General features: G+C 42.8%; 45 protein-coding genes (2 of these 45 cut by a window edge). 24 read left to right on the top strand and 21 right to left on the bottom strand.

Annotation, left to right across the window (positions count from 1 at the left end):
- The 6 genes from RCH20_RS01365 to RCH20_RS01340 all read right to left on the bottom strand — a co-directional run.
- Positions 1 to 599: the beginning of a lycopene cyclase family protein gene (locus RCH20_RS01365; protein WP_327192316.1), read on the bottom strand. The gene continues 604 nt to the left of window position 1, outside the view; only the first 599 of its 1,203 coding nucleotides appear in the window; it begins with the start codon at positions 597 to 599; the stop codon falls past the left edge of the window.
- Positions 596 to 1,537, bottom strand: a complete 942-nt coding sequence (locus RCH20_RS01360; protein WP_327192315.1) for a phytoene/squalene synthase family protein — start codon at positions 1,535 to 1,537, stop codon at positions 596 to 598. Before RCH20_RS01360 ends, RCH20_RS01365 begins: the two co-directional genes overlap by 4 nt.
- A gap of 3 nt (positions 1,538 to 1,540) precedes the next feature.
- On the bottom strand, positions 1,541 to 3,013 hold the full coding sequence (gene crtI / locus RCH20_RS01355) for a phytoene desaturase family protein (RefSeq protein WP_327192314.1): 1,473 nt from the start codon (positions 3,011 to 3,013) through the stop codon (positions 1,541 to 1,543).
- Positions 3,006 to 3,797 carry a polyprenyl synthetase family protein gene (locus RCH20_RS01350; RefSeq protein WP_327192313.1) on the bottom strand — a complete coding sequence of 264 codons (792 nt, stop codon included), beginning with the start codon at positions 3,795 to 3,797 and terminating at the stop codon, positions 3,006 to 3,008. Before RCH20_RS01350 ends, crtI begins: the two co-directional genes overlap by 8 nt.
- A 152-nt stretch (positions 3,798 to 3,949) precedes the next feature.
- Complete coding sequence (locus RCH20_RS01345; RefSeq protein ID WP_209956861.1) at positions 3,950 to 4,777, bottom strand: bacteriorhodopsin-like; 828 nt, start codon at positions 4,775 to 4,777, stop codon at positions 3,950 to 3,952.
- A 599-nt stretch (positions 4,778 to 5,376) separates the two neighbouring features.
- Positions 5,377 to 5,562 (bottom strand): hypothetical protein, encoded by a 186-nt coding sequence (locus tag RCH20_RS01340; protein WP_209956860.1) that lies wholly within the window; start codon positions 5,560 to 5,562, stop codon positions 5,377 to 5,379.
- A 251-nt stretch (positions 5,563 to 5,813) separates the two neighbouring features.
- On the opposite strand from RCH20_RS01340, the gene RCH20_RS01335 reads away from it, so the two are divergent.
- From RCH20_RS01335 to infA, 9 genes are all read left to right on the top strand, one after another.
- Positions 5,814 to 6,581, top strand: a complete 768-nt coding sequence (locus tag RCH20_RS01335; RefSeq protein WP_327192312.1) for a class II aldolase/adducin family protein — start codon at positions 5,814 to 5,816, stop codon at positions 6,579 to 6,581.
- Positions 6,582 to 6,602: 21 nt separating this feature from the next.
- Positions 6,603 to 7,475, top strand: a complete 873-nt coding sequence (locus tag RCH20_RS01330) for an alpha/beta fold hydrolase (RefSeq protein ID WP_327192311.1) — start codon at positions 6,603 to 6,605, stop codon at positions 7,473 to 7,475.
- 194 nt (positions 7,476 to 7,669) lie between these two features.
- A complete protein-coding gene (gene dinB, locus RCH20_RS01325; protein ID WP_327192310.1) occupies positions 7,670 to 8,755 on the top strand; it encodes a DNA polymerase IV in 1,086 nt (361 codons plus the stop codon).
- Positions 8,756 to 8,972: 217 nt separating this feature from the next.
- On the top strand, positions 8,973 to 10,172 hold the full coding sequence (gene queA / locus RCH20_RS01320; protein WP_327192309.1) for a tRNA preQ1(34) S-adenosylmethionine ribosyltransferase-isomerase QueA: 1,200 nt from the start codon (positions 8,973 to 8,975) through the stop codon (positions 10,170 to 10,172).
- Positions 10,173 to 10,331: 159 nt separating this feature from the next.
- Positions 10,332 to 11,060 carry a type IV pilus assembly protein FimV gene (locus RCH20_RS01315; RefSeq protein ID WP_327192308.1) on the top strand — a complete coding sequence of 243 codons (729 nt, stop codon included), beginning with the start codon at positions 10,332 to 10,334 and terminating at the stop codon, positions 11,058 to 11,060.
- A gap of 395 nt (positions 11,061 to 11,455) precedes the next feature.
- A complete protein-coding gene (locus RCH20_RS01310; RefSeq protein ID WP_327192307.1) occupies positions 11,456 to 13,054 on the top strand; it encodes a FimV/HubP family polar landmark protein in 1,599 nt (532 codons plus the stop codon).
- Between the two features lie 162 nt (positions 13,055 to 13,216).
- A complete protein-coding gene (locus tag RCH20_RS01305) occupies positions 13,217 to 14,317 on the top strand; it encodes an asparaginase (RefSeq protein ID WP_327192306.1) in 1,101 nt (366 codons plus the stop codon).
- A gap of 190 nt (positions 14,318 to 14,507) precedes the next feature.
- Entirely contained in the window at positions 14,508 to 15,371 is an 864-nt protein-coding gene (gene truA / locus RCH20_RS01300; protein WP_442793079.1) for a tRNA pseudouridine(38-40) synthase TruA, read from the top strand.
- Between the two features lie 123 nt (positions 15,372 to 15,494).
- The gene (infA, locus tag RCH20_RS01295) at positions 15,495 to 15,719 is read left to right on the top strand and encodes a translation initiation factor IF-1 (protein ID WP_209956853.1); all 225 of its coding nucleotides are present in this window, start codon (positions 15,495 to 15,497) and stop codon (positions 15,717 to 15,719) included.
- Positions 15,720 to 16,223: 504 nt separating this feature from the next.
- On the opposite strand, the gene RCH20_RS01290 is transcribed toward infA, so the two are convergent.
- The 5 genes from RCH20_RS01290 to leuC all read right to left on the bottom strand — a co-directional run bounded on the left by RCH20_RS01290 (position 16,224) and on the right by leuC (position 22,397).
- On the bottom strand, positions 16,224 to 17,588 hold the full coding sequence (locus RCH20_RS01290; protein WP_327192305.1) for a L,D-transpeptidase family protein: 1,365 nt from the start codon (positions 17,586 to 17,588) through the stop codon (positions 16,224 to 16,226).
- A gap of 280 nt (positions 17,589 to 17,868) precedes the next feature.
- Positions 17,869 to 18,972: a 3-isopropylmalate dehydrogenase gene (gene leuB / locus RCH20_RS01285; protein ID WP_209956851.1), complete on the bottom strand. Its 1,104-nt coding sequence runs from the start codon at positions 18,970 to 18,972 to the stop codon at positions 17,869 to 17,871.
- A gap of 227 nt (positions 18,973 to 19,199) precedes the next feature.
- On the bottom strand, positions 19,200 to 19,940 hold the full coding sequence (locus tag RCH20_RS01280; RefSeq protein WP_327192304.1) for a hypothetical protein: 741 nt from the start codon (positions 19,938 to 19,940) through the stop codon (positions 19,200 to 19,202).
- Positions 19,941 to 20,179: 239 nt separating this feature from the next.
- A complete protein-coding gene (gene leuD / locus RCH20_RS01275) occupies positions 20,180 to 20,830 on the bottom strand; it encodes a 3-isopropylmalate dehydratase small subunit (RefSeq protein WP_327192303.1) in 651 nt (216 codons plus the stop codon).
- A gap of 148 nt (positions 20,831 to 20,978) precedes the next feature.
- Positions 20,979 to 22,397, bottom strand: coding sequence for a 3-isopropylmalate dehydratase large subunit (leuC, locus tag RCH20_RS01270; protein WP_327192302.1), 1,419 nt, complete (start codon positions 22,395 to 22,397; stop codon positions 20,979 to 20,981).
- 425 nt (positions 22,398 to 22,822) lie between these two features.
- On the opposite strand from leuC, the gene RCH20_RS01265 reads away from it, so the two are divergent.
- Positions 22,823 to 23,695, top strand: a complete 873-nt coding sequence (locus RCH20_RS01265; protein ID WP_209956847.1) for a LysR family transcriptional regulator — start codon at positions 22,823 to 22,825, stop codon at positions 23,693 to 23,695.
- A gap of 699 nt (positions 23,696 to 24,394) precedes the next feature.
- Entirely contained in the window at positions 24,395 to 25,894 is a 1,500-nt protein-coding gene (gene putP, locus RCH20_RS01260; RefSeq protein ID WP_209956846.1) for a sodium/proline symporter PutP, read from the top strand.
- Between the two features lie 466 nt (positions 25,895 to 26,360).
- Here the strand turns inward: putP and RCH20_RS01255 are convergent, their stop codons facing one another.
- From RCH20_RS01255 to RCH20_RS01240, 4 genes are all read right to left on the bottom strand, one after another.
- On the bottom strand, positions 26,361 to 27,782 hold the full coding sequence (locus RCH20_RS01255) for an OmpP1/FadL family transporter (protein WP_327192301.1): 1,422 nt from the start codon (positions 27,780 to 27,782) through the stop codon (positions 26,361 to 26,363).
- A gap of 376 nt (positions 27,783 to 28,158) precedes the next feature.
- Positions 28,159 to 29,541, bottom strand: coding sequence for an outer membrane protein transport protein (locus tag RCH20_RS01250; protein WP_327192300.1), 1,383 nt, complete (start codon positions 29,539 to 29,541; stop codon positions 28,159 to 28,161).
- Positions 29,542 to 29,984: 443 nt separating this feature from the next.
- A complete protein-coding gene (locus tag RCH20_RS01245) occupies positions 29,985 to 31,394 on the bottom strand; it encodes an outer membrane protein transport protein (RefSeq protein WP_327192299.1) in 1,410 nt (469 codons plus the stop codon).
- Between the two features lie 381 nt (positions 31,395 to 31,775).
- Entirely contained in the window at positions 31,776 to 32,000 is a 225-nt protein-coding gene (locus tag RCH20_RS01240; protein ID WP_209956843.1) for a SlyX family protein, read from the bottom strand.
- A gap of 362 nt (positions 32,001 to 32,362) precedes the next feature.
- Here RCH20_RS01240 and RCH20_RS01235 point away from each other — a divergent pair, with 362 nt between their 5' ends.
- The 6 genes from RCH20_RS01235 (at position 32,363) to RCH20_RS01210 (ending at position 38,771) form a co-directional block, all read left to right on the top strand.
- A complete protein-coding gene (locus tag RCH20_RS01235) occupies positions 32,363 to 34,306 on the top strand; it encodes an ATP-binding cassette domain-containing protein (RefSeq protein WP_327192298.1) in 1,944 nt (647 codons plus the stop codon).
- Between the two features lie 543 nt (positions 34,307 to 34,849).
- The gene (gene petA, locus RCH20_RS01230; RefSeq protein WP_209956841.1) at positions 34,850 to 35,434 is read left to right on the top strand and encodes a ubiquinol-cytochrome c reductase iron-sulfur subunit; all 585 of its coding nucleotides are present in this window, start codon (positions 34,850 to 34,852) and stop codon (positions 35,432 to 35,434) included.
- 22 nt (positions 35,435 to 35,456) lie between these two features.
- A complete protein-coding gene (locus tag RCH20_RS01225) occupies positions 35,457 to 36,662 on the top strand; it encodes a cytochrome b (RefSeq protein ID WP_209959025.1) in 1,206 nt (401 codons plus the stop codon).
- On the top strand, positions 36,662 to 37,375 hold the full coding sequence (locus RCH20_RS01220) for a cytochrome c1 (protein WP_327192297.1): 714 nt from the start codon (positions 36,662 to 36,664) through the stop codon (positions 37,373 to 37,375). The genes RCH20_RS01225 and RCH20_RS01220 overlap by 1 nt, the downstream gene beginning before the upstream one ends.
- A gap of 206 nt (positions 37,376 to 37,581) precedes the next feature.
- Positions 37,582 to 38,196 carry a glutathione S-transferase N-terminal domain-containing protein gene (locus RCH20_RS01215; protein ID WP_209956839.1) on the top strand — a complete coding sequence of 205 codons (615 nt, stop codon included), beginning with the start codon at positions 37,582 to 37,584 and terminating at the stop codon, positions 38,194 to 38,196.
- A 134-nt stretch (positions 38,197 to 38,330) separates the two neighbouring features.
- Entirely contained in the window at positions 38,331 to 38,771 is a 441-nt protein-coding gene (locus tag RCH20_RS01210) for a ClpXP protease specificity-enhancing factor (RefSeq protein ID WP_327192296.1), read from the top strand.
- 120 nt (positions 38,772 to 38,891) lie between these two features.
- Here RCH20_RS01210 and dcd read toward each other — a convergent pair whose 3' ends face one another.
- From dcd to RCH20_RS01180, 6 genes are all read right to left on the bottom strand, one after another.
- A complete protein-coding gene (gene dcd / locus RCH20_RS01205; protein ID WP_209956837.1) occupies positions 38,892 to 39,467 on the bottom strand; it encodes a dCTP deaminase in 576 nt (191 codons plus the stop codon).
- A gap of 155 nt (positions 39,468 to 39,622) precedes the next feature.
- Complete coding sequence (gene apbC, locus RCH20_RS01200) at positions 39,623 to 40,849, bottom strand: iron-sulfur cluster carrier protein ApbC (RefSeq protein ID WP_327192295.1); 1,227 nt, start codon at positions 40,847 to 40,849, stop codon at positions 39,623 to 39,625.
- 366 nt (positions 40,850 to 41,215) lie between these two features.
- Positions 41,216 to 42,553 carry a magnesium transporter gene (gene mgtE / locus RCH20_RS01195; RefSeq protein WP_442793075.1) on the bottom strand — a complete coding sequence of 446 codons (1,338 nt, stop codon included), beginning with the start codon at positions 42,551 to 42,553 and terminating at the stop codon, positions 41,216 to 41,218.
- 387 nt (positions 42,554 to 42,940) lie between these two features.
- The gene (locus RCH20_RS01190; RefSeq protein ID WP_327192294.1) at positions 42,941 to 43,741 is read right to left on the bottom strand and encodes a 3-hydroxybutyrate dehydrogenase; all 801 of its coding nucleotides are present in this window, start codon (positions 43,739 to 43,741) and stop codon (positions 42,941 to 42,943) included.
- Positions 43,742 to 44,493: 752 nt separating this feature from the next.
- Positions 44,494 to 45,123 carry a CoA transferase subunit B gene (locus RCH20_RS01185; RefSeq protein WP_327192293.1) on the bottom strand — a complete coding sequence of 210 codons (630 nt, stop codon included), beginning with the start codon at positions 45,121 to 45,123 and terminating at the stop codon, positions 44,494 to 44,496.
- Between the two features lie 79 nt (positions 45,124 to 45,202).
- The gene (locus RCH20_RS01180; protein ID WP_327192292.1) at positions 45,203 to 45,916 is read right to left on the bottom strand and encodes a CoA transferase subunit A; all 714 of its coding nucleotides are present in this window, start codon (positions 45,914 to 45,916) and stop codon (positions 45,203 to 45,205) included.
- A gap of 516 nt (positions 45,917 to 46,432) precedes the next feature.
- On the opposite strand from RCH20_RS01180, the gene RCH20_RS01175 reads away from it, so the two are divergent.
- The 7 genes from RCH20_RS01175 to RCH20_RS01145 all read left to right on the top strand — a co-directional run.
- The gene (locus RCH20_RS01175) at positions 46,433 to 47,890 is read left to right on the top strand and encodes a GntP family permease (RefSeq protein ID WP_209956832.1); all 1,458 of its coding nucleotides are present in this window, start codon (positions 46,433 to 46,435) and stop codon (positions 47,888 to 47,890) included.
- A 433-nt stretch (positions 47,891 to 48,323) separates the two neighbouring features.
- Positions 48,324 to 50,414 (top strand): methionine--tRNA ligase, encoded by a 2,091-nt coding sequence (gene metG, locus RCH20_RS01170; protein WP_327192291.1) that lies wholly within the window; start codon positions 48,324 to 48,326, stop codon positions 50,412 to 50,414.
- Positions 50,415 to 50,783: 369 nt separating this feature from the next.
- Entirely contained in the window at positions 50,784 to 51,833 is a 1,050-nt protein-coding gene (locus RCH20_RS01165) for an ABC transporter substrate-binding protein (protein ID WP_327192290.1), read from the top strand.
- Between the two features lie 159 nt (positions 51,834 to 51,992).
- The gene (locus tag RCH20_RS01160) at positions 51,993 to 53,015 is read left to right on the top strand and encodes an ABC transporter substrate-binding protein (protein ID WP_327192289.1); all 1,023 of its coding nucleotides are present in this window, start codon (positions 51,993 to 51,995) and stop codon (positions 53,013 to 53,015) included.
- 402 nt (positions 53,016 to 53,417) lie between these two features.
- Positions 53,418 to 54,317: an ABC transporter permease gene (locus tag RCH20_RS01155; RefSeq protein WP_327192288.1), complete on the top strand. Its 900-nt coding sequence runs from the start codon at positions 53,418 to 53,420 to the stop codon at positions 54,315 to 54,317.
- Positions 54,318 to 54,569: 252 nt separating this feature from the next.
- Positions 54,570 to 55,364: an ABC transporter ATP-binding protein gene (locus RCH20_RS01150; RefSeq protein WP_209956827.1), complete on the top strand. Its 795-nt coding sequence runs from the start codon at positions 54,570 to 54,572 to the stop codon at positions 55,362 to 55,364.
- A gap of 773 nt (positions 55,365 to 56,137) precedes the next feature.
- Positions 56,138 to 57,671, top strand: the 5' portion of a protein-coding gene (locus RCH20_RS01145; protein WP_327192344.1) for a sodium:solute symporter family protein. 122 nt of this gene lie beyond the right edge of the window; only the first 1,534 of its 1,656 coding nucleotides appear in the window; it begins with the start codon at positions 56,138 to 56,140; its stop codon lies beyond the right edge, outside the window.

Below are 57,671 nucleotides of genomic sequence, written 5' to 3'. Positions count from 1 at the left end.
ACAAACTCAATACCTAGCGCTGAGCGGCATAATTGATCCATTAATTTAACGGTGGATGGTTCAAATATCGCTGCGTCGAGCATGATTTCCTCACCATAAAAACACTGCAGTAGTCCTTTGTGATTGCTGTTTAATGCTGGGGGTCGAGTGTCAATAATCTGCTTGGCCATCAAGGTTTCGCTTGAGGTGGTGATGATAAACCCGTCATCCTCGGCTTTAATAGAGGCTATATCACAATTAAAGAGTACATCGATATTTGCCTGCGCACTTGTTCTTTCAACAGCAAGCGCGCTGAGATGCTCTGACCTTACTGAACAATACTGATAAAAAGAATGACCCATCAAATAGTGGCCTTGCTGTGTCATTAGACTCCAAGTTGACCATTTATGAGAAACAATGCTTTCAATATAACTTGGCACAGCATCACTATGCCAAAAGCTCCAAATGCGGTCGTTCTGAGGGCCGCTTCGCCGTTCTAACACTTTAACCGTGCCGGTATAGTTGTGTTCATCAAGAGCCAATAACAAGGATAAGCCAGCTGCACCAGCACCAATGATTACCACATCAATAGCAGCTTGCTTAGCCTTTATGGTGTTCACAAAGTTTTTTCCTTTGCCTGGATATTTTCATGCAAATAATTATGGCTAGCGGACTGTGACTCTATGAGATGGGTATGCAGTTCGCTGCGATGCTTAACTGCTTTTTCGGCAAATTTGTTGATGCGTAAGTGCCATAGCGCTTGTACGGCCAATATTATTTTGTGCAAGGGCGATATGTACACTCTTCCTTGCCAGTATTCACAATCTTGTTTTAGCAATTTTCGGCCTATTTGTCTGTATACATAGGCTGCCACCGCAATGGCTCGTTTGTTGCCATTAGGTAGGTAATAAAGTCCTGCTAATCCGCTTTGATAATACTCTTCAGCGAGGCTCAGTAATTTTACTATGGCATGCTGTATTTTTTGACGATCGTCAAGCCGTGCAAAAGCAATTTGCTCAGCTGATAACGCATTTATCCATTCTCCTGGAATATAACGACGCCCCATATTAGCGTCTTCCATAACGTCTCTGGCGATATTCGTTAACTGCATACCAATACCCAAGTCAACAGCAAACTGATAGCCTTCTTCTTTAGCACCCAAAATAGGTGCCATCATTAAGCCGACGACACCGGCAACTTTGTACGCATAGTTTACGATTTCTTGTTCTGTTTCCAAGGCTTGTTGATACAAGTCTTCACTCACGCCTTGAATGAGCGTAATGCCATTGTTTCTGTCAATATTATATTCTTCGCATAGCTGCAAAAAATCGCCAATCAGAGGATGTTCGGTTTTATTTTGGAGAATGGCATGGTGTAACTCTTCAAGTTGCTTCTTGGCTTGGTCTTTATCGGGGCTCTCATCTGCAATGTCATCTACTATTCGACAAAAACCATATAAGCGTGCCGCTGCCATGCCTGTATCCGTTCCTAGAAACAGGCGTGCAAAGTTGAACGATTTACCATGTTTTTTTAATAACGCGGTTGGATCGTCTTGCATAAGCTATTGACTCGCTGGAGCAATGAGCCGGTCTACTACTTTTGCCGATGATAAAACACCGGGCAATCCTGCGCCTGGATGTGTACCTGCGCCGCACAAAAATAAATTTTCTGGACCTTCTGCCTTATTGTGAAAGCGAAACCAAGCAGATTGCTGAAATGATGGTGCAATAGAAAATCCACTGCCTTCTACACTGCTGAAGTCCTGTTCAAAATCTGTAGGCGTTTTCGCGAAACGATGCACGATATGGGCGGATAAATCCGGCATAATAGTGCGTTCAAGTGCCTCGATTATTTTATCGCCATACTCTTGCTCTTTCGCTGCCCAATCAATACCCGACAGATTATTAGGGACTGGTGCTAACACGTAAAAGGAGTCACACCCTTCGGGCGCCATACTTGGGTCGGTTGCTGTTGGTCGATGTAGGTATAAAGAAAAGTCATCTGCTAGTATTTTTTTATCGAATATGTCACTCAACAACGCTTCGTATCGCTTGCCCAACCATATAGTGTGATGCACTACATCTGAGTACTTTTTGGTGGTGCCAAAATGCAGCACATACAAACCCATTGATGACTTAGCATGTTTGGTTTTTAGTTTGGCCCCCATTTTTTGGTTTTCTTTGGGTACAAGATGTCGATATAAGAATTTTGGATCGATATTTGAGACTAGTTTATCGCATAAAAAAGAACCATCGTTAGTGTGTACTTGCGTGATACGATTGGCCTCTATGGTTAAACTGCTGACGCTAGTATGAAGCTTTATTTCAATACCTTCTTCCCGCATCAATTTTTCAAGGCCGTCGACCATCGCACCGGTCCCACCCATGGCAAAATGAACGCCCCATTTGCGTTCTACAAAATGTATTAAGCTATAGATACTGGTTGTTGCAAATGGATTTCCGCCGACTAGTAAAGGCTGAATAGAAAATGCTTGTCGTAATTTATCATTTTTTAAATAGGCACACGTCATTTGCCAAACGGTACGATGACACTTAAGCCTGATTAGTGCCGGGACTTGGGCCAACATGGTCGATATTTTATGAAATGGCTTGTCTGACAGCTTAGTAAAGCCAACATCAAAAATGGCTTCTGACTGCGCCAATAAGGCCATATATCCGACTTTATCATCTGGCTCGATTTCGTCAATATTGGCTAGGGTGTCTTCAATGGTGCCGCCATAATCGAAATGACTCTGGTCTGGGAAGACAAAACGATACCAAGGTTCAACAGGAACAAGATTGATATAATCTTCCATTTTTTTGTCGAACAGTGAAAAGAGTTCCTCGAATAAGAAAGGTACCGTCACGACGGTTGGCCCTGCGTCAAAAACAAATCCGTCTATTTTATGTTGTTGTGCACGCCCACCTAGACGTCCTCGTTGATCTATAATAGCCACGTCGTAGCCTTTTGCGCGCAGTCGAAGCGCCGATGCTATGCCACCAAATCCGCCCCCAATAACAACAGCCTTATTCATAAACACTTACCCTCGTTTTTGCCAATAAGGCCTGCGAAGCTTTAATGATTGATGCCGCACAATTAGCTGGAAGTAATGCTAGGTCTTTTTCACACTGTCTTAATAAGTATTGCGCACGGTTTTGCGCAGTATCGATGGCCTCGTCAATACCACAGCTCAATGCTAACAAATTGATAAGGTTGAGGTGGTTTTGCTGCAAGTCTTGCTGCCAATCGCCAAGGTCATCCACTATTTGATAGGCGACCGCGAATTTTTGCAATGCGTTATGAGCCGTTTCTACGTGCTCTCCCATATCTGCCATAAGCAGAGGTAAAGAAAGGGTGAGTTGAATTAAAGGGCCTGACTTCATAGCCGCAATTTTTTCATATTCTTTTTCACTCACATTATCTGTGGCGTCAAGGTCTTGTGATTGCCCTTTGATGGTGGTGCTGACCGCTTGATGTGTTTGCCCCAATAGTGCTGCTAGAGCTGGATGTGAACCAATGTCAGCGAGCGCTCCGTATGCAGCGGATATCATGACATCGCCGGCGCAAATAGCATGCGATTTGCCATATTTTTTCCACACTGCCTGCCTGCCTCGTCGCACGGCTTCTGAGTCTTGAATGTCATCATGTATTAGTGATGCGTTATGCAGTAATTCGATAGTACAAGCTAACGCAATTATCGATTTTATCGGCAATTGCAGCGCAACGCCTGCTTCTAAACAGAACTTTGCACGGGATCTATTGCCACCGCTATTTAGGTGAAATAGGGCGGGTTGGTTATCCTTTAATCTGAAATTCATGTTTTCTTCACACTGTTTCAGAATGAGAAATGCTTTTGGTAATACGACCGCTTTAGTTTGTATCATAGGTATCACCCTAATATGAGAGTGAGTTTGTGACCCCAAATTGAAGTCACAAACTCGCTAGTACAGTGAATAGTATACGCTTATTACTAAACGTGCTTCTCTGCTACACCCTGACTTTCACTAGTTGCTGCGTACCATATTAGCAAACCAAACGCGACTTTGTTGACCAAATCTGCAAAGTTATACACGATGTTTAGTGCATCTTGATCTGCAGTACCTGTCATATAACCAAGTACGAAACCGATTGGATAAATTGCCCAACCAACGGTTACAATCCAGCGCATTGCTTTATAAGCATATTTGACTGCTGGGCTGGCTTCGCGCTCTGCAGCTTTTCCTGCTTCTCCGAAGAAGATCTCGTACAGGATATAGAACCAACCTAGCATTCCGATAATAAACCCTACGGTGATATTTAGGAAGCCTGCTTCCGCCATATAACCAGGAATAAGCATTACTAAAGTACCAATTAACAAACGCCAGAAAATTCCAGCCTTTGCTACGCCAATAGCACGTAAGATCAAATAAAACTCGATCATTAGTAATGGTACCGTTAATAACCAATCTATATATCTATATACGGTAGGTGTGGATTGAGTCGCTATCCACACATCGCGCATATAGAAATAATGAACGGCCGCAATAAAGGTCACCAACCCTGATACTACCAGGGATGTTTTCCATTTTGCAGTAACACTTTGAGTTTCCCAAAGGAAAAACACAGTAGCTGCCATTAATGCCATAGAAATCAACCAAAATGAGATACCGACGAAATCGTCAGCAGCTAAATTGGCTGCGGCATTTGCAAAGCTTGGAAGCAGTGATAAAAATAATACGGTGAATATCATTTTTAAGTTAACACTGACCTGACTCAACGAGAAGCTTTTTGTTTCATTATGTGCATTTTTTGTAGTCATAATTTTTTCTCCGTTTGTCCTTCAAAGAAATTTTTGTTCATACAATCATATTAAGGGGTTATGTATCTGGTGTTGTCCCCAACCGCTTCTGTTTACGCTTATGTTCGTAAATAATAATGCTAACAAAAAATTCACAAATTTAGTTGGAAAAGTTCAGTGATACTACATGCTGCAAACCAATAAACTTGTGCCTTACCAGGTAAGCCCATATGTCATAAACATATCTTGCAAACAGTGAACTCAATACAAAAGCTTCTTATTGCTAAGTACAAAGTTGTTAAGTACAAAGCTCACTTAAGTTTTAATTTTTGTCTAAGCTAGCTTACCACTTTGTAACAGATTATTGTAAATAATAATCGTACTTTTTATTACGATACCTTTTGGAATAAAAAGGCTGTTAATTTCAGATCGGAGGAGGCCCGATCACGGCGATTTAAGCTCAAATTAATCTAAGAATGTAAGCAAATGGTTAACTTAAAATATGGTGCTGATGTTCATAATAAAGACTTAAAGGTGACGTCCTTAATCAGGATTGATACGAGTGTAATGGACTAGGAAGGTTGCCGTCTCGTTTATATACTTGTGCACTAAAATTATTTTTATTTGCTATCAAAGCACTCAATTGGGTCAGATACTTGCAACAAAATAGGGTGTGATTGAGCAAAATTAACAACCGCATTTTTAGAGATACGAATGAGGTTAACCTCATTCATGGTCCACACATCATGGGTCTGGGGATTATCATCTATAATTAATATTTCACCAAACCAGTCACTACTAGACAAAATGCAGTACTATAGCGTCGTCACCGACAGCTTAAGTCATTTGGCCCTTTTGATATGTTTTGAGTACAATTATGTCTGCCAATAGTGTTTACATATTAGGCGGTAAGTGAGTAAATCAGGGGTCAGTGTTTAGATAGTGATTGATATCCATAAGTGTCGTATTTTTGGTAGACTTGGTTTTATGAAGCTACTTAGAATGGTATATTGACAGTATCTAAATCACAATAACTAAAACAGTTAGGGACAACGTAATGCAGACTGATTCAGTACCGATTTTACAACATAATGTAACAGAACAAGAGTGGCAAATGAGAGTAAATCTTGCTGCTTGCTATAGACTGATCGCCTCATATGGTTGGGATGATTTAGTATTCACTCATATCTCTGCACGAGTGCCAGATACTGAGGATGAATTTTTGATTAATCCTTATGGCTTATTGTTTGAAGAAATTACCGCTTCTAACTTAGTTAAAGTGAATCAAGCGGGTGAAAAGGTGTCGCCATCAGAATATGACGTTAATCCGGCGGGATTTACCATTCATAGTGCTGTACACGAGGCACGTAGCAATGCTCATTGTGTGCTCCATCTTCATACTAGTGACGGCGTCGCTGTGTCTACTCAGAAGCAAGGCTTACTGCCTATATCCCAGCAATCGCTATTTCCGTTATCTAACTTGGCCTATCACGACTACGAAGGGATCGCATTAAACCCTGAAGAAAAGGTGCGTCTAGTCGCTGATTTGGGTAGTGCCAACTTTATGATTTTACGCAATCATGGCTTACTCACCTGTGCTAGCAGCGTTGCGGATGCATTTTTATACATGTATATCATGCAAAAAGCATGCGAGATTCAAATCAAAGCGCAAAGTAGTGGCAATGAATTGACACTCATACCAGCACACATATTAGCGGGTATCCAAGCGGCATCAGATGAGGTGACCAAGGGCGCAAATGGTGATATTGCTTGGCCTGCCCTGCTAAGAAAATTGCGCCGAACTGATCCCTCATTTGAGAAATAATCCAATGGGGGTACGCCAGTTATGAAAATCTTGAGTGAATGGCAACAGCAGGGGCGATTTGAGTCCATTAACGGTCAGCAAATTTTTACTCGTCAGGCGGGGGATAAAAATGCGCCAGCATTATTGTTAATTCATGGGTTTCCTAGTGCCAGTTGGGACTGGGAAGGCATGTGGGATGAGCTCACGCAACATTATTACGTGATTACCCTCGATATGTTGGGGTTTGGCTTGTCAGACAAACCTCAGAACGCGCGCTACTTAATCAGTCAACAAGCAGATATCTGTCAGAATTTTTTGCATAAACTTGGCATCAGTGACTATCATATTTTAGCCCACGATTATGGTGACACAGTTGCTCAAGAGTTATTGGCAAGGCAAGTGGATGGTAGTGGTGACATGCACATTGTCAGTGTCTGTTTTTTAAATGGTGGCTTATTTCCTGAAACCCACAAACCCGTACTAGCACAAAAATTGTTACTGTCGCCGCTAGGGCCTCTGATATCTAAACTTATCAATAAGCAGAAGTTTGCGACTAACTTACAACGAATATTTGGGCCTGCGACACCACCAACCCCGGAGGTTATCGACGTTCTATGGCAACTGCTAACTCACAATAGTGGTTTAGCAGTGATGCACAAGTTGATTAACTACATTCCCCAACGTAAGCAGCACCGTGAACGCTGGGTGGGTGCGATTATCAATAGCACGGTACCCGTTAAACTGATTGCCGGTGCCAAAGATCCCATCTCGGGCCAGCATATGATCGATAATTATCGTAAATTAATTCCTAATGCCAATATTACCGTAATGCCAGAGTTAGGCCATTACCCGCAAATAGAAGATGCCGCCACTATGACAGCTGCTTATCTGCAGTTTAGGAATAGTATTGGCTAAACGACGCCATAACATTATTGTCTAAAATCAGTTAACCACTACCAGTAAACTCATTGCTAGCCCAAAGCCAAGTTGCTGTAATAACAGGTCTAAGAAATCGAATATGATTTGCCGGGCAGGATCAATATTTAAGTGGTGACAGACTCTATAAATCGATACCAAAAGTAATGGCTATATCGGGTAAAATAGCGTCTATGACAGACTCTAGCAAACCGACGCCGCGTAAGATTATCCACCTCGATATGGACGCCTTTTATGCCAGTGTAGAACAGCGCGATTTCCCTGAACTCCGTGGCAAGCCTTTAGTAGTTGGTGGCGACCCTAAAGGACGCGGTGTGGTCGCTGCGGCCAGTTATGAAGTGCGCCAATTCGGTGTGCGTTCGGCAATGTCGTGCTACGAAGCCCGCAAACGTTGTCCAGATGTGATATTTGTACCACCACGTTTTGAGGTATATCGTTCAGTCAGCGTCCATATTCGAGAGATTATGCAGAGCTTGACCCCAAAGGTTGAACCCTTATCTTTAGATGAGGCTTATCTGGATGTTACTGGACTACAAGTGCATCAAGGCTCAGCAACCCTAATGGCCAATTGGCTACGGGCGCAAATATTAGAGCAAACAGGACTGACCGCGTCTGCAGGTGTCTCATTCAATAAAATGCTGGCCAAAATTGCTTCTGATCTTAATAAGCCTAATGGGACAGCGATTATCACCCCAGAGGCTGCCGATGCCTTTATTAGCACACTGCCTATTGAGCGCTTTCATGGTATTGGCAAAGCAACGGCCAAACGTTTGCATGCTTTGAATATTCGTACTGGTGCTGACCTACGACGGACGCCGGCAGCAGTATTGGTATACGAGTTTGGCAAGCGCGGACAGTTTTATCATGATATTGCTCATGGTCGCGATGAGCGTCCCGTTAAATCTGAGCGTCAACATAAATCTGTCGGCTCTGAGACTACTTTTAGGGATAATTTAGATAGTGATCATGAGCTACGAGCGCAAATTTACGAACAAAATTCTGACGCCTTTGGCCAAATGTACAATAAGCAGCTGATTGCCTATACCATCACTCTCAAGATTAAGTATGCTGATTTTACCCAGATTACACGTTCACACACCGTATCTACGGCTTTTGTCAGCGTCGAATCCGCACATTACTGGTTAGACAAGTTATTTTTAGACATTCCGCGTACCTTGTCTATTAGGTTAGTCGGTGTAACCTATTCTTCATTAACGCCTGCCACGCAAGTTCTACCGCAGTTAAGATTATTTGAATGATATTATTTGTTAATCTAATTTCTCCAAAAACTCTTATTTATTGAAAAACTATCATTCAAGTGGTCATCCGACTATTCTGTCTATGTTATTTTTTACTTAGGCTATTTATCTTATTGACTGTTAGTGTCATGACTCACGAATGCCACGGAATTTATCACGCTATAGCCCCATTTCTGCTAAACTAACGCCAAAATATCCATCTATTTAAAGACTCATTATGACCCACTCTCACACTGTAATTACTGAAAATAATGCCAATACCAATGACTCCCTTGTAGAGTATTTGAGTGTGGCGGATTATGATTATGAGCTACCTAATAATCTGATTGCTCGCTATCCGCTAGCGCAGCGTTCAGCCTCAAAGTTGCTATACGTGCCCACTAGCGTTCAGACAACATCTACCAGTCAGCCAGAAGATCACCTATTTACTGAGCTGCCCGACTTACTGCATGCGGGCGATTTGATTGTGTTTAATGATACCAAAGTCATGAAAGCACGACTGTTCGGCAATAAAGACACGGGTGGCAAGATTGAAGTATTGATTGAGCGTTTAATAGATAGTACTGATTCCCATTCAAAGCCTATTAGCGGCGAGTCAGATACTAATAACGAGCCACTACCTAAGAGGCAACATGTCGCGCTATGCCATATAAAAGCCAGTAAAGCCCCTAAACTTGGTCAACGTTTGGTACTTGCTGACGGTCATATGCATTGTGAGATGATTGGACGCCAAGATAACTTATTTATTCTAGCCTTTGATGCGCCTATTCTGCCTAATCTCGAATGTTATGGTGAACTACCCATCCCGCCCTACTTTGAGCGCCATGCAGACGCCACTGACAATACCCGTTATCAAACTGTTTTTCATGACCCTGCTAAGCTTGCCAGCGTCGCAGCGCCCACGGCCAGCTTACATTTTGATGAGACAGTATTAAATATGCTAGCCGCAAAAGGTATCAATACCGCTTTTGTTACCTTGCACGTCGGTGCTGGTACTTTTGCACCGGTAAAAACCGAAAACCTGCTTAATCATACTATGCATAGTGAATATGCACATCTACCACAAGCCACCGCGGATCTAATCAATCAAACGCATGCTAATGGCAGACAAGTTATAGCCATTGGTACTACCGTGACGCGCGTTCTTGAAACGGCTTATCAAAAAACAGCCGTGAAAGGTCAAGCACTTTCTAGTTGGTCTGGAGATACTGATATCTTCATTTACCCCGGGTTTAAGTTTGGGGTTATTGATCGCTTATTAACCAATTTTCATCTCCCTAAGTCCACCTTGTTAATGCTAGTATCCGCATTTTCAGGTAAAGAATCCATCGAAAATGCTTATCAACATGCCATTGATACCCAGTATCGATTTTTTAGTTACGGCGACGCCATGTTACTCGACAAAGTTGAAAGTTAAGCCCAGCTTGGGCATAGTGGTCACGGCTACTATGAAATAAATGGGTAAACTAAACAGTATTTTGTCATAACAACTTAAATAACTTATATTGTGCTGGGCTTTAATAACCTAAATCTTAACAGTTAATTGCTTCAAACCAATCAGTATAAAGGGCGGCGCATGTCTTGGGAGTTACCTCATCGCTTGACCACCGTTCATCGTGCGGTGTCAATAACACTACTCTGTTCAGTGAGCTCGGTGGTAATATCAATTGCTGCACAAGCGGCAACTATCGGTAAGACAAGAGTGATGTCCGCTCAGTATGAGCCTTTAGCGGCTAATATTATAATTAATAATATTGAGGCATCTTATTTTTCAGCCAGCCTGGCAAATACTGTTGTTTACCAGCAGATGGGCCTAACGCCTACCGACTCAATCACAGTGCGCTTTCAGCTTACCTCGTCCAATACGGGGCTGTTACTTATCAGTACGACTCAACCGATATCTGAGCCATTTGTTGATATAGTTTTGACTATTAATGATGGCGGTCAACGCAAAGTTATTCCTAAAACATTGCTCATGCCTCTTAATGACAACCTGTCGATTCAAACAGATAATACCCTCATCACAGGTGCACAAAGGCCAAGTTTGGCCGTAAGTTCAGTCAATAGTGCTAAACCGCTGACCATTAGACCAGGTGCACCACCTTTATTGATATCGCCTAAATGGTCAATGCCCAATGTCCAGACATCATCTCAAGCTCAAACGTTAATCTTGTCGACAGCAGTAATGCCGACGCTACCAATAAATAACCTGACTAATGCTCCTAATACCACTACTATTGATCTCAGCACTCCTAGTATTTACTTGAATAACAGTACGCCAGTGGCGGGTATAACAGATAAATAGCTCGACATCTTAAACATACAAGTGACACGGCAAATAAAGCCTGCTGCTTTTATTGATCAAGACCCCGGTCAGCTCAGAGCCAATGCTCAGCTAAACTTACCCAGTTATAGTGTGATTTCATCACAACAAGGGTCTAAACACAGAGATATTGGCAACTCTCAAGTCGCCACAGCAACGCACTACTAGTCAAGCTAAGTGTTTATCAAAGACTGACGGTGCTCTTAATAACTATATTGGTAGTAATCACACTAATAATGGCTATACTAAAAAACGGCCATTACAAAAGCAAAAACTTACTGGGCTGCAAGCTCGTCTCAACAAATTACGCGATCAATAAGTGCCTAGCTGATTAACGCAGCATGCTGCCGGTAAAAATCTTAGGTGTGGGAGTAACTATGGATAATATGCTATATATCATCGCTGGACTGGTACTTATTTTACTAATAGCCGTAATGCTACTGCGTAAAAACAAAGCCCAGAAACGACCTGCACAGCGAGCTATGCAGATCGGTAGGAATGCTGCAGCCAATGCACCAATATCATCAACATCAAAAATGTATAACATAAATCCTGCTCAGAACGGATCTAGCAGCGCAAACAGGTTTGACAACATTACTATCGCTTTACGCTTTATGGATCAACAGCGTTATGACAAAGCTATTGAAACCCTAAATCGTGGTCTAATTGAAAAACCTGACGACAACCAACTGTTGCTCCAGTTACTTAACGTCTATGCTACGATTAATCAACCTGATGATTTTTATAGAACCTACGATGCTATAAAAGCCCATAGCGATGTAGCAACTATTGAGCACGCTGATGCATTACGGGCATTGTTTGCCGAAGAGCACAATCAAGCAATATCTCCAGGCTTAACAGCAGCTAGTATCAACAGCGTTAACTTTGAAAGCTTAGAGTTTGACTTGCCCGCTGCCCAGGCTAATACTCCTAACGTTAATGCAGATACTGTTTTTGATACGCTCACTACTGAAAACAACACTAATATAGAAACGGATATACCTAGCAGGCATTCAGTACCTAGCGAACGTTCAGAACCTGTCGATAATACCAACGATATGACCGCTACTGACGCTAATATGGATGATATTTTTGATCTTACCCTAGATGATTTAGAGGCCGATGATCCGGCAGCTGATAGTTTAGAGACTGAGGCCGCTGAGCCAGACGCTACTAACTTCACGCCAGTCGATCCATTAGATGCTGCCGATGCTGTCGATGCTGTCAATTCATTAGATACTACTGATGAATCCCTTATGACACCCGCTAACCAGGACCTAGATATTATTAAAAATACTGATGACGACGATTTTAGTCTTGATGTAGACTTTGATTTTGATTTTGATTTACCTGAGCAATCAGACTCTACTCCTGTGAGCCCAGTAACCGTTGATGGCCATCTAGAAGAAATTAACTTGGACGAGGATGATGATTTTGTCTTAGATTTTGTCTTAGATTTTGCAGAGTTAGCAGCTGATGTTGACGTAGATGCTGATGCTGATGCTGATGCTGATGCTGATGCTGAAAGTAGCACCGCTACCGATGCTTCTGTTCTAGTCATAGAAGAAGATTTTATATTATCCTTGGACAATACTGATATATTAGATCTGAACTCTGATGCGACAACGGACTCGCCAAAAGTAACCCTCCCAGTCGAGACTGAGAAAAATGCGACTGTAAACGCTGGTAGTTCTGGTGCGCTCAAAAACGATGGTGAAGATATTAGAAACCCTATTAGAGATAATGTTAGAGACACTGTTAACACTGAAACGGCAGCAGACTTTGCAGCGCGTTTTGCAGCAGACTTTGATTTTATTAAAACGTTAGATAGTCATCAAGTGACTTTAGATTTAGCCGGTCAATACTTAAAACTGGGTGAATATGATAGTGCCAAACGTTTGCTTAATGAAGTGATAACCCTAGGTAATAACGAACAGCAACATCAAGCACAGGTGCTGCTCGACCGCACAGCTTAAAAAGCGCTGCTATAATTAGTGTTAGTAAGTATTTTATAATATTAGGATACTTGCTCATGCTTTATTTAAAATCTATTTTACTATTACCCTGTCAACCTGTTTATTATTATTAATCTGACTTCTATTAACCACTTTTCACTTTTTTATTATTGCGCTAATACTATGTCCTTATCCTCTATCGTAACAACGGCATCTAACCCCATTCAGCTTATTTATGCTGGTGGTACTTTTGGTAGCTATGGGCGGCCGTTAGCGCCGTTGTTAGCAGAAGTTTTTTTGCCCACATTGCAACAACTGCTTGCTGAGCATAATGATACCGCAAGACTGCCTGCTATCTCATGGTTAGATAACACCTTAATCAAAGACAGCAGCCAGCTGACCCCTAGTGACTTTACACACTTTTATAAGTTACTATTAAAGGCCTATGAGCAAGGACATCGGCGTTTTGTCTTAATAACGGGTACCGATACCTTAAGTTATCTGGGCGCTTTTTTAGCGGAGGCCTTTGCAGGTAGTGATCTTTGTTTAGTCGTTACCGGCAGTATGAGCCCGTTATTAGACAGTGAAATACTACAGCAATATAGCGTTGATGCCAGTAGTGATGCTTGGGACAATCTCAACGAGTCGTTAAGGGTAGCCGCTGCGGGAGAATCAGGCGTCAAGATTAGCTTCGGCGGTGAGTCGTGGGCAGCGCAAACGGTACAAAAAATACACAGCCATGACTTTATGGCCTTTACCGGTCACTCGCGGGCCGCTTATCCGGCGAACAGTTATATTAAGTCACTACCAGCTACCCGGCAACAGCACTGGATTGATGATCAAAATGCAGTATTAGACAACATCCAAACCCGAGCTGAGCAAGCGCACGTACACGCCTTATACTGCCTACCAAATGATCCTGACATGTTGAGCAATCAGCTACAAGCATTATTAATACAGCCGCCATGTGGCATTATATTGTTAGGCTTTGGTGCCGGTAACGTGCCTTATTCATCAGCACTAGCGGAAACCCTACAGCTCGCCTATGAGCGAGGTCACATGGTAATATGCGCCAGTCAATGTCCGTTCGGCGGGGTCAATGACAGTTATGCTGCTGGCAGTTGGCAATACGATTATCACGTTATCGCGGGTGGACGCTTAACCATTCCTGCTATTTATGCGCGATTACTGTGGTTATTACTGCGTTATGATACGCCTGCACGGCGGCGACAGCGCTGGACACATAGCGTCAATCAGACGGGCATAACCATTAAAAAACGGTAGGCCTAAACGATACTTTTTAATTAAAATAAACATGTATCAAAATACCTATGGATGCTATTAGCACGTATGCTAAGTATCTATTACCAGTATTTATTGCCAGTAACTATTATAAGTGTTGTGACCCTCCATTATGCCTGACTCTACAAGCCCCAAATCTGCAATGTCTGACTATAAGATGCCTGATTATAAGATGCCTGACTATAAAGTGCCTGGACTGACCAATCCTGAATACGCAGTGTCTCAAGATAAACCCACTTATACGTTAGCGATTGCTATTGAGTTTTTGGGTACCCATTATCACGGCTGGCAACGGCAAAAAGAAGTGTTGGGGGTACAACAAGCGCTAGAAACCGCTATCAGTAAAGTGGCTAATGAGCCAGTAGAAGTCATCGCAGCAGGACGTACCGATGCCAGTGTCCATGCCAGCAACATGATTGCCCATTTTGTCACCCATGCTTATCGTCCAACTCGGAACTGGTTACGCGGGGTCAATAGCCTGCTGCCTGGTGATATTGCGCTGCGATGGATTCAACCGATGCCGGACGACTTCCATGCACGGTTTGGGGCGATTGCCCGTCGTTATCGCTATATTACCCTTAACCAACCCCAGCGCCCTGCGATACTGAATCATCAAGTCACCCATATCTACGAGCCTCTTGACTTGGCAGCAATGCAACTTGCTGCCGCTGACATTGTCGGCACACATGATTTTAGCAGCTATCGTGCGGCAGCCTGTCAATCCAATCAACCCGTGCGTACCATCAGCCATGCTAGGCTTTTTACCCATGGCCAATTTATCGTCTTTGATATCCAAGCAAATGGCTTTTTGCATCACATGGTGCGTAACCTGATGGGCACCCTATTCGCTATTGGCAAACATGACTTACAACCGGCCGACTTTCTAAACATTTTGGCCAAAAAAGACCGCACTATTGCACCATCAACTGCTTCTGGGGATGGCCTATACTTTATTAATGCCTATTATCCAGAGATTTATCAGCAGCTATTACCTAATTCGCCATTGACTCCTATTTGGCTCAATCTACCTGATTGAGCTAATGTTCGATTGACATACATAACACTTACAAGCTGTCAAGTAAAAATAGGGTATTTTGTTGCTTTAACGCGCCAACTTACGTATAATGTGGGCTTGTTTTTCTACTGATTGATATGAATTATGGCTAAAAATGACGAAATTATGGAGTTCGAAGGCGAAGTCATCGACACTCTTCCAAATACCTTGTTTAAAGTTCGTTTAGAAAACGGACACGAAATTATTGCGCACATTTCAGGAAAAATGCGTAAACATTACATCCGTATTTTAACTGGTGATAAGGTTAAGGTTGAGATGACACCTTACGACTTATCTAAAGGTCGCATTACTTACCGTGGCAAAAACTAATTTGTCGACTGCAAGCTAGTCTATATAAGACTAAAGTATTAGCAGTATCAGTTATTGAATAGTTTGATTAACCGACTGTTACCACTATCTGGGTAGTCTAACTGACAATAATAACGACAATGATAATCTGCTTATGATTAGCTATTTATATCAGCGTTCAAAGCATTCACTCAGCATTTTGAATTAGTATTGAATGGATGATGAACGCTAAATAATAGTTAGATATATCAACTATCTACTGGTAAGAGTCTGTTTAATAACTGACGTTATATTTGTACCACTCGATCATATTTTTACCTTTAATAATGCATCTTTATTCATAAAAATACCGCTAATTATCAGCGGTATTTTTGTGTGTGATGTTAAATTTTTAACGGCTGTCTTCTAAATAAAAGCTATTCGATAGTGCACCAACCAAGCTGGATCAAAAAATACAGTACTGAAGCAAAGCTCTGAAACAAAGCTCTAAAATAAAGCACCGAAGCGTCTATTTATCGTTAGTTTTTACTGGAACGCTACGGTAGCGCCGTTTTGGATAGTGCCTAATAAAGCCAGCGCGTCCCAATTAGTCAAGCGTACACAGCCTGCTGACGCCTGCCGACTAATGCGTGCAGGATCTGGTGAACCATGAATACCATATGTTGGCTTGCTGAGGCCAATCCATACCGAGCCTACTGGGTTATTAGGGCCTGGTGGAATAATTAACTTGCTACCATCATCCTGAGTATAGGTATAATTAGGCTCGTAAACTTTAACTTTGACCTTATGAGTACCTGATGGCGACGGCGTTGCTGTACTCCCCACTGTGGTCGGATAGCTCGCAATTAGAGTGTCCTTATCATCATAAGCGTATAGGGTTTGAGTGGTTCTATCAGCGACCACTCGGCTGACCGGCTTGGTATTAGGTGTACTTGGATTGTAAACAGTGATTACCTCACCCGCGCTAAAGCTAGCATTAGGATTCAATGACTTAAGATAGCTTTCGCTCATATGAAATTTTTCTGCCAGTCCTTCGAGTACACTTTCATAATACATACCATCAAGTTTGGCCTTGGCTTCTGAACTTGTCGGAATAGTGGTCATTTTAATATTGATGTCTGCATCGCCAAGCTGATAATTGACCAGTACTGGCTGTGCCATAAGCTTTTCACTCTTAGTCAGCGCTTGCCACGTTTCATCGTTGAGGGTCTCTGTAATGGTCAGACCGCGCGCCATTTGAAATGCTTGCATGGCCTTACGAGTATTTTTGCCCCAATAGCCATCAACAGGGCCAACCCCACTTTGCTGCCAATTAAGTAGTGCTTGAAGTCTGGTGCCGGTGCTGCGGTTTATTTTTACGGCTGCTTTCCAATTGGCTGCATTGACCTTCTTTGCGGTAGTAGATAAATTTTCTGTCGTATACTTAATAGTAGGCAAAAACTTATTAGGAGAAACCACCGTTTTTACATTACCGATTGGTTGTTGGCCAATACTATTGGTCACCGGACTAATATCACTATTGTTTTGGGCTGTTACAGTAGGGTCAGTATTTTGAGTATTTTGAGTATTTTGAGTATTTTGAGTATTTTGAGTATTTTGAGTATTTTGAGTATTTTGAGTATTTTGAGTGTTTTCGGTGAGACTATCATTTTGGGTAGGTGTGTTAGAATTATTACCTTGGGCCACTTCAAAATCTTGAGCATTTGATTTAGGATCAACCGCTGTTTGCGTGTCAACGGCGCTATCATTAATATCATTAATATCATTGATATCATTGATATCAGTACTGTTGATGCTATCGGTGCCGTCTGCATTACCGTTAGCCATGAATAAAACCGTAGAAAGCCCTACCGCTGCTATCGCCACACTAACTTTTATTAATTTATACATAAATGACCTCTATTATTCATTAATCATGCCATATCCCTCCACGTCAGGATATAACCACTTTGTGTTAATAACTGGCAACTCGTGCGGTATCTCTGTTAATACTAGTCCTTTTAAGACTACCATTAAACACTATAAATTCGGTCGACGTAATCCTTAATTTTTTATATAGAGGTTACTATAATTGTTTAAGGCTTCAGGACAAATGTAAAAAATCCCATAAATTACCGAGCAATTTATGGGATTTAGTATGATAAACCGTAAACGCTTTATGAGCCGTTTTTTATACCAATTTAGCCAATACCGCCTGACCCATCTGTTGGCAGCCTACCTGGGTTAATCCAGCTTCACTGTTGTCAAGAATATCAAGGGTACGCAGTCCATCATCGAGTACATCGCTAACTGCTTGCTCAATAGCTTGCGCTGCTGCTTCATGCTTAAAGGTATAACGCAGCATCATTGCTACAGATAGGATAGTCGCCAAAGGATTGGCTTTATCCTGACCAGCGATATCAGGCGCTGAACCATGACAAGGCTCATACATCCCTTTGCCATTTTCATCCAAACTGGCAGAGGGTAACATGCCAATAGAACCCGTCAGCATCGCTGCTTCATCTGACAAGATATCGCCAAACATGTTACCTGTTACCATAACGTCGAACTGCTTGGGATTACGAATCAGTTGCATACAGGCATTGTCTGCATACATGTGTGATAAGGTCACATCAGTATAATCCGCTTCCTGCATAGCCGTTATAGTCTGCTTCCATAGCTCAGTGACTTCTAAGACATTGGCCTTATCAATTGAGCACACTTTAGCAGGACGTCCTGCTGCTTGAGCACGAGTTTGCGCCATCTCAAACGCTACTTTACCAATACGTTTGATTTCGCTAGTGCTATACACCATGGTATTATAGCCTTGCTGCTCACCATTCTCTAAAGTGCGAATACCACGTGGCTCACCAAAATAAATACCACCAGTCAACTCGCGAACGATCAGTAAATCCAGACCTGAAATAATCTCAGGTTTGATACTCGAAGCATTAACCAGCTGTGGATATAATTTGGCGACCCGTAAATTGGCAAATAAGCCAAGCTCGCTACGAATCTTGAGTAAGCCGCGTTCAGGGCGTTTGCTGCGCTCAATACTGTCCCACTTAGGCCCGCCAACTGCTCCTAATAGTACTGCATCTACTGCTCGAGCACGGCTTAACGTGTCTTCCGGCAACGGTTCGCCGGTGGCATCAACAGCGGCACCACCGATCAATCCTGATTCCAGCGTTAAATCTAACGCAAACTTCTTATTGACAGCTTGTAGCACGTCAATGGCCTGGGCCATAATCTCAGGACCAATACCATCGCCTGCTAATGTTAATATCGTTGCCATGCTAATCCTTGTGACTGAGTTAATAAAATAAGAAATGAGTAGATAAAAGGACTCATTGAGCTAAATATACTATCGGCTCAATGAGTCCTTTTGTTTATATCGTTGTTATATATGGACTACCTTGATTAATATTACCGGCTCTATGTACGGGCTCGATGAATGCAGTTGATATCAGTATTTACTAACGTTTAAACACTCAGTAGCATCAATACCTATAGGCTATTACCTTAAATTTTGACCGTTACTTTATTATTAATTACCGGTTGAGTGACTATACTGGTTTCTACAAACTCGCCTTGATTGTCAGTATCTGACTGCTTACAAAAACGGCGCTGTAAAATATTATCTTTTAGCAAGTCAATGCATAAAGGTTCGGGTGATGCTGCTTCTAGTAAGCTACCGTTGACCTGGGTTGATTTATGGCGATAAGCGCGCAGCAGATACGTCCCTGACTCTTTGAATTCATCGATCATGGCAAAACGTTCGATATAGTCAACATTATTTTCAGGATAAAAATTGATGTGTATTTCACGCTTTATGGGTTTGACACGCGCATAATAATTAAACAGACCATCAATACCAGAGGCTGATAAGGGTACTATTTTCACTGATTTATTATTTACCAGTGGTATCGTGTCCATTTGTATTTGCGCTTGCTCACTTTTACTGAGCCTAGCGTAATGTACTCCATTGGCGCTCGACATAGAAATCAACATCGAAGGATCAACAGGCTGATGGGTATCCGTTGCTATTACTGATGTTTGGTCGATTCGAGTGATCTCGCAGTGGTAGGTTCCCGCACAAGCAATATTAACTTCGCCACTAATGAGTATGACTTGGCCCGCCCAATCTCCAGCACTGGCCTCTTCCTCTATTTGCTGATAGCCAGTCAATAGCTGACAGCCGGATAGCAATAAGCTTGCGGCCACGGCAGTACTTGCAGATACAGCATAACTTTTTTTATTCATAAGGACGGCTACTGTTCATATAAAGGTGAAAAGACACGTGACATGCTATCTAGGGGTATTTAAAGCTTATAGGTTGTATTCATTTTAGCCAGTTCGTCGGCATAACTCAACGCCACAACCCTAATTGACTGCCTTTTATTCACACTTATAGCCATAGCCCTACTAATATAGTGAAATTAGCAGGGTGGGCTTAACTATTAGGTTAATAGCCGTATCGATTATCAGACTTGCAGTGACAGTTACGCGCGCACTTCGTTGAAGATCCAGGGAGTGGCTTGCATCATCTTAGCTTCATACTCTTTGATCGCATCCCCTTGCTGTAGTGTTAAGTCGATATCATCAAGACCGTTCAATAGGCAGTGCTTGCGAAAGGCTTCAACCTCAAAAGGATATTCTTCACCAGCTGAGGTAATGACCACTTGTCGTTCTAGATCGGCGGTTAGCTTATAACCTTCATTAGCGAATGTTGCTTGCATCAAAGTATCGACGATCCCTTCGGCCAAAACGATAGGCAGCATGCCATTTTTGAAGCAGTTATTATAAAAAATATCAGCAAAACTGGGGGCAATTACCGTACGAAAACCATACTCTGAAAGTGCCCACGGTGCATGCTCACGGCTCGAACCACAGCCAAAGTTTTTGCGCGCCAACAAAATATTGGCACCTTGGTAACGCGGCTGATTTAGAATAAAGTCCGGATTGATAGGGCGTTTGCTGTTGTCTTGACCAGGATAGCCTTCGTCAAGATAACGCCAGTCATCGAACAAATTGACCCCAAAGCCCGTACGTTTAATAGACTTTAAGAACTGCTTAGCAATAATTTGATCGGTGTCAACATTAGAGCGATCAAGCGGGCAGACAATACCAGTTTGAGTGTTATAAGCTTGCATAATAATTTCCTATAGATCATGGGTCTTATTGAGTAAAGAGTGATGCATATTATTAATTGCACCATCCTTCACTCTAATAGTAGGCATTTACCAATAATAGGCATTTACCAATAATTGGCATTTACCGAATATCAGGGATAAATAAGGCCTAAAAAGTACGCACATCGACGAAGTGTCCTGCCAAGGCGGCGGCGGCAGCCATCGCTGGACTCACTAAATGAGTACGTCCGCCATTACCCTGACGACCCTCAAAGTTACGGTTAGAAGTCGACGCGCAATGCTCTTGGGGTTCAAGCTTATCCGCATTCATCGCCAAGCACATCGAACAACCTGGCTCACGCCACTCAAAACCAGCATCTGTAAACAAGGTATCTAGACCTTCTGCTTCCGCTTGCAACTTCACTTGTCCTGACCCTGCTACCACAATCGCTTCTTTAATACTGTCTGCAACCTTGCGACCTTTAATGACTGCTGCCGCATCACGCAAATCTTCTATACGCGAGTTGGTACACGAGCCAATAAATATTCGATCAAGTTGGATATCCGTGATTTTCTGCCCTGCTTGCAAGCCCATATAAGTATAAGCGCGTAGCCAGCCTTCTTCTTGCGCCGCATCCACTGCTTGATCAAGGGTTGGTACTGATTGGGTGATGTCCACTACCATCTCAGGTGACGTACCCCAAGACACTTGCGGTGCTATTTGGCTGCCATCAATCTCGACCACGGTATCAAATTCTGCATCATCATCTGAATAGAAGGTCCGCCAATGAGTTTCTGCTTGCTGCCATTGTTCAGCAGTGGGCGCATAAGGACGACCTTTGACATAATCAATCGTTATGTCATCAACTGCTACCATACCAACACGCGCACCGGCTTCAATCGCCATATTACAGACGGTCATCCGCCCTTCCATACTCATGTCTTCAAACACTGAACCGGCAAACTCAATAGCATGCCCAGTACCACCAGCGGTACCAATCTGCGCAATGATAGCCAACACCACATCTTTTGAAGTGATACCAGCGCTCAATTTACCAGAGACCCGAACTTGCATATTTTTCATTTTTTTAGTGATCAAGCACTGAGTCGCTAATACATGCTCAACTTCAGAAGTACCGATCCCATGTGCCAGACAGCCAAGCGCACCGTGAGTGGCGGTATGTGAATCACCACAAACCACGGTCATGCCTGGTAGCACCAAACCTTGTTCAGGGCCAACCACGTGTAAGATGCCTTGGCGGGCATCATTGATCGTAAACTCGGCGATATTAAATTTAGCACAGTTGTCATCTAGGGTAACTACTTGCAGGCGTGAGACCTTGTCCTTAATACCGGTCACCCCTTCTAAGCGCTCTTTGGACACGGTCGGAACGTTGTGATCAGGACTGGCAATGTTGGCAGACAATCGCCATGGCGCTCTATTAGCGAGCTCCAAACCTTCGAATGCTTGCGGACTAGTCACCTCATGTAACAGATGGCGGTCAATATAAATTAGGCTTGAGCCATCATCACGTTTAGTGACTTCGTGAGCATTCCAAAGTTTGTCATATAAAGTTTGACCGGCCATTTTACTATCCTTTATTAGTTGCTAATCGCTTAGCTTAATATTCATTACTGCTTATATATTATAAGCTGAGTCTCTCTTTAGGTACTGTCGTTCTTTGAGCATGGTTGTGTTTGGGCGTTGGCGTCGTATTGCTAACGTATATTACCTTATAGTCGATAGCTTTTATGGCGCGATAGTAATTTATAGAAGGGCAATACTCTTTATCAGAATACCGAATCGTTTATCAAATGGTTTATCAGATCATCATCATAAGGCTGACATAATAAAAATGTCAAAAAGTGTCTAGATACCTTGTGATTATAGCAGCCTAATCCTATAATAATAATTGATGATTTTTGCCCAGTCACAAACTTTTATTTCTAAGACGTTTTGACTGGGTCAGCCAACTTTTATTTATAGCTCGTATTGCAGCTAAGGACACCGGTTTGAATACTACTAATTTGACGACGTTTGTGACAGTTATGCACACTGGCAGTATTTCAGGCGCAGCAGAAAAGCTGTTTATTACTCAGCCTGCTGTCAGTAAGCGGATCAAAAACCTAGAAGAAGAGTTCAAAATTACCTTATTTGATACCGTAGGTCGCGGTATTGTGCCGACCCAAGCGGCCAACGAAATGCTACCGCACGCCAAACGTTGGTTGGATGATTATGAAAACTTCAAGATTAACCTGCAGCACTCCCAACATATTGTATCCGGTAAGTTGGTTATCGGCACCAGTCATCATATTGGCTTGCATCACTTGGCACCCGTATTGAAGCATTTTATCCAAACTTATCCAGCGGTACAGCTAGAAGTACATTTCGTTGATTCGGAAACAGCGCACAAAGCAGTATTAGATGGCGATTTGTCTTTGGCTTTTTTGACCCTGCCGCCAGTTTATGACAAGCGCTTAACTTATCATGCATTATGGTCAGACCCACTGTATTTAGTGACCGGCACCTTATCGCCACTAGCGAAGAAAAGTGACGTCACTTTAGAGCAGTTGGCACGTTATCCTGCTATCTTGCCGTCCGCAAATACTTTTACCAGTCAGATTACCTTAGCTGAATTTGCCAAGCATAATCTAAAACCTTATGCCACCATGAGTACCAATCCACTTGAATCTATTCGAATGTTGGTATCCGTTGGTCTGGGTTGGTCAGTATTGCCGCAAACCTTGATCAGTCAAGACTTAGAACGCATAAATATGGCAGAAAATATTGAGCTACAACGCTACTTAGGTGTCGTCACCAACCCAAAACTGACCAAGTCTAGTAGCGTTACCGCTTTATTGGATCTGCTTGCGCCCATTGAATAAATCTTGCGCCCATTGAATAAATGTAGTGTCGCTGGCTAAAGCCACGTAGGAAGTCTGACTGGCTTTAACCAGATAAGAGCTTTATTCGCAATTATAGCTTTCTTACGTTATAATGCCTTAATCTGATGTCTTATAACATATCATTACCAAAGTGATACTGATAGTTATATATTGAATAGCTTGAGTAAGTTATCATGGCACTGAAGCTATAAGTACTCTCAACAATAGTACAGTTAAACAATAGTGTACTTTTCAAATGCCTGTTACTTTTTCTATACTATGTTGTCTAATTTATGTTATCTAATTTCAGAATAACAAACACTAATTTTAGAATAAATAGTTTTTATAGTAGATAGAGACAACGCTAATATAAAAACTATCGATAATATAATTAACGGTTTTAAATGATTGATTTTATCAGCGGCTAATATATGTGGTTGGTTGAGTAGGAATACCGGATCGGTTATTTCTGTTACTCCTAACACATTACCTCGGCAGAATCGACTTAGATAGGGTTATCCCTAAGATAGTATCAATCATATAAAACTAAGCGCAATTATTTATCATAATTTAAGAGCCATTATGTCCTACTTAATGGCTTTTCTTGTCTTTAGACGTTGTTCTTGAACCTGGTCTTTGAAGATTAAAGTTTTATAGTTAGATATAATTAAAGTCAATCTGTTGGCTAAGGACAGTTATATGAATGGGATTTCTACTGGCGTACTAGTATCGTTAGGCGCCTACTTTCTAGTAATGATCGGCATCGGCATTTATGCTTACTTTAAGCAGGCCAATGATACAGAAGGCTATATGCTTGGTGGCCGTAACTTAGGCCCCGCAGTAACCGCGTTATCCGCTGGTGCATCAGATATGTCTGGTTGGTTGTTACTCGGTCTACCAGGTTATATGTATGCTGACGGGGTCGTTAGTATTTGGATTGCTCTCGGCTTAACGACTGGTGCTTTTTTAAACTACATCATTGTCGCACCGCGTCTACGTGTTTATACCGAGATTGCTGATAATGCGATTACCTTGCCAGATTATTTTGCTAACCGCTTTGAAGATAAGTCGCACATGCTACGCGTTATCTCAGCGATCGTTATTATTCTATTCTTTACGGTTTACACTGCAGCCAGCTTAGTTGGTGGTGGTAAACTCTTTGAAAGTTCGCTCAACCTACCGTACACGACTGGTCTTTGGGTCACGGCTGGCGTGGTTGTCGCTTACACCTTATTCGGTGGTTTCTTAGCAGTATCAATGACTGACTTTGTGCAGGGCATTATTATGCTGTTTGCGCTGGTTATCGTACCCGTGGTTGCTTTCACTGATCTTGGTGGTATTGCAGCGGTTACTGAGTCCGTCAGAAACATTGATCCGACCCTACTGAATATTACCAGCGGTATGACGCTTTTTGGTATTATTTCACTGCTGTCATGGGGCCTCGGCTATTTTGGCCAGCCGCATATCATCGTCCGCTTTATGGCTATTCGCTCAGTTAAAGAAGTACCAACCGCGCGTAATATTGGTATGAGCTGGATGATCGTCAGTCTAATTGGTTCTTTGGCGACTGGTTTCGCTGGTCGTGCTTATGTACAAAAAACTTCAATGACCTTGGATGACCCTGAGACTATCTTCTTGGTATTCACTCAGTTCTTATTCACGCCATTGGTTTCAGGTTTCTTATTAGCAGCGATTTTAGCAGCGATTATGAGTACCATCTCATCACAATTATTAGTGGTCTCAAGCTCACTGACTAAAGATGTCTATAAGTTATTTTTTGACAAAGACGCACCAGAAGCGCGCCAGGTGATGGTTGGCCGTATCTCGGTAATATTAGTCGCTGTGATTTCGATCTTTGTCGCATCCGACCCAGAAAGCTCTGTACTGAATCTCGTATCTAATGCTTGGGCAGGATTTGGTGCCGCATTTGGACCATTAGTAATATTTAGCTTAATATGGCGCGGTATGAACCGTAACGGTGCTGTTGCCGGTATGGTCGTCGGTGCCTTGACTGTTATTATATGGACATATGGTCCTTTCGAGTACAATGGTATGGCGCTTAACAGCTGGTTATATGCGATTGTTCCCGGTTTCGCCCTCAGTACTATTACCATCTTTGCGGTTAGTATAATGACCGGTGGTCCAAAACCTTCCGTCTCAGCGAAGTTTAAAGAAATGGAAATGAACTTAAATGAATAAGATACTAACTTGAATGAGCGTAGTAACCTGTTTACTACCTTGATTAAATGTTAGTGCCCTTATTAAGAAAAGCCTCGTTACTTTTATGGTAGCGGGGCTTTTTGTTGGGTGTTATTAGTATGAGATTAAGAGATTAGAATTTGTAGTTGTACAAATATCGATAAGAATAGCGGCAACTCCGCTTATCTCCCTGTTATCATTTTTAGCTCTGGGTTCCGATATGACCAACCTGCTATGGCGTTAATACTGAGTAAACGATTACCGGTTGCAATCGGCAGCCATAGTACATTGATAATATATTCATGATACCTTAACGATACGGCGAGAATATTTCACATCATACCCTTATCTCTTAGACCAGATAGTCTATATTTAAATCAATCCATAAAAAAGCGACCCATAATGGGTCGCCTTTTTTGCATTGGATAATAGCGTTAACGCTATTTTGTCTTAACGCTAAGCTATTCTAGTTAAAGCTTTGTTTTGCTTGATAAGATAGCTTCACACCAAGGATGTAGCCATCGTTGTCTTTAAAATCACTAACAGTCTTGCCACTTGATATTTCACCTTTGGCATCACCGAACCATAGGTATTTGCCACCAGCTGATACGGCAACGGTTGGGGTTACATTGTATTTCGCACCGAGACCAACACTGTAGTAACCATCGATTGGACCTAGAGAAGTCGCTGGATCACCCGCCCCACTATCCCAACCAATATTACCAGATACCGCTAAAACGGGTGACAAACGTTTGGCAAGGCCTAATTCGACTAAGTACTGATCGTCTTTATAATCAAGTAGTGGGAAACCGGTATCATCGCCAGCAGACACCTTACTGACGTCATTGAATAACGGTGGATTAAGTTCGAAATCGCTCCATGGCACGTAGCGTACTCTTGCAGTCGCAAGTGTGGTCGGGTTGATACCAGTTTGGAAGTCAAAGTTTATTGACTCTGGGGTAGTGATCTCAATAGTACCAGCTCTACTTCTCGGTAGTCCAAGAGCTGGCGCTACGGGATAGGTTTCGAATATATCTGCGTTATGCTCAATTTCTGAGCGATAAGTCAGCGCTGCCATTAATGCGATTTCAGGCTTACTGTAGGATATACCCGCTAAGTAACCATAATCTTGGTCAGGGTTAATATTGGCGTTATAGCCAGTACCCGCACCATAAGCTAGACCACGAATCTTTAAGTTAGCTTTAATTTGCTGGGCAACGGGACCGCCATAGACTTGGAAATTCTTATTAGCACCAAATTTTGCGCCCAGAATGGCAGTGATGTTTTCACTGCGCACTTCCACCTGAGTACCTTGACCAGCGTTGCCAACTTCTGCAGCAGCAGAAGCCCTTATTCCATCAACCTTGGCACGTTGCGCTATAAGTGCTAGTCGTGTCTGGGGGTCAGTATTTTGATCTACGATTATATCTGTTAAATCATCTCTAAATGTTTCTGCCTGTCCATCATTTTGAAACATACCTTCAGAAATACTTTGAATACTTCTATCAGGATCGCCTTGTGAGACAAAGTCATTATCACCAGTATATAAAGCGGCAGCACCAAAAGGCTCGTCATATAGGATACCGACACTAAAGGTGTCATTGATATCGGCTTTTACACCATAGCGAAAGAAATCATACGACTCAGCGATGTCGCCAATTTTATTACCTTGTTCATACGCTTTTTTATCAGGTCCAATATAAGCGTTATCATTACCACTTACATCAGCGTCAATATAAGTATAAACCACTTCAGCGTATAAGCCGTCTTGTAAGAATGCCGTCATATCTTGACCCGAACGATCAAGACCGGCTGCATTACCCATACTGGCCATAGAGAGAGCAGCAATTGCTACTGCAAGGGTTTTTAAGTGAAAGGTAGAGTGCATTATATATCTCCAAACATCCTTGTTGTTTTACCGTGACGATAATCAGCGGGTAATAGTAAGACTCGATGAAAATCACGTAAACGGCATCCTAATCTCAATAGTAGTGGCTTTCTCATAATAAAACAACAACTAAAGTACGGTCTTTAATCATCATAACTGAGCAGTACACAAATCATGTAAACAAGACTTTGATACAAGTACCTTTAAATTAGTGCCTCTCTACAACGACATTCTCGTAACGCCTTATAAAGTTAAAATTTTATAAAAAATCATTTATTTTACTTAATCCATAAATAAAAAAAGCGACCCATAATAGGTCGCTTTTTTTACGTTGGATAATAGCGTTAACGCTATTTAAACTTAACACTAAACCATTCTAGTTGAAGCTTTGTTTTGCTTGATAAGAAAGCTTCACACCGACGATATAGCCATCATTGTCTTGGAAATCGCCAACAATTTTGTCACTTGGTAATTGACCTTTGGCATCACCGAACCATAAGTACTTGCCGCCAGCTGATACGGCAACGGTTGGGGTTACATTGTACTTGGCGCCAAGACCAACACTATAGTAACCATCGACTGGACCTAATGAGGTGGTAGGATCGCCAGCACCACTGTCCCAGCCTACAGTACCACTTAATGCAAGTGCTGGTGTTAGACGTTTAGCAAGACCGACCTCTACTTGATATTGGTCATCTTCATACTCAACCAAATTCAAACCATCAGGACCATAGGACCTTTTACTAACATCATTATACAACGGTGGCGTAATTGCAAAATCACTCCATGGTACCCAACGTACTTTAGCCGTTGCTAGTGTCGTTGGATTGATACCAGTTTGAAAGTCAAAGTTTATTGATTCAGGAGTGGTGATTTCGTAATTACTACTCCGGTTTGCAGCTGCTGCACCTGCTGCTGCTGCTTCGGCTGGACTAGCTCCCCCCTGAAGAGCACCTGCTTCAGTTAAGATACCAAATAAAGGATAAATCTCATTAATTGGTAGATCATGATCAATCTCAGAACGATAAGTTAATGCGGCTTTCAGAGCTATTTCAGGCTTGCTATAAGAAAAGCCTGCTATATAGCCATAGTCCATATCAGGGTTACTGTTTGAGGTATAACCCGTAGCAGGACCGTAAGCAAGACCTCGTAATTTTACTTGTGCTTCGATACGCTGAGCGACTGGGCCACCATAAATCTGGAAGTTCTTGTTAGCGCCAAACTTAGCGCCTAAGATAGCAGTGAGGTTCTGACTACGGACTTCAACGTTAGTATTTTCACCTGCAGTACTTGCTTCAGCAGCTATTATCGCTCCAGAAGTTTGTAGGGGAGTTGGAGTTGGATTTGTATCGTCAGCAAACTCAGCAGCTGAATCAGTTGGATTAGTATTTGCAACAAAGTTACTATCACCACTATATTCGGCAGCAGCGCCGAAAGGCTCGTCATATATGATACCGACACTAAAGGTATCATTGATGTCGGCTTTTACCCCGTAACGGAAGAAGTCATAAGATTCAGCAATATCACCAGTTTTATTACCCCGCTCATAAGTATTAGAGTTAGGATTATTATTGGCACTATCATAACCACTGACGTCAGCATCGATGTAGGTATAGACCGCCTCAGCATATAGCCCATCTTGGAAGAAAGCGGTAACATCTTGACCTGAACGGTCAAGACCGGCTGCATTACCCATGCTGGCCATAGAAAAAGCAGTAATAGCTACAGCAAGGGTTTTTAAGTGAAAGGTAGGTCGCATTGTGTATCTCCAAACATCCGCATTGTTTTATCGTTACGATAATCAGCAAGTGATGGTGATACACACTAGTTGCTGGTTGTTGTAACGATGTCCTGATTCGAATAGTAATATCTTTTTAACAGGAAGACAACGACTAAAACACTTTATTTCCCTAATATGACTGAACAGTACAGATAGCATATAAGAAAGTGTCTGTCTTAAATATGCAGTAACTTAGCTTATTGCTTACCCCTAAATCACTCCTTTTATCACTCAGTATTGAACGCTTTTATGTAATGAGTTATCTTCCCTGAGGCGCTAACAGAAAACTTCATAGCTAAATTTTATCCTCTACAATATTATTTATTTTTAATAATTCAACACAAAAAAAGCGACCCGTTATAGGTCGCTTTTTCTATGTATATAACAGCATTGACCTTATATAAGGTTAACCCTATTACACTCTAGTTAAATTTTTGTTGTGCTTGGTAAGACAGCTTCATACCAACGATATAGCCATCATTGTCTTCAAAGTTACCAACGATTTTTTTGGTTGGTAACTGCCCTTCGGCATCACCGAACCATAGGTATTTACCACCCGCTGATACAGCCCAGCTTTCAGTGACGTTATACTTGGCACCGAGACCAACACTGTAATAGCCCTCAATAGGACCTAGAGAAGTTGTTGGGTCACCCGCACCACTGTCCCAACCGACAGTCCCGCTGACTGCGAGTGCTGGAGATAAACGTTTAGCAAGACCCAGTTCTACTAGCCATTGGTCATCATCATAGCCAACCAATGCTAAACCTTTATCATCATCCGTTGCAAGCTTACTTACATCGTTATATAGAGGTGGCACAATTTCAAAATCACTCCACGGCACATAGCGAACCTTAGCAGTGACTAAAGTGGTAGGATTAATACCAGTCTGGAAATCAAAATTTACTGATTTGGGCGTAGTGATCTCGATAATACCTCCTTGACTGGCTGGAAGGTTACCTCTACTAACCGTTGGTGCAACAGGATAGCTTTCAATTAACTGTGCGCTGTGATCAATTTCAGAGCGGTAGGTCAAAGCCGCTTTTAGCGCAATTTCAGGCTTACTGTAGGATATACCCGCTAAATAACCATAGTCTTGTTCAGGGCTAATATGGGTCGTATAGCCAGTAGCAGGGCCATAAGCGATACCACGCAATTTTACATCAGCTTCGATGCGTTGGGCGACTGGACCACCGTATACTTGAAAGTTTTTGTTTTCACCGAATTTCATACCAAGAATAGCAGTGATGCTTTCACTACGTACTTCGACGTTGGTTCCTTCCCCTGTCGTAGCTTCCTCGGCATCTGCTATCGCTGTAGCAGCGACAATACCTGCATAATCAGCCTTAGCTCCCGCTATTTCTTTGGAAGTATAGTCATCAGCATTTCCAGGATTGAGCTTAGTTAGTAAACTAGGAACTAAAGTAGTATTAATAAACTCTTCAGTAATATTAGGGTTGGCGAGGACATCTTGGAAGACAGCGTTACGATCACCTTGCGCAACAAAGTTATTATCACCACTATAATCAGCCGCCGCACCAAATGGCTCGTCGTATAAAATACCCACGCTAAAAGTATCGTTGATATCCGCTTTTACGCCATAACGGAAAAAGTCATAAGACTCAGCGATATCATCAATTTTATTGCCTGATGCATCCTTACCACTCACATCAGCATCAATATAAGTATAACTGGCTTCAGCATACAATCCATCTTGTAGGAATGCGGTGATATCTTGACCTGAACGATCAAGACCGGCCGCACTGGCTACACTGGCTGCAGAAATAGCAGTAATGGCTACTGCTAGAGTTTTAAAATTAAAGGTAGGGCGCATTGTCACTCTCCAAACATCCATATTGTTTTACCGCTACCTCAAACCTGATTTGGCTAGCGATATTTGAAGTGCAAGATACTAATGCCTTTTAGGCATCAAGACAACTGCAAAAACACATTATCTCTCTATTATGACTGAGTAGTCACAGGGTGATAACTATGGTTACAAACCCTACTATAATGAGTAGCTTATGTTGATAATAAACTTCCATTCACTCCATTCTTATTTACTAAGATCATTTACTAAGGTTATTTATTGAAAGTGCGGTTGTTATAACCGTTGAAATAGCAAACCCAGTTAATGGTCAAATCAATTTAGCCAGCATTTATTAACCAGTATTTGCTACCAGTATTTGCTACCAGTATTTGCTACCAGTATTTGCTAATAGTGTGGCGGTCTGTCTGCCACCGCATCGAACGGGGCAATGCCACTGTCTGCATTCTGGTTTTCAACTTGCTTATAGACCAGCTGTAGCTGACGTTGTAACTCTCGGATATGCTTATCTTGCCGAGTAATAACCTCATCGAGTCGCTCTACGGTCAGCTCAAGATGTGCCATATTCATTTGTAACTCAATCACTTGTGCTGCTAGCTCAGTTTGTGCCATTGCGGTCTCATATTAAAATGGTGGGTTTTATTTATGTGGTAACAAAAGATATTTAATTTTCTAAAATCATTGTATCTACAGGGTTTCGCGTATGGCACTGTGAATAATACCGATGACTATTCGGGTCAAAATGATAGATCAAGATATTTAGCTCTATAGGTAGTTAACAGCTTCTTATTTGATAGCTTCTTATTGATAGCTTACAATTGATAACTCCCTAGTAGCCTACTAGTAGAGTGACGGCGCTGAAATAGCCATCATAAAAATTTTTTACTCACACTACAGTCGCATGGCAGCATGTTATACTGCTCGCAATTTCGCAACAACCCCTACCTCACTATTATATAAGCTTAAGATACTCTATGGCACTGATACATTTAAAAGATATTCACCTTGCCTTTGGCGTTGCTCCTGTCCTTGATGGTATTGACTTTGCTATCGATGCAGGCGAGCGCGTGTGCTTAATCGGCCGCAATGGCGAAGGCAAATCCACCTTGTTTAAGCTAATCAATAGCTCATTGTTGCCTGATAGCGGCGAAGTTATTATTAACAGCAGCGTGCGCGTTGCCATGCTCGAGCAGGATGTGCCCGAAACCAATGGCAGAATATTAGATATCGTCATGGGCGGTAGTCGCCGTACCGCAGATCTACTGATCAACTATGATAAGCAAACTGACTTGTGCGCTAATGGTGATATGGATGCGTGCGAGCGTATGGCAGACTTGCAGCATGATATCGATGCGGTACATGGCTGGGATTTAGAGCGCGAAGCAACCCGTCTAATCACCACTATGGGGCTTGATCCAGAAGATGACTTATCGTCGCTCTCTGGTGGTCGTAAGCGCCGTGTTTTATTAGCACGTTCTTTGGTTACCAAGCCTGATGTGCTGCTGCTCGATGAGCCGACTAACCATTTGGATGTTGATAGTATTGAATGGCTGGAGCGCTTTTTATTAGATTGGCAAGGGCTTACTTTACTGTTCGTCACCCATGACAGAGCCTTTGTTAATAAGTTATCAACCCGCATTATTGAGCTGGACCGCGGTCAATTGACCAGCTATGACGTGACCCAAGGTGCAGGTGGTTACGCCCGCTATCAAGAGCTAAAAGAGCTACAGTTATTGGCTGAAGAGAAGAATAACGCTAACTTTGATAAGAAACTGGCTCAAGAAGAAGTATGGATTCGCCAAGGTATTAAGGCCCGACGTACCCGTAACGAAGGCCGCGTACGCGATCTAAAAGCATTGCGCGAAGAACGTGGCGACCGCCGTGAACAAGTGGGTAATGTCAACATCACCATGGGTCAAGGCGAAAAAAGCGGCAAGTTGGTTTGTAAAGTCAAAAACCTTCATCTTGAATATGATGGTAATGTGTTGGTCGACAACTTTACCACCACTATCATGCGCGGTGACAAGATTGGTATTGTCGGACCTAATGGCGCAGGCAAAACCACGCTGATTAAAGCCTTACTCGACATGTCAGACGACGAAGTGACCAAGACTGGTAGCGTTGAATTAGGCACTAGCTTAAAGATCGCATTCTTTGACCAGCTGCGAGATCAGTTGGATCTTGAAGCCAGTGTGGCCCAAAACGTCTCAGAAGGCTCAGACTTTGTTGAAGTCGGCGGACGCAAGACTCATATTATGAGTTATCTACAAGACTTCTTATTTGCCCCAGAGCGTGCCCGTACGCCCGTAAAAGCCCTATCAGGTGGCGAGCGTAACCGCGTGCTATTGGCCAAGCAGTTACTAAAACCTGCCAACATCCTGGTGCTCGATGAGCCTACCAACGATTTGGATATGGCGACCCTTGAGCTATTAGAAGAATCAGTAGCCAGTTTTAACGGTACAATTCTACTCATTAGTCATGATCGTTCATTTATGGACAACGTGGTTACCTCAACATGGGTATTTGATACCGATGAAGACAATAAAGGTATCGTCAAAGAATATGTGGGTGGCTATCAAGAATATCTGGTACAAAGAAACCGCGAGCAAGCCGCACTAGCAGCAAGATCTGGTAATAAGGGTGCGACCAATGGTAAATCTGCCAATAAGTCAGCGCCAACGGCCAAGCCTAATAAAGCAGCCAAAAAGCTCAACTACAATGACCAACGTGAACTGGATAACTTACCAAAAGAGATTGCCGCTCTTGAAGCCGAACAAACTCAGCTCCAAGAAAAACTGGCTGATGGTTCGTGGTTTACTCAAGACGTTGATGCTGCGACCGCGGCTAGTGAACGCTTATTAACTATAGAAGAAGAGATGATGCATAAACTTGAACGTTGGGATATCCTTGAAGGCTGATCTGAACAGTGCTAGCGCTTCAATTTAAAACTGTTATTATGGTTCTATTATTATGGTTCTGCTATAGGCTTATTTTAAGGCGCTGTTCTGAAATAGTGCCTTAAAACTACTGCCTCTTATTATCTTTATGCATCACAAAATAATGTTAAGGGGCTTGCAACGGTTTATACCACCGACTAACACAATGTAAATGTACTGAAAGTTAGTGAACATTACCTTAATTTCAAGTATCATTCCCTATTGCTAAATATCCTTATAATTTATAAGGTGATTGGCAAATCCTCCTTAATAACTCAAACCTTGAAATTCTCTATATATTACAAGGATATGGTGAGTATTCTGTCATATTCAATAGACTATTATGACCTATTGAGGTGGTTTTATTTTTAACACAATAATTTATTTTATCACCAAAATAGCTTAGAATAGTAACAATTAGCAGAATTAGGCACAGCTAAAGTGGCTGGTGATCGATATTGTAAATTTCTAAGCCACAAACCCAGTGTGGGATAATCCCATTTCATTCACCTGGAGGAAGTATTAATGAGCCATGCCGAAGGCGTTAATGTACAACGCCGTAGAGTTCTAATTGCCTCAACTGCCGCGATTGGTGCAGTTGGAGTAGCTGCGGTGGCGACACCTTTTGTCCGTTCTTGGTATCCAAGTGCCAAAGCGGAAGCTGCAGGGGCTTCAGTTACCCAAGATATCGGTTCTGTTGACGCAGGACAAATGATTGTCATCAAATATCGTGGTAAACCTATTTTTGTAGTAAAGCGTACTGAAGAGATGCTGACGACCTTAGAATCGGTCAAGCCTTTGCTGGCTGACCCTGACTCAAGCGAATCGTTACAACCTGAATACTGTGCTAATCCTACACGCTCTATAGACCCCACTATCTTGGTGGTTGAAGGCGTGTGTACACATTTAGGTTGTGCACCGAACTACCGTCCCGATATTGGCGCGACTGACTTAGGTGGTAATGACTGGTATGGTGGATTTTTCTGCCCGTGCCATGGGTCTAAGTACGATTTAGCGGGCCGCGTCTATAGCGGTGTTCCTGCTCCGCTTAACTTACCCATCCCAGATTATAATGTGGATGGTACCATCTTGACGGTTGGGGAGGCTTAATATGAGTATGGGTAAAAATATCATGCGTTGGGTTGACGCACGCTTTCCGGCGACCGAGACCTATGAATATCACATGTCCAAATACTATGCACCAAAGAACTTTAACTTTTGGTACTTCTTTGGCGTGTTGGCAATGGTGGTGTTGGTTAACCAATTGGTCACCGGTATCTGGCTAACCATGATGTACAACCCGAGTGCCGAAGGGGCATTTGCGTCTGTTGAGTACATCATGCGTGACGTCAAGGGCGGTTGGCTCATCCGTTATATGCACTCGACCGGCGCTTCTGCATTTTTTGTGGTCGTGTATTTGCATATGTTTAGAGCATTGCTATACGGCTCATATCAAAAACCGCGTGAGCTTATTTGGCTTATCGGTATGGGCATTTACTTGTCTCTAATGGCAGAAGGTTTCTTCGGTTATCTCTTACCATGGGGCAACATGTCATTCTGGGGTGCACAGGTTATTCTAAACCTTCCTGCTGCTCTACCGGTCATTGGCGATGGTCTTGCTGAATGGGTACGTGGTGATTACATCATCTCAGGTATTACCCTAAACCGCTTCTTTGCGTTACATGTAGTCGCTATTCCACTAGTATTAGTCGGTTTGGTATTCATGCATTTAGTGGCTCTACATCATGTTGGTTCGAATAACCCCGATGGTATTGACATCAAAAGGCTTAAAGACAAAAACGGCGTACCATTAGATGGTATTGAGTTCCACCCGTACTATACTGTGCATGACATGGTTGGTATCGTGGTGTTCTTTATTTGCTTCGCTGCAGTGGTGTTCTTCTTCCCAGAAGGTGGTGGTTTCTTCCTTGAGCCTCCTAACTTTGAGGCGGCAAACTCCCTAAAAACACCGGCGCATATTGCACCAGTATGGTACTACACACCGTTCTACGCTATCTTGCGAGCAGTGCCTGACAAGCTTGGTGGTGTTATCGCCATGGGTGGAGCGATCGCGGTACTGTTCTTAGTACCTTGGCTGGATAGATCTCCTGTACGCTCAATGCGTTATAAAGGTGTCCTATCAAAAATCGCGTTGACCGTGTTTGCGATTAGCTTCATAGCCTTAGGTTATTTAGGTGCAACGCCAACGTCGCCAGCAGCAACTATAGCGGCGCGTGTGTTTACCGTCTTATATTTCCTATTTTTCTTATTGATGCCGATTTACACTGCCATTGAGAAGTGTAAACAGCCGCCAGAACGTGTCACCGGAGGTCACTAATGAACACGCTAACGAAATTCCTAACTGGTTTGGGCTTAGGTACGGCATTGACCTTAACGGCTGGTACCGCGATGGCCGCTGGCGGTGGTTGCGGCACCTTTACCAATGCTGAGGGTGTTGAAGAGCACTTAGCCTGTAGTGAAGCCCCGATTGACTTTACTAACAAGGGTTCGCAACAGAACGGTGCGAAGATTTTCATGAATTACTGCGCCGGTTGTCACTCTGCAAAGTATGTTCGTCACTCGCGTATCGCTAAAGACTTGGACATACCACCTGAGCTGGTCGAAAAATATCTGATGGTAACTACCGATCAGATTGGCGATCACATCGATGCCGAGATTGATCCTGATGTTCAAGCGGCATGGTTTGGAGCAGCGCCTCCAGATTTGTCACTAGTCACTAGACTGCGTGGTGATGACTGGGTTTATACCTATTTGTTGTCATTCTATGAGGATCCAAGCCGTCCTTGGGGTGCTAATAACCTAGTGCTACAGAACGCAGCGATGCCTCATGTACTGAACAACATGCAAAACAGCATGAGTCAAGAAGAGTTTGAAAGCGAAGTCGGCGATTTGGTTAACTTTATGGCATGGATGGGTGAGCCTGTTCGTCATGATCGTCGAGTTATCGGCTTCTTTGTTATACTGTTCTTGTTAGTGTTGCTCATTCCTGTTTACTTGCTCAATAAAGAGTTCTGGAAAGACGTCAAATAATTTGATAGCTAAGCTTAAAAATTAAGTTTAATAGCTAAGCACCGTTTATTTAAGCACCATATTGAGCACTACTTCGGTAGTGCTTTTTTATGGGCTAAAACTAGACCACTAATAAGCCAGTACGAGACCTAGTTTACGCTTCGCACCTTGATAAATAGGGCGATTTTGTTTACGATGGCAGCCTTAACCATTAACATTAGGCTTTCATGATTGATGCGAATGACATTCCAAGTAGTCAGCTGATTTTATACGCTGACGATGGGTACGACAGTCATGTGGTACGCCTATTACTTGAAGAAAAGAAGCTGGCTTACTATTTATCCCGCTTGCACTCAGAGCGTCCTGAAGATCTGACCGAGCTTAACCCCTACCATACCTTGCCGGTTTTGCAGCAGCGCGAAATTGCGCTGTACGAAATCAATGTTATTTTTGAATACCTTGAAGAGCGTTATCACACTAATAAACTGCTGCCTGACACCCCCCAAGAACGCGCGCAATTTCGGCAATTGGCATGGCGTATTCAGCGTGATTGGCTGGCATTAGGCAAACGCTTGCTCATGCATCCAGACAGCTTTAATAAGGCGCAGGCCGCTCATGCAAAAAAACAACTGACAGATTCTTTGGTCACCTTGTCGCCATTATTTGCTCATAAGCCCTATTTTATGGCTGATGATTTTGGCTGGTGTGATGTACTACTGGCGCCGCTGTTATGGCGTTTAGACGAGATGGGTATCACGTTACCTCCAGCTATTAGCCGTCCCTTGATTGACTATCAAAAGCGACTGTTTGATCGGGAAAGCTTTCAAAAGAGCGTGCGTTGAGTAAGTTAAGTAGTGATGACTCCTTTATCAAGCACAACTGTGTCGCAAGTAATAATACAGCCAGACAAGCATACCACCCAATAATAAATTCGCTAAAATATTCATTTGATACCATTAGTACAGGAAATTATAAGATGAGCGAGACTACTACTTCAGTCACTCCTACCCGCCCGTATATGGTGCGCGCCCTTTATCAATGGATAGAAGATAATGAGCTTACGCCCTACTTGATGGTCGATGCCACTGCCAGGAATGTACAGATTCCAACCGAACACGTACAAGACGGGCGTATTGTACTTAACATTGCCAGTCGCGCTACTGGCAATATGAGTATAGAGAACGACTACATTCATTTTAGCGCACGCTTCGGTGGCGTGTCGCAAGAGATTTGGGTGCCACTGACTGCCGTGCTTGGAATTTATGCTAAAGAAAACTCGCAAGGTATGTTCTTTGATCCTAGTGAATATGATGACTATCAGCCAGAAGACGATACCTCATCAGGTAAACAAAATAGCACTAGTGCTCCAAACAAGCCTAAACGTGATAATAAAGCGGGATTAAAAGTGTTGAAATAGTCATAATAACTACCGCAATAAAAAAGCTGAGCGTATCTAATACGCCCAGCTTTTTTATTGCATACTTTTTTATTGCATACTTTTTTATTGCATACTTTTTTATTGCATACTTATAGATTTCTACGTTCTGGGTAATGTCACGCCTTTTTGGCCTTGGTACTTACCACCGCGGTCTTTATAGCTGGTCTCACAGACATCATCAGCATCACTTTGGAAGAATAACATCTGTGCAACCCCTTCGCCCGCATAAATACGCGCCGGCAAATTAGTGGTATTACTGAATTCTAAGGTCACATGCCCTTCCCACTCGGGTTCAAGTGGCGTGACATTGACGATAATGCCGCAGCGCGCATAGGTCGATTTGCCCAGGCAAATAGTTAGTACGTCACGCGGAATGCGAAAATATTCAACGGTCCGTGCCAAGGCAAATGAATTGGGTGGAATGATGCATTCATTACCAACAATATCAATAAAGCTTTTTTCATCGAAGTTTTTGGGATCGACAATCACTGAATGGACGTTAGTGAAAACCTTAAACTCAGGGGCGCAGCGCACATCATAACCATAGCTTGACGTGCCGTAGCTGATCAGACGCTCCCCAGCGTCGTTAAAGCGTACTTGACCCGCTTCAAACGGCTCAATCATATTATGATCTTCAGCCATTTGCCGAATCCAGCGGTCAGATTTAATAGACATTGTCATTCCTTAGCAAATATTTAATAGCGGTGATTATACGTAATTGCAGGCTCAATTTATAGAGTCGCTGGTACTTTTAGCGACATCTCTAAAAATGACTGATTTTGATAAAGGATCGTCTAATTCGTTATTGTTTGCAAAGTCACTCTTTTTCCTTAAAAGATACGCTGGTTATCAATAGGCTTAGCAAACTTATCGATATTGGCTTCAATATTTTTGGCAATACTTAAGTAATACGGTGCAAACTCATCATCAACTAAGACACTGGGCTCGCCTTTATCAACTTGAGCACGGATACCAGTAGCCAATGGTAGCTGCCCTAACAGTGGCACCTGATATTGCTCAGCGATCCGCTCACCGCCACCAACCCCAAAGATAGCTTCGGTATGATTACAGTTGCTACAGGTGTGTAGAGCCATGTTCTCCACCACTCCTAGTACCGGAATATTAGTTTTTTTAAACATCTCGATACCTTTTTGAGCATCAAGTAGTGCAATGTGCTGCGGAGTAGTCACGATAACCGCGCCGGTGACCGGAATACGCTGTGCGAGCGTCAGCTGGATGTCACCCGTACCAGGCGGCATATCAATCACTAGATAATCAAGCTGTGGCCAGTTGGTTTGGTTATACAGTTGCATCAGTGCACCAGTCGCCTTTGGTCCACGCCATGCTACTGGGGTATTATCACCATCAAGCAAGCTGCCAATAGATAACATCGCCATGCCATGCGCATTAACAGGAATAAATTGTTCGTTTTCTAGCTCAGGCTTTATATTGGCCACCCCCAACATAGTCGGCATACTGGGTCCATAAATATCCGCATCGAGTACACCTACCCGGTTGCCCAGCTTTTGTAATGCCAAGGCAATATTAACAGTAGTGGTTGATTTGCCGACCCCACCTTTGCCTGATGCTACCACGATAATATGGCGGATATGCGGGTGCCCAGACAGTGATGCTTGGGTTGGAGCCGCCTTGGTAATAGGTGGTTCTACAGCAGGGCTAGGCTGCGCTGGCGTATTAGGAGTACCTGATGGTTTGCTCATGGCATCAGTCGTTTTTGGCATTTTCTGAGGCAAGCTTTTAGACTCACCCTTGGCGGACGCTGACAGACGCACATTCATATGGATCGCATTAATACCATGTGGGTGTAACAGCTGACCAAGCTCTTTTTGAATGGTTTCGGGATCGCTATCTTGTGGTAGGCGTAAATCTAAAGTGAGCTGGTCACCGTCACGATCTAAACCCGTGACCATCTGTGCAATACTGGTCTCACCTACTTCATAACCCAGCAACACTTTATCTACTGTACTATCACGTTCCGCTTTCTGCTGCGGAGTCTCAGATTTTGATTGCGTTCTTTTTTTTATAAAGTTAAACATAGCTACCTTCGCTTTGTATATGAATGAGGCTGATATTGGTATAAGTATAAATGGTTCAAGACGATTGCGATGTGAATTAAGCTTTAGTTTAACGCCTAATGTAAAGGTGATAAGTAGTCACTAAAATCCTTGGTACCAGTGTAGCCGAATTAGGCTTATAAAAAAACCACAACGCCAGTAGGTCTGAGCCTCATTCAATATATTCAGTACCATATTTGTAGGCAGCTGATTATTGGCAGCTATAATCGAATGTTAATAACCCATTACCAAAACCCTACTACGTTCAGTCATCAACCAGCGTTAGCAAATCACAGCTGAGAAAATCAGGCCTTATTAAACAGCTACCTATTACAGGGCTATCGGCTATTATATGGACAGGAATTGTGAGGCAATAAACAGATAAATAATCACACCCGAAGCATCACATACCGACGTTATCAAAGGCGCGCTGGCGGTCGCAGGGTCAAAGCCTATTTTGTTAAGCACAAAAGGCAGGCTCATCCCAATCACACAGCCAATCATTACCACTGACATCATACTAAGTGCTAACACTAGAGACACTACTTCGTCCCCGCGAATATAACCGATGATAGAAATAGCAACTGCCATGGTACCGCCCAATAGCACCGCAACCATTGCTTCTCGACCGAGTAGTGAGAACCAGTCACGCATCACGACATCACCAGTTGCCAGTGCACGTATCATCAAAGTAGCAGACTGGGAGCCGGCGTTACCGCCACTATCGACCAGTAGCGGTAAAAAGAATACCAATACTAGGTTGGCGGCAATCACATCTTCAAAATGGGAAATACCAATGCCAGAGAGCAGGTTGCCGAAGACTAAAAACACCAACCAGAATACCCGCTTGCGATATAAGATGCCAATGCTGACATCTTTTAGTCGGCCAACCATAGTAGAGACACCGCCCGATTTATGAAAGTCATCGGTAGCTTCATCACTAGCGACGTCCATCGCATCATCATGGGTCACTATACCTACCAAGGCACCACTGTCATCGGTAATCGGTAATGCAATCAAATCATAACGAGCCACTGTTTTAGCGACATCTTCTTGATCATCATGTACGTTACTAGACACGATAGCACTGACCATGATTTCGCTAATTAATTGTTCAGGAGACGCTAGAATTAAAGTCCGTAACGACACGACGCCTAATAACTTGCGTTGTTCGTCAATCACGTAGGCGTGATAAATAGTTTCCGCGTCGGGCGCTTCTCTTCTTAGGTTAGCCAGTGCCTCATCGACAGTCATCGCCGCGCCTAAAGTAGCATAATCCGAAGTCATTAAGGCCCCAGCGGTACCTTCTTCATAAGCGGCTAATCTACGAATATCTTCGCGCTTCGCTTGGGCTAGTGCCGGTAATAAGGCATCACGTTGGTCTTGATTTAAACATTTATATAAGTCGGCCCGTTCATCAGCAGGCATTTCGCCCACCAATCTTGCCATACTGTCCCGAGGGAACTCCTGTGCCAAAGCAACTTGAATATCAGTTTTTAGGTAAGAAAATATCGTAGAACGATTGGGCAAACGCTCTAGCAACTGCCAAGCAAACGCTGGCTTAATTAAGGCTAACATATCAGAAATATCGATGGGGCGTAATGCTTTAACCTGATTAATCGCTTGTTCAAACTCTTGTTGTTCAATGGCCTTGCTTAACGTCAATGCCAGGGTTTTATTGTGCATTATTTTTACTCCGTGCGATCCTAAAACGGTGCAACTAGCGCTTTTAAATAGGATCAATAAAAAGAGCCAATATCATTGGCTCTAGTTGATAGAAAAAAGATACTACCGAATTAATTATTGGTTATTAAACTTATAATATAAGCTAAACCATAAAGCGCCTCTATCATACCCGTTTGCTAAATATAACACCAAGCATCCGGCGCCTAGTTCATTTGATGACTGCTGAGCTGGATTATGGCATCTCCAAATTACTGTTGATTAAAAAATGACTGTAAAAAAACCACAATGCCAGTAGGCCTGACATTGTGGTTAACTCATTTTTGTTTTTATAGTGATCAGTACTGCAGCTTATAGTTACATTGCCTTAAAAAGCTACGTCATAAAAAGCTATTTCATACACCAACCATGACTGGCATTGATAGATTGCCCCGTGAAGACGTTGGTTGGGAAAGCCGCTAAAAACAGGGCTAATTGCGACACGTCTTCAACGGTCGTAAACTCTTTGTCGACCGTATTGATCAGCATAATGTCATTGACCACGGACTCTTCGCTGATGCCTTTTTCCGCCGCTTGTAATGGAATTTGCTTTTCAACCATCTCAGTTTTTACAAACCCTGGACACAGCAAGTGCGTACGCACGTTATGCGGCGCGCCTTCTTTTGCCATAACACGACACAGTCCAAGCAGACCATGCTTAGCCGTGACATAAGGTGCTTTATATAGTGATGAATCATGCGAGTGCACCGAGCCCATATAGATTATCGTACCACCTTTGTCGTCTTTATACATATGTTGAATAGCCGCTTTGGTAGTTAAAAATGCCCCATCTAAATGAATAGCGAGCATTTTTTTCCAATTGTCAAAGCTCATTTTATTGATGGGATCAATCAGCTGAATACCCGCGTTAGAAACTAGAATATCGATACTACCAAAGGTATCTACCAGTTTTTGTACACCATTATTAACCGCATCTTCAGAAGTGACGTCCATGACAATCGCTAGTGCACGGCCGCCAGCGGCTTCAATAGTATCAACGGTCTGCTGTGCGGCTGCCATATTGATATCAGCAATACCAACGGCTGCCCCTGCTTGGGCATAAGTCTCAGCGATATCACGGCCGATACCCCCTGCAGCACCAGTGATTAAAGCTACCTTGCCTGTTAAATCCTGCTGTATTTGGGTCGCCATATTTTATCCTTATTATGGGTTGTTATGATAATAACGACAAAACGCTGTCGTTATGGCACGCAAATTCCTTGTGCCATTATTATAGCGTTCTAACGCTACCATCAAGGGTTGTCGCGCGTTATGAAATGATTCTTATTACGCGATTTTATATAAACAACAGTGATTAAACTGCTGTTATTGGGAAGGGGAAAAACAGTTATTTACTAAGGGTAATCTATTATTAAATATTGGTTATGTACTGCTATTTTTTTGATTGTTACTGGATAGGACTTACTTATTGAATCTTTGTGTGTTCTGAAACTTAAGCTTTGTATCTTCTGATACTTAAGCGTTAGGTGTACTGATTATGCAGGGATGGGACGATTGGTAAAGCGAGGCAAACAATTACAGTTGTAGAAATTACAGTTATAAAAAAAGCACAGCTATTATGTCAAGATTGTACTTAAAATGGCTATTAGACATGAGGTATTAGATGCGAGTTACTAGATATAAGGTATCTGATGACAACTACCACTGGGTTAGTGACAATAGCCTACTAACAGCTAAGGGTTGTTGCCCTGTTTAGTAACTTGGTTAACTGTTATTAAATGTAACATAATATGTATTTAATAAAAACTATTAAATACATATTATTATGTAGCTACTTGGTAAGTGTCAATAAGTAATGATTACTTAAGAATAGTTACTTAAGAATAGTTACTTAAGAATAGTTACTTAAGAATAGTTACTTAAGGATAGTTACTTAAGAATAGTTACTTAGTAATAGTTACTGGGGTTTTTTGTTGGAGCTCTGCGAAGCTAACGCCCTCTGCTAGCTCAACTAATTTTAAACCCTGGTCAGTGACATCTAATACCGCAAGTTCGGTGATAATACGATCCACTACGCCTTTACCAGTTAATGGCAGCTCACAGTTGGCAAGGATTTTTGGATCGCCATGTTTATTGACCTGCTCCATTATTACGATCACTCGTTGCACGCCTGCGACTAAGTCCATGGCGCCGCCCATGCCCTTGACCATCTTTTTAGGAATCATCCAGTTGGCTAGATCACCGTGCTCTGAGACTTCCATTGCCCCTAGGATCGCCAGATTGACATGGCCACCGCGAATCATCGCAAACGATTCTGAGCTACTAAAATAACTGGCACCAGGCGCAGTCGTTACGGTCTGCTTACCAGCATTAATCAAATCAGCGTCAACCCTGTCTGCAGTTGGAAACTCACCGATACCCAATAAACCATTTTCTGACTGTAGCCAGACATCCATCCCTTCAGGGATATAGTTGGCCACCAAGGTTGGCAGACCAATACCCAAGTTTACATAATAGCCATCTTTTAACTCTTGCGCTGCACGCTGCGCCATCTGTTCTCTTGTCCATGCCATGATATGTTCCTTATTTTTGCAATATTCCATTATTATCGACTTGCTAACTATTTTTGAAAAAAGCTAATTTTTAAAAAAACTAAACGCTTTCGACCGCTTTAGTCGTGGTCTTTTCAATACGCTTTTCAGGATTGCTATTGAGTATAATTCGCTGCACAAAAATACCTGGTAAATGAATCTCGTCAGGATCAAGCGTCCCAATCTCGACGATTTCTTCTACTTCAGCAATGGTAATCTTGCCAGCCATCGCGCAGTCTGGATTGAAGTTACGGGCAGTCTTATTAAATATTAAGTTGCCGGCTTTATCGGCTTTTTGTGCTTTGATTAAGGACACATCAGCCACTAACGAATGTTCCAGCACATAAGTACGGCCATCAAAATCACGGGTTTCTTTGCCTTCGGCAACTAGCGTGCCTACACCCGTCGCAGTATAAAACGCCGGTATGCCAGCGCCGCCAGCACGTAACTTTTCAGCAAGTGTGCCTTGAGGAGTCAGTTCAACTTCTAACTCGCCTGCCAAATATTGACGCTCAAATTCTTTGTTTTCGCCTACATAGGAGGAGATCATTTTTTTTATTTGCCGAGTTTGCAATAGCAGACCCAATCCAAACTCGTCCACACCCGCGTTATTACTGATACAGGTCAAATCTTTGACCCCACTGTCACGCAGGGCTTCGATTAACGCTTCAGGAATACCACACAGACCAAAACCGCCAATAGCTAGGGTCTGTCCATCATTGATAATACCTTCTAACGCACTGTTAGCACTGCTATACACTTTTGATTGACTCATACTAATCTCCTATGATTATCACATCTGTTTTTATAATCAGTTTTTGGGTTTAAATGATTGAAACTTATAGGCTGTCGATTATATTTTTGTCATTGCTGACTCATTTTTGAATACTTTTCTTGGTCTGAATGCTTGTGTTTATTATTATGTACATTTAGCGGGTCGTTGACATTGCTTACTCATGCGTACTCTAAAGTTGTTAGCATAAGTTAACGTTTGAATGGCAGTGTTTTTGTGCTGCTATACTAATAATAATACGATATGTATCGATATATAATGTTCGTTATAGTCATGCTAAGTTAACATATAATTCTCAAAGCGACTAGAGAATAAAATTAATGGAACAGTGGCAGCGGCGTCTAGAGTTTTTAATATGAATATTAGTGCACGCTCAATATAGTCCATTCAACAGCACTGTGCGAATAACTTATCCTGAGAAATAGCTTATTGACCTATCACAGCAAGCAATACATAATTGCCGCTTGATTTATTTATTGATGCCAAGGAGAGGTGCCTATGTTCAGCACGCTTGCGATTGTTATTACTTTATTACTTTTGATGTTCTTTGCTTATCGTGGTTATTCGGTGCTGATTTTGGCACCGATTATGGCAATATTAGCAGTGCTACTGTCAGGTGATTTTTTGAGCAGTATTCCTGCTTATACTGATGTCTTTATGTCCGCATTAAGCGGATTTTTGCTCAAATTTTTTCCTATTTTCTTATTAGGCGCTCTATTTGGTCGCCTAATGGCGGATTCTGGGGCAGCGACAGCAATTGCCAATACCGTGGTCAAAAAGCTAGGAGCCAGCAAGGCTATTCTTGCAGTGATCTTGGTCTGCGCCATTTTGACCTATGGCGGGGTATCATTATTTGTGGTGGCCTTCGCCATCTACCCAATCGCTAAAGATTTGTTTAAGGCGGCTGATATTCCTAAGCGCTTGATACCCGCAGCGATCGCGCTAGGGTCATTTACCTTTACTATGACTGCACTACCAGGCACGCCTGCGATTCAAAACGCCATTCCTATTCCTTACTATAACACCAACGTCTTTGCCGCCCCCATCTTGGGTATCATCGGCGGTACCATCATGTTTTTCTGTGGTTGGTTATGGCTACAATCACGGGCTCGTAAAGCCAATGCTGCTGGCGAAGGCTATGGCCAACATGACGATGAGGATGAAGGACAAGGCTTAGGCTCACAAAGTAACGATTCTCAGAGCAATGTGGCCAAAAGTAACTTAGCCACTGACGCTGAGGCACGCGATACCCATCAAACGTCATTTACCATCGCGATGATTCCGTTGATATTGGTCATTAGTTTAAACGCCTTACTAACTTATGCCATTTTTCCATCAATGGATTTTAGTGACCTACAAACCCAGTTTCCTGACTTGAATATCGCCGGCTCACTCGGTTTATGGTCAATTATTATTTCGCTGGTCGTGGCTTGTGTGGTGCTGATCTTATTGCGTATCGGTCATTGGGTTAATTTACAAAAAACTATTAACCGCGGTACTTATGATTCCATGTTGCCGATTTTTAATACCGCATCTGAAGTGGGTTACGGGGCTGTTATCGCCTCACTTGCGGGCTTTATTATCATTCGTGATAGCATCTTGAACCTAAGCCCTGATAATCCGTTGATTTCAGAAGCGGTCGCCATGACCACCCTTGCTGGGATTACCGGTTCATCTTCTGGCGGTTTGAGTATTGCGCTATCGACTTTGGGTGAAGACTATTTGAGAATGGCAGTTAACGCTGGGATCGATCCTGAACTGATGCATCGGGTAGCTGTTATGGCAGCCGGTGGTCTTGACACTCTACCGCATAGTGGCGCGGTCATCACGCTTCTGGCGATTTGTGGCCTAACCCATAAGCAGTCTTATCTAAACCTTGCTATGGTAACAATGGTTATTCCACTAATTGCTGTAGCAGCGGTTATTACTTTGGGCACGCTATTTGGTTCGTTTTAGTCAGGGTTATAGCCATAATTCAATGGCCATTGCTAAAGGTCGTTGGCTGTGACCAGTATTTAAATTTTAGTAGTAACTGAGCACAGGTATTTAATTTCAAAACCCAATTGGTTAATAGCTGGTTGAGTTTTGTGATTATTAAGGATTAAAAACAATGATCAAAGATTTTGAAAGTAGAAAAGAAAATAAGTACCTTACTAATGAGTATGTCATGTGACTGTTATAGAGATAATTACTAAGCAATGGCACAAATTCAGCCAAATTACGGTATCATAGGCGCAATTTTTATTTTTATAATGTCGTGTCTTTAGCTCCCTGTTTATGATTGGCTTATGATTGGCGGATACCGCTATTGTTAACCATGATTTGCTAGTAATTAGAGGCTTGTGACGTTTAATAATTAACCCGTTTTTATTGTGATATAGGTGATTTTGTGCGTGAGATTTTAGTAACCAGTGCCCTGCCCTACGCCAATGGCTACATTCATTTGGGCCATCTTGTAGAATACATTCAAACTGACATTTGGGCGCGCGCAATGAAAGCCCAAGGCCACCAGGTCACCTATGTCTGCGCTGACGATGCACACGGCACCGCTATCATGCTCAAAGCCGAAGATAATGGCATTACACCAGAAGAGCAAATTGCCACTGTTAAGGCTTCACATGAAGCGGACTTTGCTAAATTTTTGATTGAATTTGATAATTATCACACCACCCATTCAGAAGAAAATAAGCATTTCTCCGAGCTGATTTATCGTAGGCTTGATAGCGCTGGACATATCAGCACCAAAGACGTTGAGCAACTATTTGATCCCGAAAAAAAGCTATTCTTAGCAGATCGTTTCGTCAAAGGCACTTGCCCTGAATGCGCAGCTGCTGACCAATATGGTGATAACTGCGAAGTATGTGGCACTACCTATAACGCTACAGAACTCAAAGACCCACAATCGACGCTATCGGGTGCGACGCCTGTTCTCAAGACCTCCAAGCATTACTTCTTTGACTTACCAGAATTTAGCCAGTTCTTGCAAGATTGGACACGCACTGATAATCGCTTGCAGTCTTCTATTGTTAACAAGCTACAAGAATGGTTTGACGCCGGTCTTGCCAGCTGGGATATTTCCCGTGATGCGCCCTACTTTGGCTTTCAGATTCCAGACACCCCAAGTAATGAGCCGGACAAATACTTTTATGTGTGGTTGGACGCGCCAGTGGGCTATATGGCCAGCTTCAAAAACCTGTGTGAGCAGCGAAAAGGTACCGATAAAGCCCTCGACTTTGATCGCTATTGGTTGCAAGAAAACGAACACAAAACTGAGGTTTATCATTTCATTGGTAAGGATATTGTCTATTTCCATGCGCTATTTTGGCCAGCGATGCTCGCCGGCAGTGAATTACGCACGCCAACCGGAGTCTTTGCGCACGGGTTTTTAATGGTCAACGGCGAAAAAATGAGTAAATCGCGCGGTACCTTTATTAAAGCTGAAACCTACGCTGAATATCTACATCCTGAATATTTGCGTTATTACTTTGCCAGTAAGCTGTCTGATAAAGTTGAAGATATCAACCTTGATTTAGAAGACTTTATGCAAAAAGTTAATTCTGATTTGGTTGGTAAGGTGGTCAATATTGCCAGTCGCAGTGCAGGATTTTTGGTCAAAAAATATGATGGCATGCTAACAGAGATTTGTGCCGAACCGCGCCTGTTAGAAGACATTACCAAAACGGGTGATGAGATTGCTGCAGCCTATGAAAATCGTGAGTTCTCACGGGCCATGCGCTTAATCATGCAGTGTGCTGACAAGGCCAACGAGTATATCGATGACAAAAAACCTTGGGCGCTTGCCAAGCTTGAAGGCTCTGAGCAAGAAGTACAAGATGTCTGCTCGGTGGCGATTAACATTTTCCGTCAACTCATGGTATATCTCGCGCCAGTATTGCCTGAGCTGACTGCTAATGCCAAAGCGTTCTTAAATATTGACGACTTAAGCTTTGCTAGCCGTAACCAGTGGTTGCTTGGCCATCAAATCAAAAAATTCAAACCATTAATGCAGCGTATTGAAGAAAAAGACGTCGCGGCCATGGTTGAAGCCTCAAAAGCCTCATTGGCCCCAGCTGAGACCCCAAGCACTAGCCCAACAGCAAAGCCAGCAGCAACCAATACTACTGTTGCTAACAACGATAATGAGCCAACTGATTATATTAGCATTGACGATTTTGCTAAGGTTGAGATGAAAGTTGCCCACGTCTTAGCTTGTAATTATGTTGAAGGCGCTGATAAGCTCCTGCAATTTACCCTAGATGTCGGTGAGGCCCAACCACGTAATGTGTTCAGCGGTATTCGTAAATTTTATGAGCCTGAACAATTAGTCGATAAAAAGGTAATTTGCGTCACCAACCTCGCGCCGCGTAAGATGAAGTTTGGCATATCAGAAGGCATGGTATTATCAGCTGGTGACCCTAAGACAGCACTGGTGGTCATTACTTTACCGGATCAAGCGGTCGTTGGTGATCTACTTGCTTAGTGAGCAATGACCTAGCGAGCAGTGAAGAAGGTGTCCTTAGTGGCATCTTTTTTTATCGTAAAATAAGTGTCCATCAAGACAAATCTATAACCTTTAAAACCCGTAAATAATACAGTTAAAATACTTTAATAAAATATTATAAACGCTAGGTTTTAAGCCGTTTATAACTGCACGCTTTAGATAACCAATACACCATTTATGCCTGAGTATTGCTACTGACAAACCCGCTTTAATTTCTTATTGCCATTAGTTACATTACTGTCATAATACAACCATCATGATCAAGGAATCGATCACCCTAATGTTAGCCCGTTCTTGTAACATCGATTAGGCTAACCTGCATTTTTTAACCTATGAGCCAAACTAATAATGACTATTACCTCCACTCTACGCCTAAGCCTGTGCGGAGCTGCTATTAGTGCCATCAGTGCGCTTGGCCTAATAGGCTGCTCAAATTCTTCTACTGACAATAAGACGGCGGCTGATAATAGTAGCGTCAACGCGGACAAACCAGCCAAGACCTTGGCCATAACCCAGATTGTCGAGCACCCATCGCTAGATGACATGCGCCGTGGCATCATCGATGAGCTGGCAGATAATGGTTATGTCGAAGGTAAAAACCTAACCGTTAACTTTCAGAGTGCCCAAGGTAATACAGCAACAGCTGGTCAAATTGCTAAGCAGTTTGCTGGCGACAACCCTGATGTTATTGTCGCTATCTCCACCCCTTCAGCGCAGTCTATCGTGTCAGCAACCACTACGATACCCATTGTCTATACTGCCGTTTCAGATCCACTGGGTGCCAAGTTGATTACCGCAGATGGTAAGCCGTTTCAGGACAATTTAACCGGACTTTCTAGCCAATTACCTCTAGAGCCCCAACTGGACTTATTACAAAAAATTAAGCCGAGTATTAAGACCATTGGCTATGTCTATAGCCCTGGCGAAGCCAATTCGGTATCTTTACGAGATGACCTGAAAGACGCTTTACCGGCGCGAGGCCTATCATTACTAGATATCCCCGCCAATCGCCCCACAGATATTGGGATGGCAACGCGCAGCTTACAAGGACGTGCCGACATCATTTATACCTCATTTGATAATAACGTGGCATCCGCTTTTGAAGCGATGACCCAAGCGGCTAATGAAATTAAAATGCCGATTATTGCCTCAGATGAATTCAGTGTTCAGCGCGGTGCAACTGCCGCCCTGGGTGTTAATGATTACGACTTTGGTCGTATCACCGGCAAAATGGTTTACCGAATCTTCAATGGCGAAGCAGTTAACACCATCAAGCCTGAAGTCATGAATGAGCTAACTTTATACGTCAGCCCTAAACACGCTAAAGCGCAAGGGGTTAACTTGCCAGCAGATATGCTTAAAAATGCCATCAATGTTGATACCAAAACTCAAAAATAAAGCTCAAAAATAAAGCTCAAAAATAAAACTCAGAAATAAAGCTCAAATAGCAAGGAAGCACATAACTGCCAGCAAATAAATATTAATTATTTATAACTGCTGTGAACACTACCCTGTATTTATTGTACGGACACATTACTATTTTTAGGAGTAACACCTATGTTGTATCGAAATCGTTTTGCCAAAGCTCTATTATGGGGTGGGGTTTGTACCGCTATCCTGACCGGTTGCAATCAGTCAGGGCAAGATACGACTGCTAATGACGCGGCGGCTGGTGATGCGGCAACGGCTATGAAAACTGTTGCCATCACCGCTATTGTTGATCACCCTGCACTCGACGAAGTGCGTAAAGGCGTTATCGATGAGCTGGCTGAGGCCGGCTTTAAAGAAGGTGAAAACCTAACCATTAATTACCAAAGTGCACAAGGTAACACCGCAACAGCGGGTCAGATTGCTAAGCAATTCGTCGCAGACAATCCAGACGTCATCGTTGCTATTGCCACCCCATCTGCGCAATCAGTTGCTGCGTCGACCAGTAGTATTCCTTTAGTATTCTCAGCGGTTACCGACCCAGTCGAAGCCAAGCTGGTTCCGAAACTTGATGGCTCTGGTACTAACGTTACCGGTGCCTCAGATGCGCTTCCTTATGAACCGCAAATCGAATTAATGCGCCAAATTATTCCAGGTCTAAAAGACGTCGGTTATGTTTATAGCCCAGGTGAAGTCAACTCAACCATTATTCTAAAAACGTTAAAAGAAAAACTGGCACCACTCGGTATCAAGGTGCATGAGGCCCCAGCGCAACGTAGTACTGATATTGCTATGGCAGCCCGTAGCCTTGCCGGTAAGGTCGACATGATCTATACCTCAACCGATAATAACGTGGTCTCAGCTTATGAGTCGCTGTACCAAGTGGCTAGAGAAAGCAAGATTCCTCTGATCGCTTCTGATACTAGCTCTGTTGCGCGTGGTGCTGTTGCGGCATTAGGGGTCAATTATTATGATCTTGGTCGCGAAACCGGTAAGATTGTAGTGCGTATCTTAAAAGGTGAAAAGGCAGGCGAGATCGCGGTTTACACCCCCCAGGTTCTTGATTTATATGTCAGCCCAAAAAATGCCGAAGCTGAAGGCATCAGTTTGCCACAAGCGGTTATCGATAAAGCAAAAGAAGTGGTAGAATAGCGTTTTTTATTAGTCACAACGTTAGACAGGTGGTTTTACTAAATATTTAATGATCAGTAGTCATCTGTCTTTCATGCCTTAATATGTTTGTTCAATATATAAACCCAGCGATAAGTCAATTAGCTGGGCTTATTGTTTTAGTTACGCTATAAGCTTCTATTTTGAGCATTTGATAGTGTTGAAAGTTCTTAATGTTTTGAGCCAAAATTTTAAACTCAAATCTTAAGCCAAGGTAGATTATGATAGTTCCCCATCGTGACATGTTTTGGTTTACCCTAACCGCAGATTGTTTAATCTGTTAAATTCACCGCTTGGCTGTTCGGATCATAGGTATTTATGAATGACGCTCATTTACTCTTTGCCCTAGACCCTGAACGCTTGGTTATGACTTACTGATCTCTTATGTCTCTAATTGCATTTTTTGGTGCGCTTGAAAGTGGTCTGATTTATGGCCTCGTAGCACTTGGCGTCCTTATCTCTTTTCGTACTCTAGATTTTCCTGATTTAACAGCAGACGGTAGTTTTCCGTTAGGTGGCGCGGTTGCAGGTATCTCTATTATCGCGGGCATCAACCCTTGGCTGGCTTGCGCTTTTGGTATGCTTGCAGGTTCTGTGGCAGGTATTGTCACCGCCTGGTTACATGTCAAACTCGGTATTTTGCAACTGTTGGCCAGTATTTTAGTGATGGTAGCACTATACTCAGTCAACCTACGCATTATGGGGGCGCCAAACCTGCCCTTATTAGGTGAAACTACTGTATTTAGCTCCCTAGTTAATGATGGTAATGGCTATTGGATGCGCTGTTTGATTATTGGCGTGGTGGTGGTCATCGCGAAGTTATTTTTAGATTGGTTTTATAATACCGAAACCGGACTATCGATGCGGGCAACGGGCTCCAACCTAAAAATGGCCCAAGCCCAAGGTATCAATACCTCATGGATGACCATTGTCGGTATGGCAGTTTCTAACGGACTGATTGCCTTAGCCGGTGCGTTATTTGTACAGACCCAGGGTGGCGCAGATATCTCTATTGGTATTGGTACTATCGTTATTGGTCTGGCAGCAGTTATTATTGGTGAGACCATTATTCCTGCTAAACGTATTTGGCTCATTACCATTGCGGTTATTGTCGGTGCGGTCCTTTATAAGCTATTCATTCAAGTGGCACTATCGAGCGATATCCTGCGTAGCATTGGCTTTGGCCCGCAAGACTTGAACTTGATTACCGCATTATTGGTGGTATTCGCTTTGGTATTACCTAAAGCTAAGAATAGATTTTTAAGCCGTAAATTACGCGCTTAAGATCAACGATCTAAAGCCACGATAAAAGCGACTGTGCTCACCTATAGTTAAAACACCTTAAAAACGCGACAGTACTGCTGGTATAAGCTTTTTGCAGCCTCTGTCTGCGTAGGCACAGCAAGCAAGAAAAACGTATGCCAGCAGTAAGTTAGGTATCGATATTACTTTTCATTGACTATAGCTTGAATAAAGCATCAGGAATAGTAATTAAGAACTAGTGACTAAAAAAATAGTAACTGAGGAACCATAGTTATGATGCAAGCCAAAGATTTGCGGCTGACCTTTAATCCGGGAACGCCGATCGAAAACCCTGCCCTACGCGGTATTAATATGAACATCGCTGATGGCGAATTTGTGACCGTTATTGGTACCAATGGTGCGGGTAAATCAACGTTTTTGAATGCAGTCAGTGGCACAAACTTAGTGGATAGTGGTTCAATCTTACTCAATGGTATCGATGTCACCAAAAAGACTACCCATCAGCGTGCCCATTGGGTAGCGCGGGTATTTCAAGACCCGATGGCAGGCACCTGTGAGGCGCTAACCATTGAAGAAAATATGGCCTTGGCCTATAAACGTGGCGGCAAACGGGGGTTAAGTTATGCCTTGAACTCTAACAATCGTGAGCTATTCCGAGAAAAATTGTCCGTACTCAAGTTAGGCTTAGAGAATCGCTTAACGGATCGCATGGGCTTGTTATCAGGAGGTCAACGTCAAGCAGTCAGTCTACTGATGGCCTCATTACAGCCGTCTAAAATCCTATTACTCGACGAGCATACGGCCGCTCTTGACCCAAAGACCGCGGCTTTTGTATTAAAGTTAACCGATCAGATTGTCACTGACAATAATCTGACCACCATGATGGTCACCCACTCAATGCAACAGGCATTAGCACACGGCACTAGAACCGTGATGTTGCACCAAGGCGAAGTGGTACTCGATGTTGCAGGTGAAAAACGTCAAGGTATGACTGTGCATGATTTGCTGGATATGTTCGAGCAAACTCGTGGCGAAAAAGTCGAAGATGACAGCTTAATTTTAAGCTAGTTATTTAAGTTTGAGTACCATTAAAGTCGCTGATTTCAAATCAAAAAAACCTCAAGTGTATAATCTCCCTTGAGGTTTTTTATGGTCTACTGGAACGATGTTGGTGGTTGGATAACTAATAAATTTGAGATTACACCGATAATAGGATACCCTTGTAGAGTGTTAATGTTACATAGGTTTAACATAGTTGTAGCTTTATTTATCAAATAACAAACTATTTTTAATGATAAATGAGGGGCTGTTTTTAGTATTGTAACTATTACTTCAGGTGTATCACATACCAGTTGCTAGTGACATGTTCACCTAGCAATTTGTCACTAAGAGCCCATTAGTATCAACGAGTACCAGCCGTGACGTGTGCAGAAGCACAACTCTGTGTTAGTACTAATAATACTAGCTGTCCTACTATAGCCTAGGTTATTGACTTAGTGCTTATCTGTACTGATGCTATTAGTTTTGACCTTATAATAGGTATCTACTTGGTATTTATTACTAATAGCTTTGCGGCGTATGTATCGCTCGTGGGCGTAATGGGTACTCCATTATCAGACGCTAATAGTAACTAGTCGACCCTATATTATCACTGCCTGTAGCAATACTTGGTCGCCAGCGACTCAGATAGTATGGCACGACTTAATGTGGCTAATTAACAATTGTGACGACTCCTATACTGGCTTAGTGGTTTTTATTATAGTCCCAACAGTTTTTATAGAATCCAACAAAATTTTATTTATTTAAAACAATTGCGAGGTGTGAATTTGAAAGCTGAGTCATTGTTCCAATTTTCAGCGCTGACTATTATTGCTTTATTGGTCGCGTTTTATGGCGGTACTTACTTACTGTCTTTATTAATTAAAAAAGATAAGGAAACCACCTCCGGTTTTATGGTGGCAGGCCATGGTGTCGGCTTTGGCATGGGCGCGGCGAGTATGACCGCGACCTGGATTTGGGCAGCATCATTCTACGCAGCTGCTACTTCCGGCTATAAATATGGCGTTTCGGGGCCGATACATTATGGCTTTTGGGGGGCATTGATGATTTTATTCATCTATCCCTTTGGCATGCGTTTTCGTGAACTGGCACCCAATGGACACACTTTAGGTGAGCTTATTCATGCCCGTCATGGTTCATCAAGCCAATTAATTTTAGCCATATCTAACATTATGGGCAGCTTAATTAGCTTGATGGTCAACTTTACCGCAGCGGGTGCCTTGGTATCGGTGTTATCACCATTATCATTTCAGACCGGGGTCATTATTGCGGGTGTCGGGGTGCTTAGCTATACCTTAACCTCTGGATTTCGTGCCTCAGTGTTTACCGACTTTGCTCAATTGGTCGCCTTGATGGCAATTGGTATCATTATTATTCCAGCAGTGCTATTTTCTATGGGTGGCCCTGCAGTCATGGTTAGCGGTCTGTCGAATCTAACTTTTGAGCAGCAAAATTTCTTTTCATCTGAAGCCTTTTTTCAGCAAGGTGCGCCGTTCTTTGTCGCCGTGTTGGCTTATGCTATTGGTAACCAAACCATCACTCAGCGCTTATTTGCGATTGATAAAACTAAAATTAAAGCCACCTTTGTTACCGCCACTGTCGGCTATGCCGGTATCGTTATCGGCCTAGGAATGATAGGTCTGATGGCGGTGACTATTGGTGTCGAGCCACTCGATGGTAATATGAATAACCTGATCCCACAGATGGTCAGTACATATCTACATCCAGTATTTATCGCACTATTCTTTATTTTGGTTATTGGTTCACTGTCATCAACTGCTGACTCAGATTTATCGGCTCTTTCAACCATTATGATGGCCGATGTCTATGGCAAAAATATTGCCAAAGAAGGTAAGGTAAAGCCAAAAACTATGATGCTAGTCGGTCGTGGCACTATGATTGTCGCCACTGCTGCCGGTCTTATTTTTGCCAGCTTCAAGCTTGATATTCTAGTGATGCTGGTATTTGTTGGTGCATTATGGGGATCCATCGTCTTTCCAGTAATAGCCAGTGTGTACTGGAATCGAGTGACCAATACCGCCTTTACCGCAGCAGTAATCGTAGGGCTGTTATTCTTTTGTATCGCTCGCTTTGAGCTGATCCCAATCGTCGGTATAACGGCGCTATTCTTTGAGGTTATGGCCAGTGTTGGCGGCGCAGTGGTCATAGGACTCATGGTCTTTGGCTTCTTAGGTCGTAAAATAGGACTGTTAGCGACTGTCATTGCGCTGCTGTTCATGTTGATATTCGCCACCGGGTTCTTACGTCAATATATGGTGCTGATCGCCTCGTTGACCGCTTATGGCGTCAGTACTA

Source organism: Psychrobacter sp. PL15 (assembly GCF_035984995.1).
Classification (GTDB): Bacteria; Pseudomonadota; Gammaproteobacteria; order Pseudomonadales; family Moraxellaceae; genus Psychrobacter.
Note: the sequence above shows the minus strand (reverse complement) of the source record. Positions and strands in the feature narration are given on the sequence as shown.

Coding starts and splice junctions, on each gene's coding strand:
- RCH20_RS01360 (WP_327192315.1), bottom strand. CDS start 1,537: ATGCAAGACGATCCAACCGCGTTATTAAAAAAACATGGTAAATCGTTC.
- crtI (WP_327192314.1), bottom strand. CDS start 3,013: ATGAATAAGGCTGTTGTTATTGGGGGCGGATTTGGTGGCATAGCATCG.
- RCH20_RS01350 (WP_327192313.1), bottom strand. CDS start 3,797: ATGAATTTCAGATTAAAGGATAACCAACCCGCCCTATTTCACCTAAAT.
- RCH20_RS01345 (WP_209956861.1), bottom strand. CDS start 4,777: ATGACTACAAAAAATGCACATAATGAAACAAAAAGCTTCTCGTTGAGT.
- RCH20_RS01335 (WP_327192312.1), top strand. CDS start 5,814: ATGCAGACTGATTCAGTACCGATTTTACAACATAATGTAACAGAACAA.
- RCH20_RS01330 (WP_327192311.1), top strand. CDS start 6,603: ATGAAAATCTTGAGTGAATGGCAACAGCAGGGGCGATTTGAGTCCATT.
- dinB (WP_327192310.1), top strand. CDS start 7,670: ATGACAGACTCTAGCAAACCGACGCCGCGTAAGATTATCCACCTCGAT.
- queA (WP_327192309.1), top strand. CDS start 8,973: ATGACCCACTCTCACACTGTAATTACTGAAAATAATGCCAATACCAAT.
- RCH20_RS01315 (WP_327192308.1), top strand. CDS start 10,332: ATGTCTTGGGAGTTACCTCATCGCTTGACCACCGTTCATCGTGCGGTG.
- RCH20_RS01310 (WP_327192307.1), top strand. CDS start 11,456: ATGGATAATATGCTATATATCATCGCTGGACTGGTACTTATTTTACTA.
- RCH20_RS01305 (WP_327192306.1), top strand. CDS start 13,217: ATGTCCTTATCCTCTATCGTAACAACGGCATCTAACCCCATTCAGCTT.
- truA (WP_442793079.1), top strand. CDS start 14,508: ATGCCTGACTATAAAGTGCCTGGACTGACCAATCCTGAATACGCAGTG.
- infA (WP_209956853.1), top strand. CDS start 15,495: ATGGCTAAAAATGACGAAATTATGGAGTTCGAAGGCGAAGTCATCGAC.
- RCH20_RS01290 (WP_327192305.1), bottom strand. CDS start 17,588: ATGTATAAATTAATAAAAGTTAGTGTGGCGATAGCAGCGGTAGGGCTT.
- leuB (WP_209956851.1), bottom strand. CDS start 18,972: ATGGCAACGATATTAACATTAGCAGGCGATGGTATTGGTCCTGAGATT.
- RCH20_RS01280 (WP_327192304.1), bottom strand. CDS start 19,940: ATGAATAAAAAAAGTTATGCTGTATCTGCAAGTACTGCCGTGGCCGCA.
- leuD (WP_327192303.1), bottom strand. CDS start 20,830: ATGCAAGCTTATAACACTCAAACTGGTATTGTCTGCCCGCTTGATCGC.
- leuC (WP_327192302.1), bottom strand. CDS start 22,397: ATGGCCGGTCAAACTTTATATGACAAACTTTGGAATGCTCACGAAGTC.
- putP (WP_209956846.1), top strand. CDS start 24,395: ATGAATGGGATTTCTACTGGCGTACTAGTATCGTTAGGCGCCTACTTT.
- RCH20_RS01255 (WP_327192301.1), bottom strand. CDS start 27,782: ATGCACTCTACCTTTCACTTAAAAACCCTTGCAGTAGCAATTGCTGCT.
- RCH20_RS01250 (WP_327192300.1), bottom strand. CDS start 29,541: ATGCGACCTACCTTTCACTTAAAAACCCTTGCTGTAGCTATTACTGCT.
- RCH20_RS01245 (WP_327192299.1), bottom strand. CDS start 31,394: ATGCGCCCTACCTTTAATTTTAAAACTCTAGCAGTAGCCATTACTGCT.
- RCH20_RS01240 (WP_209956843.1), bottom strand. CDS start 32,000: ATGGCACAAACTGAGCTAGCAGCACAAGTGATTGAGTTACAAATGAAT.
- RCH20_RS01235 (WP_327192298.1), top strand. CDS start 32,363: ATGGCACTGATACATTTAAAAGATATTCACCTTGCCTTTGGCGTTGCT.
- petA (WP_209956841.1), top strand. CDS start 34,850: ATGAGCCATGCCGAAGGCGTTAATGTACAACGCCGTAGAGTTCTAATT.
- RCH20_RS01225 (WP_209959025.1), top strand. CDS start 35,457: ATGCGTTGGGTTGACGCACGCTTTCCGGCGACCGAGACCTATGAATAT.
- RCH20_RS01220 (WP_327192297.1), top strand. CDS start 36,662: ATGAACACGCTAACGAAATTCCTAACTGGTTTGGGCTTAGGTACGGCA.
- RCH20_RS01215 (WP_209956839.1), top strand. CDS start 37,582: ATGATTGATGCGAATGACATTCCAAGTAGTCAGCTGATTTTATACGCT.
- RCH20_RS01210 (WP_327192296.1), top strand. CDS start 38,331: ATGAGCGAGACTACTACTTCAGTCACTCCTACCCGCCCGTATATGGTG.
- dcd (WP_209956837.1), bottom strand. CDS start 39,467: ATGTCTATTAAATCTGACCGCTGGATTCGGCAAATGGCTGAAGATCAT.
- apbC (WP_327192295.1), bottom strand. CDS start 40,849: ATGTTTAACTTTATAAAAAAAAGAACGCAATCAAAATCTGAGACTCCG.
- mgtE (WP_442793075.1), bottom strand. CDS start 42,553: ATGCACAATAAAACCCTGGCATTGACGTTAAGCAAGGCCATTGAACAA.
- RCH20_RS01190 (WP_327192294.1), bottom strand. CDS start 43,741: ATGGCGACCCAAATACAGCAGGATTTAACAGGCAAGGTAGCTTTAATC.
- RCH20_RS01185 (WP_327192293.1), bottom strand. CDS start 45,123: ATGGCATGGACAAGAGAACAGATGGCGCAGCGTGCAGCGCAAGAGTTA.
- RCH20_RS01180 (WP_327192292.1), bottom strand. CDS start 45,916: ATGAGTCAATCAAAAGTGTATAGCAGTGCTAACAGTGCGTTAGAAGGT.
- RCH20_RS01175 (WP_209956832.1), top strand. CDS start 46,433: ATGTTCAGCACGCTTGCGATTGTTATTACTTTATTACTTTTGATGTTC.
- RCH20_RS01165 (WP_327192290.1), top strand. CDS start 50,784: ATGACTATTACCTCCACTCTACGCCTAAGCCTGTGCGGAGCTGCTATT.
- RCH20_RS01160 (WP_327192289.1), top strand. CDS start 51,993: ATGTTGTATCGAAATCGTTTTGCCAAAGCTCTATTATGGGGTGGGGTT.
- RCH20_RS01155 (WP_327192288.1), top strand. CDS start 53,418: ATGTCTCTAATTGCATTTTTTGGTGCGCTTGAAAGTGGTCTGATTTAT.
- RCH20_RS01150 (WP_209956827.1), top strand. CDS start 54,570: ATGATGCAAGCCAAAGATTTGCGGCTGACCTTTAATCCGGGAACGCCG.